Here is a 56,485-nt window from a genome sequence, read left to right as displayed (position 1 = left end):
ATGCCCTTGCTCATCAGGGTGGTGCCGTCGATCGGGTCGACCGCCACGTCCACCTCGGGTCCGGTCCCGTCGCCGACCTCCTCGCCGTTGAAGAGCATCGGGGCGTTGTCCTTCTCGCCCTCGCCGATCACCACGACACCGCGCATCGGGATCGAGTTGATCAGCTTGCGCATGGCGTCGACGGCCGCGCCGTCGCCGCCCTCCTTGTCGCCCCGGCCGACCCAACGGCCGGCGGCCATCGCCGCGGCCTCGGTGACCCGGACCAGGTCGAGGGCGAGGTTGCGGTCGAGATTCTGCGGTGTCCGCGTCCTGGTGGTTGTCATCACGGTTCCTCCTCGCGACGTTGCGGGGTGGACCGGCGGGCAACTGCCGTCGTCGCCACCGGCTCTGTCGCTGATCCTCACACGATCTCAGGTTCCGTGCCGGAGCGGGGCGGAGGAGGCCAGGATCACCTCACCCGGAGGGCTGCGACAATGGTCGGGTGGAACCCGCACAGCCTGCCAACCGCGTACCGACCACCACCACCCCGCCCGACGGCCAGCCGCCGGTCGGGTCGGCCGCCGGCAAGGACAAGGCGCGCTCCGAGCGGTCGCCCCGGGACATGGCCCTCTCGCTGGCGGTGCTGCTGGTGCCGATCGTGCTGCTGCTCGCCTTCTACCGGGGCTTCCTCGGTGGGGACGAGCCGGCCACGGTCGACCCGAACCCCGCCGTCGAGCAGGCCCGGGCGGCCGCTGCGTTCCCGGTCAGCCGGCCCGAGGGGCTCGGCGGGGACTGGCGCATGGTCAGCGCCCGCTACCAGGCCGCTCCGGACGGCGCGACGCTGCGGCTCGGCTACCTGACCCCGGAGGGCCGGGGCGCGCAGCTCGTGCAGAGCAACGTACCCGCCGAGAAGCTGCTGCCGGCCGAGCTGAAGGGCGGCCAGCCGCAGGGACCGGCCGACCTGCCGGGCGGGACCTGGCAGCGCTACGCCGCCCGGGACAACGAGCAGGCCCTCGTCCTGCTGGAGCCGAACCGGACGGTGATCGTGGTCGGTGACGCCGGTGAGAACGAATTGCGGCAGCTCGCGACCGCGCTGCGCTGACCCGCCGGGCATTCCGGTGCCCCCGGTCGTCGGACCGGTCGGCTAGGCTGCCCGGACCTGACAATCCGGCACACGCGACGTGTCGGGACAGCTCACCGGAAAGAGAACAACGTGAACATTCGACGGTGGAGCGTCGGCGTCCTCGCCGCCGCCCTGTTCGTGCCCGGTCTGGCCGCCTGCAAGACCGGGGCCGACTCGCCGACCGCCGAGAGCAAGTCCGCCGCCCCGACGGTCCCCGCGGACCCGAAGGAGGCGCTGGTCGCCTCCACCACGGAGATCAAAAAGGGCAACTTCACCTTCACCATCTCCGGCGGCGAGTTCAACGGTGAGGGCACGGTGCACATGCCGTCCAAGAGCGCCGAGATGAAGCTCAGCAGCGGCCAGGGCTCCGCCGACGACATGAAGATGCACCTGGTCTTCATCGACACCGACAGCTGGCTGAAGTTGGACCTCGGCGCGATGGCCGACTCCGTCCCCAGCCTCAAGGAGATGAAGGACAAGTACCAGCACCTGGATCGCAGCAAGATCAAGGACGCCAAGGAGTTGACCTTCGACTTCGCGGACGTCGACCCGGCCGGCAGCGACAAGATCATCGCCGCGATCACCGAGGTCAAGAAGACCGGTGAGGGCACGTACGCGGGCGCCATCGACGCCACCAAGGCGACCGACTCCGACGTGCTGGACGCCGAGGTGGTCAAGGCCCTCGGCGACAAGGCCAAGGCCGTCCCGTTCACCGCGAAGGTCGACGCGCAGGGCCGGCTGACCGAGTTCGCCGTCCAGGTGCCCGCCGCCGGCAGCGTCCCGGCGTCGACCGTGACCGTCACCTACGCCGACTATGGCGCCGCGACCGCGGTCAAGGCGCCGCCGGCCGGGCAGGTCGTCGAGGCGTCGGACAAGGTCTACGACATGTTCAAGGCCTGATCCGGGCCCGGGTGGGGGCGGCGTCGGTCGTCCCCACCCGACGGGCCGGTTCGGACAGGGATTGCGGAACACCCCTTCAGGGAACAGAAGAGGGCACGAGCCGACCGGGGCCGCCACGGCGGCCGGACGGGGCTCGTGCGCCGGAGCCGGTGTGCGGGGCTGCGGCGCCAGCCTCCGGCACCTCGTGGGCCGGACGACCCACTTGGAGAGTTCTCATGAAGATTCGACACTTCAGCGCGGCGGCCTTCGCCGCGGCGCTGCTCATCCCCGGCCTGACGGCCTGTGACAGCAGCGGTACCGGCGACGCGGGCGCCTCCGCGTCCCCCACCGTCTCGAGCAGCATCGCCCCGAGCGGTACGCCGGGCACCGGCGACGCCAAGCAGGCACTGCTGAACTCCACCAACGCGATCCGCGACGGGAACTTCCGGTTCACCATGTCCGGCGCGGGCTCCACGGCCGAGGGGCAGGTGCACGAGCCGAGCCAGAGCGCGGAGATGCGGATGACGATCGGCGACCCGTCGTCCGACCTGATGATGAAGCTGGACCTGATCCACGCCAAGCCCGACAGCTGGGTGAAGCTGGAGCTCGGCGGCAAGGCCGCGAGCAGCGTCCCCGGGGCGCAGAAGCTCAACCTCGGCAAGTACCAGCACCTCGACCAGACCCGGATCAAGGGCAACCGGGCGCTCGGCTTCGACTTCGACCGGCTCGACCCGGCCGGCAGCGCCGTGCTGACCCAGGGCGTCACCGAGGTCCGGCAGACCGGCGAGGGCGCGTACGCGGGCACCGTCGACATCTCGAAGGCGGCCGAGGCCGGCTCGCTCGACCCGGCCGTGATCACCGCGCTCGGGGCGCAGGCGAAGACCGTGCCGTTCACCGCCAAGGTCGACCCGCAGGGCCGGCTCAGCGAGCTGGTGCTCCAGGTGCCGGCCGCCGGGCAGGCCGCCGCCCAGGACATCAAGATCACTTACTCGGACTACGGCAACGCGACCGCCGCGCAGAAGCCCCCGGCCGACCAGGTCGTCGAGGCGCCGCCGGAGTTCTACAACCTGTTCAACTGACCCCGACGGGTGCGACGGGACGGCCGAGGGGCCGCCCCGTCGCCGGGTCCGGTTATGCCTCGGCGCGCTGCCGGGCCGCGTCGATCCGGGCTCGCGCGCCGTCCAGCCAGCGCTGGCAGATCGCGGCGAGCTGCTCGCCGCGCTCCCAGAGCGCCAGCGACTCCTCCAGCGAGGTGCCGCCGGCCTCCAGCCGCTCGACCACCTGGGCCAGCTCGGCGCGGGCCTGCTCGTAGCTGAGCCGCTCGTCCTGCTTCTCGTCAGTCATCAGTCCCATTCCTTCAACCGTCGACGGTCGCGGTCAGCTCGCCCTCGGCGAGGCGTACCCGCAGCGGGTCACCCTTGGCCACCTCGGACGCCGCCCGGACCACGTGGCCGTCGGCGCGCTGCACGATCGCGTACCCCCGATCGAGGGTCGCCGCGGGGGAGAGGGCTCGCAGCCGGGCCAGGGTGTGCCGCAGGTCGTCGCCGGCCGCGCCGAGCCGGTGGTCCAGGCAGCGGCCGGCCCGGTCGCGCAGCGCGGTGACCTCGACGGCCCGCTGGTCGACTATCACCTGCGGGCGGGCCAGCGCCGGGCGGGAGCGGAGCAGGTCGAGGCGGTGCGACTCCCGGTCGACCAGATTGCGGACCGCCCGCTCCAGCCGCGACCGGGCCTGGCCGATCAGCCGTATCTCCTCGGCGAGGTCGGGGACGATCCGTTTCGCCGCGTCGGTCGGCGTGGACGCCCGTACGTCGGCGACGTGGTCCAGCAGCGGCGCGTCGGTCTCGTGGCCGATCGCGCTGACCACCGGCGTACGGCAGGCGAAGACCGCCCGGCACAGCGCCTCGTCGGAGAAGGGGAGCAGGTCCTCGATGCTGCCGCCGCCGCGGGCGATGACGATCACGTCGACGGCCGGGTCGGCGTCGAGCACCTTGAGCGCGTCGACGATCTGCGGGACCGCGCTCGGCCCCTGCACCGCGACGTTCACGGTCCGGAACTCCACCGCCGGCCAGCGCCGCCGGGCGTTGGTGAGCACGTCCCGCTCGGCGGCCGAGGCGCGGCCGGTGATCAACCCGACCCGGCCGGGCAGGAACGGCGGTCGCCGCTTGCGGGACCGGTCGAAGAGCCCCTCGGCGGCCAGCAGCTTCTTGAGCTTCTCCAGCCGGGCCAGCAGCTCGCCGAGCCCGACCTGGCGGATCTCGTCGGCGCGCAGGCTGAGCGTGCCCCGGGCGGCGTAGAACTCGGGCTTGGCGTGCAGCACCACCCGGGCGCCCTCGCGCAGCTCGGGCGCGCCCGCGTCGAGCACGTCCCGGTTGGTGGTGACGGTGAGACTGAGATCCGCCGAGGGGTCACGCAGGGTGAGGAAGACGGTGGTGGCGCCGGGGCGACGGCTGATCTGGGCCACCTGCCCGTCCACCCAGACCCAGCCGAGCCGGGCGATCCAGGCGCCGATCTTCTGGCTGACGACCCGGACCGGCCACGGCTCCTCCGACGTGCTCCGCCCCGGCTCGCCGCCGCCCTGCGCCACCTCGCTCACCCGCCCACCCTACGGCCCGCCCCCGACACCGCCGCGTCCATCCGCGGGGCGCCGCCGACGCGGCACCGGTCAGGCCAGGGCGGCCAGCCCGCGCGTCCTCACCGCGCGCCCGGGCGAGGCGGTCTCCGTTACGGTGTGCTCCCAGTGCGCGGCCACCGCGCCGTCGAGCGCGCTGATCGTCCAGCCGTCGTCGGCAAGCGTGACAGCCCGTCGCAGCCGCCGCCCGGGAAATACCGGGCACGTACGATGGTCGGGTGACTGACGCTGACACCACTCCCCGGACCGGCAAGCGCGTGCTCCTGGCCAAGCCCCGTGGCTACTGCGCGGGCGTGGACCGGGCGGTGCAGACCGTCGAGGAGGCGTTGAAGCTCTACGGTGCCCCGATCTACGTCCGCAAGCAGATCGTGCACAACAAGCACGTGGTGCAGACCCTGGAGGCCAAGGGCGCGATCTTCGTGGAGGAGAACGAGGAGGTGCCGGAGGGCGCCACCGTCATCTTCTCCGCGCACGGCGTCGCCCCTGAGGTCTACGAGCAGGCCAGGGAGCGCTCGCTCAAGGCGATCGACGCGACCTGCCCGCTGGTCACCAAGGTGCACCAGGAGGCCCGCCGGTTCGCCGCCGAGGACTACGACATCCTGCTGATCGGCCACGAGGGGCACGAGGAGGTCATCGGCACCGCGGGTGAGGCGCCCGCCCACATCCAGCTCGTGGACGGCCCGGACGGCGTCGACAAGGTCACCGTGCGCGACCCGGACAAGGTCGTCTGGCTCTCCCAGACCACCCTCTCGGTGGACGAGACGCTGGAGACCGTCGCCCGGCTCAAGCAGCGGCTGCCGCTGCTCCAGTCACCGCCCAGCGACGACATCTGCTACGCCACCTCCAACCGGCAGCAGGTGGTCAAGGAGATCGCGCCGGACTGCGACGTGGTGATCGTCGTCGGCTCGCGCAACTCCTCCAACTCGGTCCGCCTGGTCGAGGTCGCCCTGGACGCCGGCGCCCGCGCCGGGCACCTGGTCGACTTCGCCGACGAGATCGACGACGCCTGGCTGGCCGGCGCTCGTACCGTCGGGGTCACCTCCGGCGCCAGCGTGCCGGACGAGCTGGTGCAGCAGGTGCTCGCGCACCTCGCCGAGCGGGGCTTCACCGACGTCGAGGAGATCACCACCGCCAACGAGCGGCTCACCTTCTCGCTCCCCCAGGAGCTCAAGCGGGACATGAAGGCGGCGGCCACCCGCGGCTGACCGGCTGGAACGGATCAGGCGTCGGGCACGTCCAACCGGGTATGAAGACTCCTCGGACGGTGCTCGTCGCCCTGGTCGCCGCAGCGGCGTTGACCGCCTGCGCCGCCCCGGGCGCCGACCCCGCCAGCCCCGGATCGACGGGAGCCGCCCCGATGACCAGCACGCCCGACCCCGGCGTCACGTCCAACGACCCGTACAACCCGCTCGACCCGAGGCCCCCGCGGGGCGGCTCGGCGAAGCCGGCGGGTGCCAGCAGCACCATCACCGGGACGGTGGAGAACGGGGTGGAGCCGAACTGCTTCCTGCTCGACGGCAACCTGCTGGTCGGCGCGCCGCGTGGCGCGCTCAAGGTCGGCGCCCGGGTGACCGTCACCGGCCGGTCCCAGCCGGACCTGATGACCACCTGCCAGCAGGGCACGCCGTTCGTCGTGGAGTCCGTCCGCCCCGCCTGACGGCCGGCCCGAACGGCACGGAGCCCGTCCCCGGATCGGGGGACGGGCTCCGTGGTCCGATCAGACGGTCAGTTCACCGCGCCGATCGAGACGTTCCCGCGTCCGACGACGGCGCCCTGGTCGGTGACCACGAGCAGCTCACCGAAGAGGCGGCGACCCGGTGCCGGCGCCGACTGCGCCGTCACCGACCCGCTCAGGCCGGCCGTCGCGCCGTTGTTCAGCGCCACGGTGGTCGCGGTCGCGTCCAGGGTGCCGAGCGCGGTGGCGTAGAACACGTCCCGGTAGTCGTACGTCGTGGTGCCGGCGGGCACCGAGTACCCGTCGATGATCACGTCGTACGTGCCGGCGACCGGGTTCGCGATGGAAACCGACTCGTCCGAGTCACCGTCGGCCGACTGGGCCACCCGGACCCCGTTGCGCTGGACGACCAGGTCCAGGTCGGCCTTCTGGTCGCTCGGGTTGTTGATCGCCACGTCCAGCCGGGTCGCGCCGACCGGAACGGTCACGTGGTACGTCTGCCGCTCGCCGTTGGCGATGGTCGGCCGGCTGACCGCCGCGCTGCCCAACGGGCCGCCCTTGCCGCTGACCGTGACCGGACCGAAGGCGTTGGTCAGGGTCCAGGTCACCGGGGTGGCCTGACCGGCGGGGACGGACGCCAGCTCCACCGTCGCCGGGTCGACCTTCACGCCCTGCACCGCGGCGCTGAGCGTGAAGGGGTTCTCCAGCAGCGGAGAGGTACGCCGCGACTCGACCTCGATCTCCCACAGGCCCGGCAGCGGGTTGGCGTAGTCGCGCTCGTCCGCCTTGCAGGTGTTGGCCGGGTTCGTGAAGTTGTTGTAGCAGCCGGTGCTGGCCGTGCTCTCGACCGGCACCCCGTACGGGTTGAACGCGATGAACCGGGTCTGCGAGCCGTCGGCCAGGCCCGACAGGTTCACCTGCAGCGTTGACGCGCCCGCCGGCACATTGACGAAGTACGAGGTGAACCCGTTGCGGTCCACCGAGCCGGAGGTGGTGAAGCGGTAGTCCGGGGCGCTCACGTCCTGGCCGATGACGATCGTGTTGAGCACCTCGAAGTCGACGCCGGGGGTGGCCGGGTCGTCGACCCGCATGACGGCGCTGTGCACGCCGTACCCGCCCTTGGTCTCGAGCTGGAGCTGGACCGGCGTGTTCAGCGGCAGTACCAGGCTGTGCCGGTAGTCGCGGAACGTGCCGTCGTTGCCCAGCAGGGTCACGTCGTGCCGGACGGGCTGGTCCGGACCGGTGGTCCGGGTGACGGTCAGGGTGTAGGTCTTGTCCACGTTGGGCGCCTGACCGCCCTGGTTCGCGGCGCACGCGTTGTAGACACCGGTACCCGTGCCCGGAGTCGACAGGTAGCCGGACAGCGCGGAGCAGACCGGCGCGCTGACCGAGTAGTTCCGCAGCTGGAGGTTGTGGCCGCCGAGCAGGTTCCAGGCGCCGACGGTGTTGAACATGCCGTTGCCCTGGCCGTGCGCCGGCACCCCCTCGATCCACTTGGCCGAGGAGTAGATCGCCCGACGCAGTTCGGCGGGGGAGACCCCGAACCCGTTGGCCCTGGCGGCCGAGAGCAGCAGCGCCGCCGCACCGGTGGCCTGCGGCGAGGCCATCGAGGTGCCGTTGAGCATCGAGTAGCCCGGCGGCAGCCGGTAGCCGGCCTCCGGCACCGGTCCGCCCGCCTGCCACAGCGGCGTGGTGGAGATGGCCGAGCCGGGGGCGGTGATGTTCGGCTTGAACCCGCCGTCCTCGCGCGGCCCGCGCGAGGAGAAGTTGAACAGCTGGTACGGCGTCCGGGTCTCGGAGCCGTAGTTGGCCAGCCAGGTCTCCTTGCTGACCCCGGCGGCCACGCTCACCACGCTGCTCGCCACCGACGGGTCGCCGACCGTGTTGATGCCCGGGCCGGAGTTGCCCGCCGAGATGAACAGCTGCACGCCGTAGTCGTTGATCAGCCGGTCGTAGAGCTGGGCGCGGGCGTTGTTGGCGTCGTTGAGCGCCGGCAGGCCGCCGATCGACATGTTGACCACGTCGACGTGCCGGTTGACCACGAGCTCCACCATGCCGTCGGTGAGTGCCGCGTAGGTGCAGCCTCCGCCCCAGTTGCACGCCCGGGCCGAGACCAGCTTGGCGCCGGGCGCGGCGCCGTCGAGCGCCGGGTTGCCGAACATGTCGTTGGCGGCGGTGATGCCGGCGACGTGCGAGCCGTGCTGGGCCTCGACGATGCCGATGTTGACGAAGTCGCCCTTCTGCCCGACGTAAGGGCCACCGTAGGGGCTGAGGTCCACGTCCTCGCGGTACTCGACTACGAACGGGGTCCGCTCGGCGATCGGGGTGGCGGGGTTGTCGGTGCCGAAGTGGCCGACGTCGAAGCGCTCCTTGTAGGGGCGCATCACCGGGTCGTCGGTGAAGTCGAGGTTCTGGTTCGTGTCGACCCGGACGTCGTGGGTCTCCGGGTCGTACAGGATGCCGAATGTGTCGGTCTTGTCGCCGTCCTTGTTGATGTCACCGCCGGGCTCGTCGTTGGCGGTGATGCTCTCCGAGAACCGGTTGATCCGCCAGGTCCCCGCCGGCGCCGTCCAGGTGGCGCCCGCGTAGCTGAAGGTCGGCCCGGTGACCGCGGTGAGCATGGCGCGCCAGGTGCCGTCCGAGTCGAAGATGGGGTCCGTGGCCGTGAACCAGTCGACGATCTTGCGCTCACCGGTGGAGGTGGTCTGGAGCGCCGGGTTGTCCAGGTCCACACCCGAGTCCATGATGCCGATCGTCACGCCGCGGCCGTCCCACTCCGGGTGGGCCTGCTTGAACGCGACGGCGCCGGTCTCGTTGGTCGGCATGTACGGGTTGGCGGCCGGGGTGTCCGGGCCGGGCGCCGCGACGGCGGCGGCCTGCGCCGCTCCCTCCGCCGCTGCGGTGACCGGCTCGGGCTTGGGCAGCGGGATCGACTCGTTCAGGTCGATGGCCGCCACGCCGGGCAGCTTCGCGGCCTGGAGCACGGCGTCGGTGGGCACGGAGGCGCGGACGTAGCCGACTCCGTCCACCTCCTTGGCGACCGTGGCGCCGAGCTTGCGGAGCTGGGCGGCGACGGCGCCGGCCTTGCCCTTGTCGGTGGCGATGATCAGGACCACGCGCTTGTCGCCCTTGGCGCGGGCCTGGGCGAGCAACTCGTGGTCGTGCGATCCGAGCTTGTCGGCCCCGTGGCCCTTCGGGGCCTTGGCCGGGGCGGGGGCGGCGCTGGCACCGGTGGCGCCGGCCGTCAGCGTGATCGCGCCGGCGGCGACGACCGACGCGGCGAAGCCGGCCGAGACGCGACGCGTCCAGCGAGGGGGTCTGTCCACGTTCTCTTCCTCCGACGAGAAAGGGGGGCCCTGTGGGTGCAGGGCGGGTGTGATGGATCTTCGATGATCGGCGGGCGACTGTCACTGGCGCCCTGCGAGTTGTGACCTCGTTGTGTCGTGGTCGAGCAACCCTTTCACAATGCATCGAATGGTTGCAGGATGACAACCATTAACTCCGGCATTCCGGCACGTCGATCGTCCGGGCCAGCCGGCCGTTCGGGCAATACCGGTCGACGATCGAATCAGTCGGACATGTCCCCGGAAGAGAGCGGATAGCGCACCGTCGGCGTGCCGTCGGCCAGCTCGGGCGCCTGCGGCTGGCGGGGCGTGACCTCGACCTGCGCCGGGGCGACCAGGTCCTGGTCGGAGACGCCCAGCTCGGCCAGCTTGCGGGCGCTCACCAGCACCCGCGCCTCCAACGACCCGACCGCCCGGTTGTACGCGGTCACCGCGCCGCCCAGCGACGCGCCGAGCTTGCCGACGTGGTCGCCCAGGGTGGACAGCCGGCCGTACAGCTCGCGGGCCAGCGAGTGCACGGTGGCGGCGTTGCGGGCCAGCGCCTCCTGCCGCCACGAGTAGGCCACCGTGCGCAGCAGCGCCACCAGGGTGGCCGGCGTGGCCAGCACCACGTTGCGGGCGAAGGCGTGCTCCAGCAGCGTCGGGTCGCGTTGCAACGCCACGTCGAGGAACGGGTCGGCCGGCACGAACAGCACCACGAACTCCGGGGCCTGGTCGAACGCCGCCCAGTAGGACTTGGCGGCGAGCGAGTCCACATGCGCCCGCAGGTGCCGCGCGTGCGCGTCGAGCTGGGTGTCCCGCCCCCGTTCGTCGCGCGCCTCCATCGCGGTCAGGTACGCGTCGAAGGGCGCCTTGGCGTCGACCACCACCGTCCGGCCGCCGTGCAGCCGGACCACCAGGTCGGGGCGTACCCCCTGGTCGTCGGTGGCGGCGGTGACCTGCTCGTTGAAGTCGCAGTGCTCCAGCATGCCGGCCGCCTCGACGATCCGGCGGAGCTGGTGCTCGCCCCACCGGCCGCGCACCTGCGGGGCGCGAAGCGCGGCGACCAGCTGTTTGGTCTCGGTGCGCAGCTCCCCGGAGACCGTGCTCATCGCCCGGACCTGCTCGCGCAGCTCGGCGTACGCGTCGACCCGGTCCCGCTCCAGCTCCGCCACCCGCTGCTCGTAGCGCCGGAGGCTGTCGTGCAGCGGGGCGACCGCCCGAGCGACGGCCTCCTGGGACTGGGCCGTCGCCTCGTAGCTCAGCGCCCGCATGGACTGCTCCAGCCGCCCCTCGCCCTCGCGGGTGGCGGCCAGGGTGGCCTCCAGCCGGGCGATGTCGGTCGCCGACCGGGACCGGGCGGCCAGCCAGCCCACCGCGCCGCCCGCGGTGAGGCAGATGATCACCACGGCCAGCGTTGCGATGCTCGTCACCCTCCGAAGCTTGCCAAACGGGTGCGACGTGACCCCCGTGGGTACCGTCGAGTCATGAAAGTTGCGCTGTGGTTCGTCCTGGTGCTGATGCTCGGAGGTGCCTTGATGTTCTGGCGGTGGGGCAGCAGGTCGCGCAGGGCCACCGAGCTGGCCGACGCCCGCGCCGAGGCGCAGCGGTGGTACGAGCGGCTCGGCGGCCAGTTGATGAACCTGCACGGCGACGCCCCGGCGGTCCGCCAGGCGCTGGCCGACGCGGGCGAGCGGTACAACGCGGCCGGCTCCCAGCTGGAGCAGGCGCGTACCCCGCACCAGTTCGCGCTGGCCCGGGAGACCGCGCTTGAGGGGCTGGCGTACATCCGGGCCGCGCGCACCGCGATGGGCATCGACCCGGGGCCCGACCTGCCGCCGCTGGCCGCCGCCCGGGGCGCCGGGATGCTGACCAAGGAGCGCGAGGTCAACGTGCAGGGGCAGACCTATCGCGCGGGCCCGCAGCCGGGCAACCGCACGCCCTACTACTACCCGGGCGGCACCTGGCAGGGCCGGCGGGTGCCGGCGGGCTGGTACTCGACGCCCTGGTGGAAGACGGCGCTCGGCGCCGGGGCCGGGGTGCTCGGCGGCATGCTGATCGCCGACGCGCTCTTCTCGCCCGCCTTCGCCGACCCCGGGTACGGCTACGACGCCGGCTACCAGGAGGGCTTCCAGGACGGGTTCGGCGACGGCCAGGACTACGGCGACCAGGGCGGTAACGACTACAGCGGCGACCAGTTCGCCGGCGACCAGGGCGACTGGTCCGGCGGGGACTACGGCGGCGGTGGGGACTACGGGGCCGTCGACTACGGCGGCGGTGACTTCGGCGGCGACTTCGGTGGGGGTGACTTCGGCGGCGGCGACTGGTGAACCCGCCGCTCGGGCCTCGCAGTTGTTAAAAGGGGCCCCCTGCTATGCGAAATGCGTTAGCAGGGGGCCCTTCCTTACGCCTCAGCCGGTGTTGCGCATGCCGGCGGCGATACCGTTGACCGTGGTGAGCAGCGCGCGCTCCAGCGCCGTGCCGTCGTTCGGCGCGCGCCGGCCGCCCGGCGCGGTCGCCACCGCCCGGCCGGCCGCACCGGAATCCCGGTACTGGCGCAGCAGCGCCACCTGCAGATGGTGCAGCGGCTCCAGGTAGGTGTCCCGCACCGCGAGGGTGCGCTGGAGCACCGGCGAGTTCTCCAGCAGGGCCGGCGAGGAGGTGACCGCCAGCACCTCCTGCTTGGTCAACTCGTACTCCTGCTCGATCTTCTCGAAGATCGGGTGCAGCTTCTTCGGGACCAGCGTCTCCACGTACCGGCGGGCGATGGTGAGGTCGGTCTTGGTCAGCATCATCTCGACGTTCGACAGGAACGTGCGGAAGAAGTGCCAGTTCCGGTGCATCTCGGCGAGCACGTCCTCCAGTCCGGCAGCCCGGGCGGCGGCCAGCCCGGACCCGACGCCGAACCAGCCGGGCACGATCTGCCGGGTCTGGGTCCAGCCGAACACCCACGGGATGGCCCGCAGGCCGGCCAGGCCGGCGCCGGTGTTCGGTCGTTTCGCCGGGCGGGAGCCGATGTTCAACGCGCCGAGCAGCTCGGTCGGGGTGGAGGCCCAGAAGTACGCGGGCAGGTCCGGGTCCTCGACCAAGTTCCGGTAGGACCGGAACGCCGCCTCGGAGACCACGTCCATGGTGGCGTCCCAGCGTTCCAGCATCTCGCCGGGCTGCCGGGGCGCGGTGTGCAGCAGGGTCGCCTGGAGCACCGCCGCGACGGTCAGCTCCAGGTTCTCCCGGGCCAGCGCGGGGAGGGTGTACTTGTCGGAGATGACCTCGCCCTGCTCGGTCACCTTGATCGCGCCGTCCAGCGTGCCGTACGGCTGGGCCAGGATGGCCTCGTGGGTGGGGCCGCCGCCCCGGCCGACCGTGCCGCCCCGGCCGTGGAACAGCCGCAGGTGCACGCCGTGCCGGGCGGCCACGTCCCGCAGCGCGCGCTGGGCCCGGTGGATCGACCACTGGCTGGTGGTGATGCCGGCCTCCTTGTTGGAGTCGGAGTAGCCCAGCATCACCTCCTGCACGTCGCCCCGGGCCGCGACCAGCGCCCGGTACGCCGGCAACGACAGCAGCTCGTCGAGCAGCTCACCGCCGGCGTTCAACTCGGCCGGCGTCTCCAACAGCGGCACGAGGCCGATCCGGGCCCGGCCGCTGTGCACGTCGATCAGGCCGGCCTCGCGGGCCAGCACCACCGCGGCGAGCACGTCGTCCACGCCGAGGGTCATCGAGATGATGTACGACTCGATCACCTCGGTGCCGAACCGGTCCTGCGCCTCGCGGATCGCCCCGAAAACGTCGAACGTCTTCTGTGCCGACTCGGTGAGCGGGGTGTCCTGGGTGGACAACGGCCGCCGGCCGGCCAGCTCGTCGGCGAGCAGCTTGGTGCGCTCCAGTCGGGTCAGCGACGGGTAGTCGGACACCTCGCCGACCGCCGCGTACAGCTGGGCGAGCACCTCGTGGTGCTTCTCGGCGTGCTCGCGGACGTCCATGGTCGCCAGGTGCAGCCCGAACGCGGACACCGTACGGATCGTCGAGGCGAGCCGGCCCACGGCGGTGAGCTGCCCCGAGTTGCGGGCCAGCGAGGCGCGCAGCAGCTCCAGGTCGGCGATCAGCTCGGCCGACCCGCGGTAGTCCCGCCCCGGTACGTGTGCGGTGCCGGTGCGCAGCCGCTCCCGGGTGTTGGTCAGCTTCGCCTTCACGCAGCGTGCCTTGAGCCGGTACGGCTCCTCGGCGTTGACCCGCCGGAACCGGGGCGCCACCTCGGGCAGTGCGTCCAGGTCGGCGGCGAGGCTGGCGGACAGGTCGAGCGAGACCGCGCGCAGTCGGCGGGACACGGAGACCTCGTTGATGAGGGCGTCCATCGCCTTCTCGGTGGCCTCGATGCCGTGCTCGTGCTGGATCCGCAGCACCTCGCGGGTGACCGTCGGGGTGACGAACGGGTTGCCGTCGCGGTCACCGCCGATCCAGGTGCCGAAGGTCAGCGGGCGGGCGGTCGGTGAGGTCTCCACGCCCAGGGTGCGCAGCGTGTCGGCGAGGTCGTCGAGCACCTGCGGGGCGGCCTCGGCGTACAGGTCACGCAGGTAGTAGATGGCGTTGCGGGCCTCGTCGGTCGGGTCCGGCCGGTCCAGCCGCAGCTCGTCGGTCTGCCACATCAGGTCCAGCAGTTCGGCCAGGCGCCGGTTGGCCGGGCCCTCGTCGCTGGCTCCGTAGAGGATGGCGTTGGCCGTTTCGGTGTCCAGCTCGTCGGCGACCGCGCGCAGCTTGGACAGGATGGAGCGACGGGCCGCCTCGGTGGGGTGGGCGGTGAAGACCGGGCGTACCGCGAGCCGGCGGGCCGCGGCGGCGATCTCCTCGGCCGGCACCCCACGCTCGGCGATCATGTTGGCCGCCTGGTCCAGCCAGCCGCCGTGCATGGCCCGGCGGCGGCGCAGGTCGCGCGCCCGGTGCACCTGCTCGGTGATGTTGGCCAGGTGGAAGTAGGTGGAGAAGGCCCGGGCCAGCTTGGTCCCGGTGGTCACGTCGAGGCCGGCGAGACGCTGGGCGGCGGCCGGGGCGTCGGAGCGGACCTGGGCGCGGATCTCCTCGACCAGGTCGAGCAGGGGTCGGCCCTCCTGGCGGGCGAGGGTCTGCCCGAGCAGGGTGCCGAGGCGGCGGATGTCGGCCCGCAGCGCGGCGTCCGGGCCGTCGTGGTCGTGCTGGTCGGTCACGGGTGCGCTCCTTACGCGAGTACGAAGGACAGCGCTGTCCGACTCCCTGGATCGTATCCGCGTCGGCCCCCTCGGCAGGAGGGGGACCGGGTGATGATCTGCACTCCGGGACGGATCGACCGGCTCAGCCATCGGCCACCGGTCTCCCCGGTGCGGCCGGCCGGGCACGCGCGGCAGGCGCGGCGCGCCGGTGCGCCCGGAAGATCGCCGCGGTGACCAGCCCGAGGATCCCGAGCACCGCCCAGATCCCGAGTACCACCAACGGCCAGCGCGCGCCCCGCCAGTCGAAGTAGACCGCCGACTTGAGCGAGTCGGTGGCCAGGCCGGGAACGTTCCACCGGTGCATCCCGCGCAGGAAGGCGGGCAGGAACTCCGGGGCGTAGATGCCGCCCGAGCCGGGGTTGCCGAGCACCACCAGCAGCAGGATCACCAGCCCGGTGCCGAGCAGCCCCAGCCACCCCTGCACCGCCGCGGCGACCATGCCGGCGGCGAACACGGTGAGCGCGCCGACCAGGAAGACCGCCAGGACCTGGTGGTCCCAGATGTGCATCACCGGCCCGACCAGCACCGCGCCGATTATCCCGAGCAGCACGGAGTGCACCGCGAGGGTGGCGATCCGCAGCCCGGCGCGGCGCAGGCTGCGGGGTGCGGTGCCGAGCGAGATGCCCAGGGCGGTAGAGGCCAGGTAGCCCCCGAGGACCAGGCCGACCGCGAGGTAGAACGGCACCAACCCGCGCGGGTCGCCAGCGGCGGCGGGCACCTCGTCGGTGACCTGGAGCGGCAGGTTGGCCTGCCGGGCGGCCTGGGTGAGCACCTGGGTGACCAGATCCTTGGCGGCGGGCGCGCTGGCACCGGCCGTGGTCAGGGTCAGGCCGCCGCCCGGGTCGGCGTGGAGCACCGCGTAGACCTCGCGGGAGGTCAGGGCGTCGAGGGCGGCGTCCTGGTTGTCGTACTCGACGGGCTTGATCGTGTCGGTCCGGCTACGGACGGCGGCCAGCACCGCCTGCGCGCGCTGGTCGCCCAGCGCCACCCCGACCGGAAGGTCGTGCGGGGTCGGCTTGTGCAGCGCCCCGACGTACGCCGCGATGAACGCGGTGGCCAGGGCGAGCGTGCCGACCAGCAGCGCTGCCGCGCGCGGCAGCCAGTCGCGTACCGGAAGCTCCTGCCCCTGCTCGTCCACATGGCCAGCCTAGGTGGGCGCTTCGCCCGGGTTGTGCCGTTCTGATCGAGGTCGGGCAGACGGTCGAACAATCCGGTGGCGGGGGCCGATAGCGTCTGGGCACGTCGTTGCGATACCCCGCCAAGCCGAAGCCGGGCGACCGGGTCGCCGTGGTGTCGCCCTCGGCCGGGCTGCCGGGCCTCTTCCCGCACGTGTACTTCGGCTACTCGGACAACACCAACATCCTCAACCACCTGTACCGACTGGGCGTGGTGGCGTACCACGGCGGCTCGGTGCTGGTGCACCTCGGCCGGCCCGGCAAGCCGCACCCGGTCACCTTCGACTCGCTGCGCGCCGCCCTCTTCACCTCCGGCTGGTACGAACTGGCTCCGGCGACCGAGTGGGGCGACCAGCCGCGCGACTGGCGGGACCCGGCGACGCTGGCCAACGAGCCGGTGATGTTTCCCGACGATCGTGGTCGGCCGCCCCAAGGCGTGGGACTTCGACAAGCCGCACACCCTGGCGGAACGGCGGGCCTGGGGCGAGGCCCAGCGGGAGGCGATCACCCGGGCCCTCGCGGACTACGTCGACGACCCGGTGGTGGTCTTCGACGTCGACCTGGGCCACACCGACCCGCAGCTGATCATCCCGTACGGCGGGGAGATCCGGGTCGACGCGATCGAGCGCCGGATCTCGGTGCGCTACTGATGAGCGACTCGCAGGCGAAGTAGATCATCGGCGAGGCTCAGGCGTCGGCGACGGCGAAGGCGCGGACCGGGAAGGTGCCCATGCCCGTCACCCGGGGCGGCGCGGCGGTGAACCGGAACCCCTCCGGCGGCAGGGCGGCCAGGCCGGTCAGGTGCTCCACGACCGGGATGCCGGCGGCGAGCAGGGCGCTGTGCGCCGGGCGCTCGCCGGCCGCCGCCGGGGTCATGTCGTCGATGTTGATCGAGTCGATGCCGACCAGGGCCGCGCCCGCTGCCACCAGCCACTCCGCACCGTCCCCGGTCAGGTGGGGCGCGTCGGATCCGGCGTACCGGTCGGTGCCGAAGTGCACGTCCCACCCGGTGTGCAGCAGCACCGCCCGGCCGGTCACGTCGTACGGGGCCAGCAGCAGTCGGTCCACCGCTCGGGTGCCTTCCGGCACCCGGACCACGATCCCGGGCAGGTCGGCGAGCCGGTCCAGCGGCACACCGGTGAGGTCCGGCCCGTCCGCCCAGCGGTGCGACGGGGCGTCGAGGTAGGTGCCGGTGTTGGCGATCATGTCGATCTGCGCCACATGGAACTCCGTCCCCGGGGCGTACTTCGCCTTCGACGCCTCGCGGGTCAGCCAGTCGGTGATCCGGGGCGCCGGCCAGCCGGGCAGCGTGACCATCCCGTCGGTGATCACGTGGCTCAGCTCCACCAGCCGCCGGCGTGGTGCCTCGGCCGGCCGGGTTCCGCGGCCACCCTTGTGCGCTTCCTCGACGACCGTCCGGTGAGTGATCCGCACGTCGGCGACCATGAGCAGCCCGAGGTGCCGGACGAACAGCGCCGCCAGTTCGGCGTCGTCGATCTCCGGGCCCAGGACGTCCAGCCGGAATCCCTCGGTCCGCAACCCACCGCCGTTGACGAAGACGACCTCGGCATCGAAGACCGCCCGGTACTCACCTGCCATGCCGCTCACCGCACCACGCCTGCCCACCCAGGGTCAAGATCCCTCCCCGCCACCGCCGCACCGCCCGCTCCCGCCGCTCGCCGCGCTCGGGGGCGCCCTCTTTCCCGGGAGGAGTGGCCGTGAGCGCTCGGAAGGCCACTCTTTCCGGGAACTTGTGCGGATCTTGGGGTGCGGGGTGTGCGAATCCGGGGCGCGAATCTGAGGCGGGCGTGATGCGTGGGCGGGTCGGGGATGCCGGCGTGGAGTGGGCGGTGGCTGCGGCCCGGAATGTCCCGGGAGGGGGATAGTCTCGGAAGGTGCAACCCCCCGTCCGGCCGGACGCGGGGTCGTCGCCGTGCGTCGACCTCCTGGAAGTGATCACTGATGCTCACCGGACTCTTCTCCGCAGCCCTGGCCGACCCCGGGCTGGCCCGGGCGCGTGACCTGGCGCGCTCCGGTGCCGCGCAGGTCGACGGGCTTGACCTCACCGCCCCCGCCGCGCTGCGCCCGTTCGCCGTCGCGGCGGTGGCCGCCGACGAGCCGGCCGGGGGTGCCGGGCTTCCGGTGCTGGCCGTGACCGCCACCACCCGCGAGGCCGACGACCTCGCCTCCGCGCTGGGCAGCCTGCTGCCGCCGGAGCAGGTGGCGGTCTTCCCGTCCTGGGAGACGCTGCCGCACGAGCGACTCTCCCCCCGATCCGACACGGTCGGGCGGCGGCTGGCCGTGCTGCGCCGGCTGGCCCACCCCGGGTCCGCCGACGCGCACGGGCGGACCGGTCCACTGCGGGTGGTCGTCGCGCCGGTCCGGTCGCTGCTCCAGCCCCAGCTCAAGGGGCTCGGCGACCTGGAGCCGGTGCAGCTCGCCGCCGGTGACGAGGCGGACCTGGAGGAGGTCGCCCGGCGGCTCACCGGGATGGCGTACGCCCGGGTCGACCTGGTCACCAAGCGGGGCGAGTTCGCCGTGCGCGGTGGCATCCTCGACGTCTTCCCGCCCACCGACGAACACCCGTCCCGGGTCGAGTTCTGGGGCGACGAGGTGGAGGAGATCCGTACCTTCGCAGTCGCCGACCAGCGCACCATCGAGGGCGTGGCGCAGCTCTGGGCGCCGCCCTGCCGCGAGCTGCTGCTCACGCCCTCGGTGCGGAAGCGGGCCGCGGCGCTCGCCGCCGAGCACCCGGAGCTGGCCGAGATCCTCGACAAGCTGGCCGAGGGCATCCCGGTCGAGGGCATGGAGTCGCTCGCCCCGGCGCTGATCGGCGCCGACGCGATGGAGCTGCTGGTCGACTGCATGCCGGCCGGCACCCACGTGTTGCTCTGCGACCCGGAGCGGATCCGCACCCGGGCGCACGACCTGGTCCGTACCTCCGAGGAGTTCCTCCAGGCCAGCTGGGCCGCGGCCGCCGTCGGTGGCCAGGCCCCGATCGACCTCGGCGCCGCCGCCTTCCGCACCCTGGCCGACGTACGCACGGCCGCCCGCGCCCTCCGCCAGCCCTGGTGGACGCTGGCCCCGTTCGGCCTCGTGGAGGCGGACGCCGCGCCCGCCCGACAGCCGTGGGAGGACGAGCCGACCGAGGTCGACGTCACCCCGGACGACGCGATCGCGGTGACCCTGGCCGCCCAGCCCGCCCCGCTCTACCACGGCGAGACCGCCCGGGTGGTCGACGACCTCAAGCGCTGGGCCGGCGAGGGCTGGTCGATCGCGCTGGTCTTCGAGGGGCACGGCCCCGCCCAGCGGGCCGTCGAGGTGCTCCGCGACGCCGGCCTCGGCGCCCGGCTCACCGAGGACGTGCCGGCCGCGCCCGTCCCCGGCGAGCTGCTGGTCTCCTGCGGCTGCCTGACCGCCGGCTTCGTCGACGAGGCGTCCCGGTTCGTGCTGCTCACCGGCAACGACGTCACCGGCGGCCGGGGCACCTCCACCCGGGACATGCGCAAGCTGCCCAGCCGCCGGCGCAACACCATCGACCCGCTCGAGCTGCGGGCCGGCGACCACGTCGTGCACGAGCAGCACGGCATCGGCCGGTACGTCGAGCTGGTGCAGCGCACCGTCAACGGCGCCTCCCGGGAATACCTGGTCATCGAGTACGCGCCGAGCAAGCGCGGCCAGCCCGGCGACCGGCTCTTCGTCCCCACCGACCAGCTCGACCAGCTCTCCCGTTACGTCGGCGGTGAGCAGCCCACCCTGCACAAGATGGGCGGCTCGGACTGGCAGAAGTCCAAGGCCAGGGCCCGCAAGGCGGTCCGCGAGATCGCCGCGCAGCTCATCCAGCTCTACGCCGCTCGCAAGGCCTCCAAGGGGCACAACTTCGGCCCGGACACCCCCTGGCAGCGGGAGCTGGAGGACGCCTTCCCCTGGCAGGAGACGCCGGACCAGCTCGCCGCCATCGAGGAGGTCAAGCGGGACATGGAGCAGACAGTCCCGATGGACCGGCTGATCTGCGGCGACGTCGGGTACGGCAAGACCGAGATCGCGGTCCGGGCCGCGTTCAAGGCGGTGCAGGACGGCAAGCAGGTGGCCGTGCTGGTGCCCACCACCCTGCTGGTGCAGCAGCACTACAACACCTTCGCCGAGCGGATGAGCCAGTTCCCGATCACCCTCGGGCAGCTCTCCCGGTTCCAGACGCCGAAGGAGGCCGAGCAGACCCTGGCGATGGTCGCCGACGGCACCGCCGACATCGTGATCGGCACCCACCGGCTGCTCCAGGCCGCCACCCGGTTCAAGCAGCTCGGCCTCGTCATCATCGACGAGGAGCAGCGCTTCGGCGTCGAGCACAAGGAGCACCTGAAGACCCTGCGCGCGTCGGTCGACGTGCTGGCCATGTCGGCCACCCCGATCCCGCGCACCCTGGAGATGGCGATCACCGGCATCCGGGAGATGTCCACCATCGCCACCCCGCCGGAGGAGCGGCACCCGGTGCTCACCGCCGTCGGGGCGTACGACGACCGGCAGGTGGCCGCCGCCATCCATCGCGAGCTGCTCCGCGACGGGCAGGTGTTCTACCTGCACAACCGGGTCGAGTCGATCGAGCGGGCGGCCCGGCGGATCCGCGAGCTGGTGCCCGAGGCCAGGGTCGCGGTGGCGCACGGCCAGATGAGCGAGGAAGCGCTCGAGAAGGTGATGGTCGGCTTCTGGGAGAAGGAGTTCGACGTCCTGGTCTGCACCACGATCGTGGAGTCCGGCATCGACATCCCGAACGCCAACACGCTGATCGTGGAGCGGGCCGACCTGCTGGGCCTGGCCCAGCTGCACCAGATCCGGGGCCGGGTGGGCCGTGGCCGGGAGCGGGCGTACGCGTACTTCCTCTACCCGCCGGACAAGCCGCTCACCGAGAACGCGCACGAGCGGCTGGCCACCATCGCCCAGCACACCGAGCTGGGCGCCGGCATGTACGTGGCGATGAAGGACCTGGAGATCCGGGGCGCCGGCAACCTGCTCGGCGGCGAGCAGTCCGGCCACATCGAGGGCGTCGGCTTCGACCTGTACGTCCGGATGGTCGGCGAGGCGGTCTCCGCCTTCAAGGGCGAGCACCCGGAGTCCGACGGCATGGCGGCCGAGGTCCGGATTGATCTTCCGGTCGACGCGCACCTGCCGCACGACTACGTCGGCGTGGAGCGGCTGCGCCTGGAGATGTACCGCAAACTCGCCGAGGCCCGCGACGAGGAGCGGCTGCGCGAGGTGGTCGCCGAGATGACCGACCGGTACGGCGAGCCGCCCGCGCCGGTGCAGAACCTGGTCGCGGTGGCCCGGTTCCGGTTGCTCGCTCGCCGGTACGGCCTCACCGACGTGTCGATGCAGGGCAAGCACATCCGGTTCAGCCCGCTGCCGCTGCCCGACTCGAAGCAGCTGCGGCTGAAGCGCTACCACCCGGACTCGGTCTACAAGCAGGCGCTCGACCAGGTCAGCGTGCCTCGGCCGAGCACCCGCCGGGTCGGCGGCGAGCCGCTGCGCGACCAGGCGCTGCTGGAGTGGTGCGCCCAGCTCCTCAGCGACGTGCTGGGCGAGCCCGAGGAGCTGGCCGGTTCTGCCAGCCCCGCAGTGGCGAGCGGAAGGTGACACGGCGAGCCCGAGGAGCTGGCCGGTTCTGCCAGCCCCGCAGTGGCGAGCGGAAGGTGACACGGCGAGCCCGAGGAGCTGGCCGGTTCTGCCAGCCCCGCAGTGGCGAGCGGAAGGTGACACGGCGAGCCGGCGGTCGCGCAGCCGGCCGGGGCGGGGGCCGGGTGAGGCCAGCGGGGTGGGCGGCGTCACAACAGCGTGGCGGGCATGAGAGAGTGGCCGTCATGCGTGCTCGCCGTCTCATCGCCACCGCCAGTGTGGCGGCCCTCGCTGTGCTCTCCCTCGCCGCCTGCGGCCGGTCCGCCCCGAGTGTCGCCGCCTACGTCGGGGACACCAGGTACTCGGTCGACCGGGTGGACGAGATCTACGACGACGCCCAGGCGCAGTACGCCGACGCGGTCCGGACCCAGGGGGCGCAGACCGGCGCCACGCCGGCGCCGGAGGAGTTGCGCTCCGCGGTGACCCGCCAGGACGTGCTGAACCTGCTGATCGCTGTCGACCTGGGCAAGCGCCTGGCGGACGAGCAGGGCGTCCAGGTCCCCGACGAGGTCTCCCCGGAGCAGCTCCAGGCGCAGCTGCAGATGCCGGCCACCGCCGAGTACGCCAAGCTCTGGGGCGAGTGGGTGGACATCTCCGCCGCGCTCCAGCAGAAGCTGCCCCCGGCCGACCTGAGCGACGACGCCATCATGGCCGTCTACCACGCCATCGCCAAGACCGGCGCGATCAAGTCCGGGCTGTCCGTCGCCCAGGTGCGGGAGGCGTTCGGCGAGGGCGGGTTCGTGCGCAGCGCCACCGCGCTCAGCTCCGCGCTGCGAGAGGAGGCGGAGAAGGTCGACGCCTCGATCAACCCGAAGTACGGCCCGATTGGCGTGCCGTCGGTGGTCAGCACCGGGCAGTCGCTGGTCTTCTACTCGCTGCCGTACATCAACCACGACGGTCCGGTCACCGACATCTCGACCCCCGAGGCACCGGAGACCACCGGCGCGGTCGCGCCCTGACCAGCATGATCGCCCGGATCGTCCTGCTGGTCACCTCGCCCCGGCTGCCGGCCGGCCTGCTGACCGCGGCCGCCTGGGACGTCGTACGCTCCGCGCCGGTGCTGGCCGGCGCCGAGAGCGAGTTGACCGCGGTGGTCCGGACGGCGGGTGCCGAGGTCACTCTGGCGGCCGAGGGCGCGACGCAGGCGCTGCTCGACGCCGCGGCGGCACGCGGCACGGCGGTCTGGCTGGCCGGGCCGACCGGCGACGAGGCTCTCGCCCGGGAGCTGGGGCTGCGGCTGGCCCGCGAGCCGGGCCTGGCCGAGCTGGAGCTGATGTACGGCTCCTGGGATCCGCCGGGCGCCCGGTTGCTCGACGCGGTCGAGGTGATGGACCGGCTCGCCTCTCCCGGCGGCGACCCGTGGAAGCGGGCGCAGACCCACCGCAGCCTCGCCGGTTTCCTGCTTGAGGAGTGCTACGAGGCGTACGACGCGATCAGCGCCGACGACACCGACGCGCTCCGCGAGGAACTGGGCGACGTGCTGCTCCAGGTGCTGCTGCACGCCCGGCTCGCCGAGGAGCTGCCGGAGGGGAAGCGCTGGACGGTCGACGATGTGGCCGGCGGCCTGGTCGACAAGATGGTCCGCCGCAACCCGCACGTCTTCTCCGGCGAGCGGGCCGGTTCGCTGGAGGAGATCGAGGCGAACTGGGAGCGGATCAAGCGGGCCGAGAAGACGCGCGAGTCGGTACTCGACGGCATCGCGATGAGCCAGCCGGCGCTGTCGCTGGCCGCGAAGGTCCTGGACCGGGCCGGCCGGATCGGCCTGGCCGTGCCGCCTCCGCTGGCCGAGTCCCAGGTGGACCCGGAGGCCCGGCTGGGCGCCGGCCTCCTGGCGACGGTGGCCGCCGCCCGGCAGGCCGGCATCGACCCCGAAGCCGCCCTGCGCCGTGCCACCCTCGCGTACGGGGACGCCGTCCGCGCCGCCGAACGCGCCGCCCGCCCCATCCCCACCCCCGACCAGCCGAGTTGACCAAGGAGTTCGCGTCGGGAAGAGCCGCCCGGCCGACGCAAACTCCTTGATCAACCGGAAAGCCGGGAAGATCGGTAGGGTCGTGCGTATGGAGTCGTTCGTGCCGCTCGCGGAGCGGATCGTGGAGGCGTTGCTGGAGAGCCGGCCGGGGCTGGCCACGTCCGCCGGGGACCACCGGTACGACGACCGGCTGCCCGACCTCTCCGCCGACGCCCTCGCCGCCGACCAGGCGATGCTCAAGGATGCGGCCGACGCGCTCTCCGAGATCGACCCGGACTCGCTCGACGTCGAGGAGCGGGTCGACCACGCGCTGCTGAGCAGCCTGGTCGACCGGGGGCTGTTCGAGGCGACCGAGATCCGCGCGCACGAGTGGGACCCGCTGCGGCACAACCCCGGCCCGCTGCTGCACGCCCTGCTGGCCCGCCCGTTCGCCCCCGCCGAGGTGCGGCTCGAGAGCCTCGCCGGCCGGCTCGCCGCCGTACCGGACGCTCTGGCCACCGCCCGCGCGACGCTGCGCGACATGCCCCGGATTCACGCCGAGACGGCGGTCGGGCAGTTCACCGGAACGGCGGCGCTGATCCGCGACGAGGTGCCGGCGCTGCTCGCCCAGGCGCCCGCGCTGTACGACCGGGTCGAGCCGGCGGCCACCGCGGCGATCGCCGCCATCGAAGAGTTCGTGGCCTGGCTGCGGATCGGGCTGTCCGCCGACGCCGGCCCGGGGCGCGACCCCCGGCTGGGCCGGCGGCGCTGGGAGGCGCGGCTCTGGCACACCCTCGACACGGAGCTGAGCGCCGCCGAGATCCAGCGCCGGGCCTGGGACAACCTGGAGCGGGTCACCGCCGAGATCCGCGCGGCGGCCGTCGAGCTGGTCGGCGGCCCGGGCGACGACGAGACGGTACGCCGGGCGCTGGGCCTGCTTGCCGCCGAGCACCCGGACAACGCCACCATCGTGGACCTCGCCTCGGTCACCCTCGACGAGGCTACCGACTTCGTCCGCACGCACGACCTGGTCAGCCTGGTCGACGATCCGTGTGTGATCCAGGAGATGCCGGAGTTCGCGCGCGGGGTGGCGGTGGCCTACTGCGACTCGCCCGGCCCGCTGGAGACCGCGAACGTGCCGACCTTCTACTGCATCGCGCCCACCCCCACGGACTGGCCCGCGCACCGCGTCGAGTCGTTCTACCGGGAGTACAACGACCACATGATCCGGAACCTGACCGTGCACGAGGCGATGCCCGGTCACTTCCTCCAGCTCGCCCACGCCCGCCGGTACGCCGGCCCGACCCGGGTCCGGGCGCTGACCGAGTCGGGGGTGTTCATCGAGGGCTGGGCGGTGCTCACCGAGGAGCTGATGGTCGAGCGCGGCTTCGGCGGCCTGCCGGTCCGGCTCCAGCAGCTCAAGATGCAGCTCCGGATGACCATCAACGCGCTGCTCGACCAGCTGGTCCACTGCGAGGACCTGCCCGAGGCGGAGGCGATGGCGCTGATGACGGGGCGCGGCTTCCAGGAGGAGGGCGAGGCGGCCGGCAAGTGGCGGCGGGCGCTGCTCACCTCCACCCAGCTGTCCACCTACTTCGTCGGCTACAGCGAGATGGCCGACATCGCCCGCGCCCGCCCCGACGGCGTGTCGGTACGCGACTGGCACGACGCGATGCTGGCGCACGACTGCCCGCCGCCCCGCCACCTACGGACGCTGTTGGGCGTGTAGCAAGGGCCCTCTATTAACACCTAGCCCCGCGTGCGAGGCGCGACCAGGTCGATCAGCCAGCGCGAGATGGAGTACGCCGGCGGCAGCTCCGCCGGCAGCGCGTCCACCGGGAACCAGCGCGCCTCGGTCAGCTCCCTCGGGTCGGCCACCGGCTCGGCGTCCGGGTCGGTGACCGTGGCGGTGAAGCCGGCCAGCAGGGTTCCCGGGCCGGACATCGCCCAGGGCTGGCTGTCGACGTACCGGGGCCGCCCGATGGTCAGCCCGACCTCCTCGCCTACCTCCCGGTGGGCGGCCGCCTCCAGCGATTCGCCGGCCTCGACGAAGCCGGCCACCAGCGCCCACAGCTCGGTCGGCCCGTACGCGTGCCGGACCAGGAGCAGCTCGTCGGGGCCGCCGGCCCGGCCCGGGCGGGTGATCGCCACCAGCACCGCGACGGAGAGCGGTACGAACACGGTCAGCCCGCAGCCCGGGCAGCGCCGCGCGGTCTCGCCCGGCACCTCGGCCAGTTCCGTCCGGCAGGCCCCGCACCACCGGTGCGTACGCCGCCAGGTCACCACGGCGAGGGCCCTTCCGGCCAGGTCGGCCAGCGGCCCCGGCAGCTCGGTGGCGAGGCTCCGCCAGCCCCGCCAGTGGCCGGTCAGCGTCTCGGGATCGGCCACCTCGACCGCCCAGGCCGGGGTCCCGTCGAGCGTGCCGATCGGCACCCAGTCGAGGTCGGCCGGCAGCTCCCCGATCCGGGGTAGCGCGCCGCCCGGTCCGGTCAGCAGCTTGCGCCCGGCCACCGGCAGGGCCAGGTCACCGGGTGCTGGCGGTCGGCTCCGGTCGGCGCCCGGGACGAAGCCGCTCCGGCCGTCCGAGCCGGCTCGGCCGTCCGACGTGGCCCGGCCGTATACGGCGGCTCGGCCGTCGACGGCGGCCCGGCCTTTCACGCCGGCCCGGCGGTCGACGGCGGCCCGGCCGTCCGGGGCCGCCCGGGCCGGCCCGGTGTCGCCCGACCCGGTGGGGTCGGTCGTCACGACGTGGTCGAGCGGCGGTCGACCACGCCCGCCCCGGGCGGTACGGCGAACGCGGCCGACTCGACCGTGTCGGTGTAGCGGTTCAGCGTGAGCTCCGCCGGCTTGCCGTCCAGGGTGCCGGCGAAGCTGCCCAGCACGCCCTCGGTGGTGACGCAGGCGGTGAAGCGCTCCCCGGAACGGGTCACATCGACGCAGGTGGCGTGGTGCCCGGCCAGCGTGGTGTCGCTCTGCTTGATGTCCGCCTCGGGATCGAAGGCGGCGTCGGTGAGTAGCCGGATCACCGCCGGCGGGGTGACCAGGCCGTGCTTGCGGGCCTCGGTGTAGACGATCACGGACGGCTTGCCGGCGGTCAGCACGGGTGGCGACACGGTGCAGGAGGTACGCCCGGCGGCGTTGGCGCACCGGGTCACCGCCTGCTGGGTCACTGTGATCTTGCCGTCCGGCCAGGTGTACGACGACTGCAGCGGTTCCGTGGTCTGCGCGATCGACGCGCTCCGGCCGCCGGCGAGCTGGTAGTCGGCGGCCCAGGTCTGCTCCAGCGACCGGTCCATCCGGGCGGCGAGGTCGTTCACCAGATCGGCTCGCCCGAGCGCGGCCCCGGCGTCGTCCATGGACTGGCAGCCGGTGACCGAGAGCGACGTGATGACCGAGGCGGCGAGCACGCGGAGAGTCGTCGAGGCGGCGGGCATGGTGCCCAGCCTTGTCGATACACACAACCTCTCGCAAACCGGTTGCCGGTTGAGGCCCGAGAATCCGGGAATGTCCGGCCGAATCGCCGTCTGGCGGAGGAGTCGGGTGCGCCCCGTACGACGTGCGCTCGAGCGTCGACCGATACGCTGCGTTCAACACCTGCCTCAGCCGCACCGTCGCGGCCCATACCGGACCGGAACACACAAACGAGGAGCGACTCAGTGGCAACCATCGAGGGAATCGTCGCCCGGGAGATCCTGGACTCGCGGGGCAACCCGACGGTCGAGGTCGAGGTCGGGCTCGACGATGGCACGATCGCCCGTGCCGCGGTGCCGTCCGGCGCCTCCACCGGCGCCTTCGAGGCGATCGAGCTGCGCGACGGTGACAAGGACCGCTACCAGGGCAAGGGTGTCGAGAAGGCGGTCGCCAACATCGAGGACAAGATCGTCGACCAGCTCATCGGGTACGAGGCCAGCGAGCAGCGGCTGATCGACCAGAAGATGATCGACATCGACGGTACGGACAACAAGGCCGAGCTGGGCGCCAACGCCATCCTCGGGGTCTCGCTGGCCGTGGCCAAGGCCGCCGCCGGCAGCGCCGAGCTGAGCCTCTTCCGTTACCTCGGCGGCCCGAACGCGCACCTGCTGCCGGTCCCGATGATGAACATCCTCAACGGCGGCGCGCACGCCGACTCGAACGTCGACATCCAGGAGTTCATGATCGCGCCGATCGGCGCGCCCACCTTCCGGGACGCGCTCCGCTCCGGCGCCGAGGTCTACCACGCGCTGAAGTCGGTGCTGAAGAAGAAGGACCTGTCGACCGGGCTCGGTGACGAGGGCGGCTTCGCGCCGAACCTGCCCACCAACGCCGCCGCGCTGGACCTGATCGCCGAGGCGGTGGAGAAGGCGGGCTACCGGCTCGGCAGCGACATCGTCTTCGCCCTCGATGTCGCCGCCACCGAGTTCTTCGACAACGGCACCTACACCTTCGAGGGCAGCGCGAAGACCGCCGAGGAGATGAGCAACTACTACACCAAGCTCGTCGGCGACTACCCGATCGTCTCCATCGAGGACCCGCTGTCCGAGGACGACTGGAGCGGCTGGGCCACCCTGACCGCGGCGCTCGGCGACCGGATCCAGATCGTCGGCGACGACCTCTTCGTCACCAACCCGCAGCGCATCGCCCGGGGCATCACCGAGAAGGCCGCCAACGCGGTGCTGGTGAAGGTCAACCAGATCGGCTCGCTCACCGAGACCCTGGACGCGGTGGACCTGGCCCACCGAGCCGGCTTCAGGTGCATGATGAGCCACCGCTCGGGCGAGACCGAGGACACCACCATCGCCGACCTGGCGGTGGCCACCGGCTGCGGCCAGATCAAGACCGGCGCCCCGGCCCGGTCCGACCGGGTCGCCAAGTACAACCAGCTCCTGCGGATCGAGGAGGAGCTGGCCGACGCGGCGCGGTACGCCGGCGCGGGCGCGTTCCCGCGCTACCGTTCGGCCTGAGCCACAAGCTCCGGGGGAGGGGTGTGACGATGCAGCAGCGCCGCACACCGGGTGGTCAACGTCCCGCCCGTCGGCCGGGTCAGGCCGGCCGGCCGGCCGGGGCGCGGTCCCGGCCATCGGTCCGCGACGGCGGCGTCCGCGCCGAGCCGCGGGCCGCCGGCCGGTCGCCGGGCGCGGCCCGGGCCACCGACGGCGTACGCTCCGCGAGCCGTCCGGCCGCGGCCCGGCGTACGGCGGCCGGTGGCACGGTCAAGCGACTCACCGCACCCCAACCCCGGCGCTTCACCGGGCGTGCCACCGTGCTCTTCGCGGTGCTCATCGCGCTCGCCCTGGCGTACACCTATCCGGTCCGGGTCTATCTCGACCAGCAGGCGGACATCGCGCGGATGGAGGCGTCGCAGGCCGACCAGCGCCAGCGGATCGAGGAACTGACCGCCGAGGCGGCCAAGTGGAAGGACCCGGCGTACATCGAGACGCAGGCCCGGGAACGCTTCTTCATGGGCCGGCCCGGCGAGACCCTGCTGGTGGTGCTCTCCGACCCGGACGGTGCCGCGAAGGACGCCGGCAAGGACCGGAAGGCGGGGCCGCCGAAGCCGCCCGATCCCTGGTACGACACCCTGTGGTCGAGCGTACGGGCGGCCAACGCCGAGCGCCCCGACAAGTGAGCACCGAAGGACGAGAGACGTGAGCGTCGTACCACCGCAGGACCCGGCGGCGGACTCCGTACCCCCGCCGGAACGGCAACCGGCCACCGAGGCCGACCTGGCCGCGGTGGCCGCGCAGCTCGGACGCCCGCCGCGCGGCACCCGGGCGGTGGCCCACCGCTGCCCGTGCGGCCTGCCCGACGTGGTGGAGACGACGCCCCGGCTGGCCGACGGCACGCCCTTCCCGACGCTGTTCTACCTGACCTGCCCCCGGGCCACGGCGGTGTGCAGCCGGCTGGAGTCGGCCGGGCTGATGAAGGAGATGGCCGAGCGGCTCACCGAGGACCCGGAGCTGGCCGCCCGCTACCGGGCCGCGCACGAGGACTACCTGGCCCGCCGGGAGGCGATCGGCCAGGTACCGGAGATCGCCGGCATCTCGGCCGGCGGCATGCCCGGCCGGGTGAAGTGCCTGCACGTCCACCTCGGGCACGCACTGGCCGCCGGGCCGGGGGTCAACCCGTTCGGCGACGAGACCCTGGCCCTGGTCGAGAAGTGGTGGGCCGCCGGGCCGTGCGTGGACGTCCCGGTGGCGGAGTGAGATGACCGCCGCCGACGAGATCACCGTGCGCCGGGCCCGAACCGGCGACGTACGCGGCATCCGGCGGCTGGTCGACACCTACACCGACGACCGGCGGCTGCTCAGCAAGGCCACCGTCACCCTCTACGAGGACGTGCAGGAGTTCCGGGTGGCGGTCACCGCGGACGGCAGGGTGGTCGGCTGCGGCGCGCTGCACGTGATGTGGGAGGACCTGGCCGAGATCCGCACGGTGGCGGTCGACCCGGCCATCCGGGGCCGCAAGATCGGGCACCGAATCGTCGGCGAGCTGATCGACGCGGCGCGCGAGCTGGGCGTGGCCCGGATCTTCGTGCTGACCTTCGAGACCCGCTTCTTCGGCTCGTTCGGCTTCCGCGAGATCGACGGCGCGCCGGTGCCACAGCCGGTCTACGAGCAGTTGCTGCGCTCGTACGACGAGGGTGTGGCCGAGTTCCTCGACCTGGAACGGGTCAAGCCGAACACCCTCGGCAACACCCGGATGCTGTTGCGGCTCTGACGGTGGGCCGGCCGGGGCGCTCGCGGGTTGCGGCGAGCCTGGCCGGCATGCTGCGGAGTGCCGCAGCCGGGAGTGGTCAGCTCACCGCGCGGCCCCCGGCGACCGCCGCGTGCCGAGGACCGGCCTGCCGTAGGGTGGCAGCCGTGACGACGCGCGTGGCCGCCATCGACTGCGGGACCAACTCGATCCGACTGCTGGTCGCCGACCTGCCCGACCCGTCCGCCGGGCCGCAGGTGCCGCTGGTCGACCTCAGCCGCCGGATGGAGATCGTCCGGCTCGGCCAGGGCGTCGACAAGACCGGTCGGCTCGCACCGGAGGCGATCGAGCGCACCCGGATCGCGCTCGCCGAGTACGCGGCGGAGATCGAGAAGCTCGGCGCCGAGCGGGTGCGGATGTGTGCCACCTCGGCGACCCGGGACGCCTCGAACGCCGCCGACTTCCGCGCGATGGTCGAGCAGACCCTCGGCGTGGCGCCCGAGGTGGTCACCGGCGACGAGGAGGCCCGACTCTCGTTCACCGGCGCGGTCCGCGGCCTGCCGGCCGACGCCGAACCGCCGTACCTGGTGGTCGACATCGGCGGCGGCTCGACGGAGTTCGTGGTGGGCACCCGCGAGGGCGGGGTGCGGGCGGCCATCTCGATGGACATCGGGTGCGTGCGGATGACCGAGCGGCACCTGCACAGCGACCCGCCGAGCCTCGACGAGATCGCCGCCGCGCAGGCCGACATCGCCGTCGCGGTCGACCGGGCGCTGGCGGCGGTGCCGGGCCGCGAGGCCGCCACCCTGGTCGGGCTGGCCGGATCGGTCACCACCGTGGTCGCCATCGCCCAGGGCCTCCGCGAGTACGACCCGGCGCGCATCCACCATGCTCGGGCGTCGTACGAGCGGGTCGCCGAGGTCACCGCCGACCTGCTGGCGAAGACCCGGGAGCAGCGGCTGGCCATCCCGGTGATGCATCCCGGCCGGGCCGACGTGATCGGCGCGGGCGCCCTGGTGCTCCGGGTGATCATGGAGCGCGCCGGGATGCCCTCGGTGGTCGCCTCCGAGCACGACATCCTCGACGGCATCGCCTGGTCGCTGGCCTGAGTTGCGGTCGCGTGCCGGGCACCGTGAGCTGGGTGCCGCCATCGTCACGGCCAGTCAGGCGATGGCGGCGATGTCGCCGTCGTCGAAGTAGATCGCCTGGTGGAGCCGGCCACCGAGGGCCGCGGCGAAGCGGGCCACGACCTCCTGGCCGGAGATTTTGCCCTGCTCGATCTGAGAGACGCGCCCCTTCGTGACGCCCATCCGGTCCGCCACCTGCTGCTGGGTCAGCCCGCGCGCCCGGCGCACCTCGGCCAGCCGGTGTCCAATAACCTCGGCGAGGAGTTCCTGCTTGCCCGCCTCGACAGCCTCTTCCCCGCCGGCACGGGCGACGTGCTCGGCGCGGATGTCCTGCCACCGTGAGTAGTCGCTCATGCTTCCCCCTCTTGTCGTGCTCGTTCCTTTACGTAGAGCTCGTAGCGTTGCTCAGCGAGCGGAACGGCGTCGCGGTACCAGGCATTCCACTGGCCCGACTTGTCGCCTGCCACCAGCAGGATGCTCGAACGCCAAGGGTCGAACGCAAAGAGGATACGTACGCTGCCTGGCCGCAGTTCCTTCAAGTTCGCCATCGACGAGCCGTGGATCGTGTCGACAAGTGGTCGTCCGAGTCCTGGTCCGTGCTCGGCAAGCAAGTCGATTGCCTGAACGACTCGGGCGTGAGTGCTGGGGTCGAGCGCCCCGATCCACTCCCGCACCTCGTGCACGAGGTAGGCATCCCACTCGCCGGCCGCCATATGTCGAGTATAGCGTCCGGTATACCTGCAGCGCGGCGTTTTCTTCGGCGCGCCCGGTTGCGGATGACGACAGCCATGCCGGGCCGTGGGAACCATGGCTCGGCCGCTTAGGGCCACCGGATGGCGGTCAGGCGGATAGAGCCCAACATCCTTTCCGACGACTTCGCGGCGAGCCGTCGCTTCTACCGGGATCTCATTTGGCTCGGCGGTGGCTCGAAACCCGCCCTCAACCACCTTCGTCGGCGCGCCGGGTCAGACGTTCGGCGCGCCGACGAAGGTTCACCTCGACGGTTGGCGCGGCCAGTCCGATGATCGCCCGGGCCTGCTCCCGGAGTCGCCGGACAGGTAGCCGGCCCAGGTGGAATCACCGGCCGCGCCGGGAGGACCGGCCCGGACAAGCTCTGGCTCAGGCATCCCACCGGGCGTCGTGAGGCCGAGACCGTCCACGCCGAGCGGCCGGCCCGGTCGCGCTGCCGGCGAGAGGATCTCGTCCGGCACCAGCGACGCCGGGTCGTCGGCTTCGGGCTTCGGCCACCGCTGCCAACGGCGGACGCTCACGACCCCGACGAGCAACAGGGAGCCCACCAGCAGTGCCGTTCCGGTCCGGAGGGGCGCCGCCAGGTCGACCTGGTGACCGCTGACGGTCAGTTTGTGGTCGAGCAGTCCCATCACCGCGGTCGGGCTGACGAGCAGCCCCAGGTAACTGGCCACGTAGGCCAGCCCGGCCAGCGTCGCGCCCAGCGGGGAGAGCCGGAGCGTGGCGATGAGTCCGAGCAGAATTCCGCCGGCTGCCAGCACCAGGGCGGGTCGAACGAAATCGCCGCTGGCCAGCACACCGCTGTCTTGTGCGTCTGCGAACGCTCGCGCCGAGCGATCCTGGCCGAGGGCGAAGAGGATCCAGGCCAGTGGACCCACGACGGCCGCGGCGATCACGGTTCCGATGTGTCGCATTCGGGCAAGGTACCGATCTTCCTGCGGAATCAGCAGGCCCATAAGTGAAACTTAAAATGCCGAAGCGAATTCAGATCCGCTCGGCGGCGAGCCGGGCGCCGAAGCCGAGCAGGGCCACTCCCGGCGCGGCGGTGGCGCCACCGTCCAGCGGCGGGTAGTCGCCCCGCCAGGCGGACCGCCACGCCTGCACGCCGAGGTAGGCCAGGTAGGCGACGCCGGCCCAGCGGATCGTCTCGAACAGCGGCTGGGAGCGGACGACGAGCGCGCCGAGCCCGCCCGCCGCGGCCACGCCCTGCACCGCGTTCGACACGGTCACGCCGGCCAAGAGCTACTGTTTTCTTGACGGTATTCCGCAATCCGCACTACTGTGCGGAGCGTGGACACGACACAGCTCCTCAAGGGCGTGCTCGACCTGGCCGTGCTGGCCGTGCTCAGCGAGGAGGACGGCTACGGCTACGACATCCTTCGGCGGCTGCGCGAGGCCGGCCTGGAGGAGGTCGGCGACGCCTCGGTCTACGGCACCCTGCGCCGGCTCTTCGCCGCCGGCCTGCTGACCACGTACGTGGTGCCGAGCGAGTCCGGCCCGCACCGCAAGTACTACGCGCTCAACGCCGCCGGCCGGGACCAGCTCGCCCGCTCCGGCAAGACCTGGCGCTCCTTCGCCAGCACCATGAACGCACTGCTCGACGATCGGGGGATGGCGGCATGACCGTCACTGGGCAGGAGATCGCGGACTACGTCGACCGGGTACGGGCCGCCCTGGCCGACCTGCCACCCGCCGTCCGCGACGAGTTGACCGAGGACCTTCCGGAGCACCTCGCCGAGGTGGCCGCCGAGGCCGGCGGCACGCTGGTCGACCGGCTCGGCGAGCCGGAGACGTACGCGGCCGAGCTGCGCGCCGCGGCCGGCGCGGAGACGGGTGACCGGCCCACGTCCCTCGACCGCCGGCTGACCGCCGTCCGGGCCCGCGTCGGCACCCAGTTGCGCACCCTCGACGCACAGCTCGGCCCGCTGCTCGGGTACGCCTCGGTGAGCGAGTTCCTCCGCCCGTTGCGACCGGCGTGGTGGCTGGTGCGCGGCTGGCTGGCGGCGCTGCTGGTCTCCGTCGTGCTCGGCGAGCCGTCCGGGCTGCTGCCCCGGCTCGACGGCAGCGTGCTGGCCGGCCTGTTCCTGCTCGCCGGCGCGGTCCTCGCCTCGGTCTGGCTCGGCCGCCGGTCCGCCGGTCTCGGGGGCTGGCCACGGCGGCTGCTGCGGCTCGGTACGGCGGCCCTGCTGCTCTTCTCCTTCGCCGCGCTGGTCAACGTGGACCAGCACGCCAGCTCGGACGAGTTCGCCCCCTACGAGGGGGTCTCGCTCCGCAAGGCGTACGACTCGGTGCAGGACGTGTTCGTCTACGACGAGCAGGGCCGGCTGGTGCGCAACGCCCGGCTCTTCGACCAGAACGGGGTGCCGATCCGGCTCGGCTGGCCCACCTGCGTCGACGGGACCGGGGTCGTGCCGCCGCCCAGCAACGTCTACCCGTACTGCCCGGAGCAGGCGCCCTTCGCGCCGCCGGCGCCGGCCACGGCATCGCCCGCGCCGTCCGTGAGCACGTCGCCCACCACAGCGGCGCCGACCGGCAGCGCGACAGCCGTTCCCGGCCCGACGGTCAGCTCCGGGCCCACCGCGCCGACCCCGGCGCCGACGCGTTGATCCGGCCGCCGGGGAACCCACGGAACCGCTGCTGTCGGCCGAACCTGGGAACTGGCTGAACGGATGAGGGAACGACGCGGACAAGATCGCTACGGTGTCGTCTGCTTCATCCCCCCTCGGAAGGAACACCAGTGTCAGAGCAGGTCGCACCCCCCAACGCCGGGCAGCCCGGCCCGGCCGAGCCGGCCCTCCCGGCGCAGCCGTCCGCGCCGGCCGGGAAGTCCAAGGGCCGGAAGGTGCTCGGCGCCGTCGGTCTCCTCGTCGCCGTCATCGCCGTCGGCGCGGCCAAGGGCGCGCTGCACCTCTGGGAGCAGCGCGACGACGCCGTCCAGGCCAAGGTCGGCGAGTGCATCGCGAAGCTGCCCGAGGTGGCCGAGGGCCAGGAGAAGGACGTCGACGAGGCCAAGGTCGTCGAGTGCACCTCCACCGAGGCGGCGTACTCGGTGGTCGGTCGGGTGGACCACCAGACCGAGGCGCAGGCGCGGTCCGGCGAGGCCTGCGACCAGTACTTCAAGGAGGGTGACGACGGCTACGTCTTCTCCGGCGGCGAGCGGAGCGGCGGGAAGTTCTACCTGCTCTGCCTGACCAAGAAGGCCTGACCTCTCCACGGACCACGACGGCGCGGGCCCCGGCCCGCGCCGTCGCCGTGTCCGGGGCCCCGGGCGAACGGGAGGTGAATGCCACTCTTCGCGCGTCTTCCCCGGGCCGTGACCGGCGTGGCAGGCTACCCGCACGTAAACACCCACTGGGCGACCAGCCAACGATGACTGACCGCTAGGAGGACGGGTCAATGGGCGAGATGGTGAGCTTCACCGGCAACGGGGGGACGAGCGAGGGGTATCTCGCGATACCCTCCGGCGGTGCGGCCAGCCCGGCGGTCATCGTCATCCAGGACTGGTGGGGCCTCGTGCCCCACGTACGGGCGGTGGTGGACCGCTTCGCGGAGGCCGGCTTCGTCGCCCTCGCGCCGGACTTCCGGCACGGCGGCCCGGCCAGCAAGCCGGACGAGCCGCGGCAGATGCTGAACAGCACGCAGATGGACGAGGCCGCGACGGACATCGCCGCCGCCGCGGAGTTCCTGGCCGGCCGTCCCGAGGTCGCGGGCAAGATCGGCTGCGCCGGGTTCTGCGCGGGCGCCAGCCTGGCCCTCTGGGCCGGGACGTTCTCCGACCGGATCGTCGCCACCGCCGGCTTCTACCCCCGGCTGCCCTGGGAGGGCATGGGCGCCGACTGGGCCGACTATTCGGGCAAGGCCGCCCTCATCCACTGCTCCGAGGCCGACGGCACCTCCGCCGCCACCGGGGTGCAGGACGTACGCCGGGCCATCGAGACGGCCGGCGGGACCTGCCAGACGTACGACTACCCGGGCACCGCGCACGCGTTCTTCAACGAGGACCGGCCGGAGCACTTCGACCAGCGGGCCGCCGCCACCGCGTGGGCCCGCACGCTGGAACTCTTCCGGGCCCGGCTTGGCTGAGCCCCGTACCCCCGCCGAGGTGGTCGCCCGCGCCGCGCGGGCGGCCGACCTGGCCGACCTCGACGGCGCGGTGAGCAACTGCTTCGCCTGCCCCCGGCTGGTCGACTGGCGGGAGGAGGTCGCGCGGACCAAGCGGGCCGCGTTCCGCGACCAGGAGTACTGGGGTCGTCCGGTGCCCGGCTTCGGCCCGCCCGACGCCCGGATCGGCATCCTCGGCCTGGCGCCGGCCGCGCACGGCGGCAACCGCACCGGCCGGATCTTCACCGGCGACCGCTCCGGCGACGTGCTCTTCGCCGCGCTGTACCGCGCGGGCCTGGCCAACCAGCCGACCAGCGTCGCCGCCGACGACGGCCTCACCCTGCGGGATACCCGGATCTTCGCCGCCGTGCGCTGCGCGCCGCCGGATAACAAGCCCACTCCGGTCGAGCGCGACACCTGTGCGCCGTGGCTGCACCGCGAGGTCGCGCTGATCCGGCCCACCCTGCGCGTCGTGGTGACGCTGGGCGCCTTCGCCTGGGCCGCGTGGTGGCCGGTCCTGCGCGACGTGTACGGCCAGCGCCCGCCCACGCCCCGCCCGGTTTTCGGCCATGGGGCACACTGGTCCGGCGGGTCCGCACCGGAGGTGCTCGGCTGCTATCACGTCAGCCAGCAGAACACCTTCACCGGGCGGTTGACGCCGGCGATGTTGGACGAGGTGTTCGCCCGGGCGAAGCGGTTGGCCGGGGTGGACTGAGGACTGCGTAGGGCGGTGGGATGGACCTCGGCGTGCTGCGCAGGTGGTGGCCGGTCGCGGCGGTGGCCCTGCTGCTGGCCGTCGCCGCGCTCGCTGCCGGGCACTCCTCGATCGGGGCCAGCCGCATCCCGCCCGCCACCGACACCATCCCGTACGTGCCGGAGTACCCCACCGTCGCGCCGCCGCCCTCGATCCCGGCCGAACCCCGGGACGCCGGTCCGGCCACCTCCCTCGAGGTTCCCGGCTGGATCATCTGGACGGCGGGTGCCGTGCTCGCCCTGGGCGTGCTGGTCGTCATCGGCTATGTGCTGTGGACGGTGATCACCGGGGCGCTGCGGCGGACCACCCGGGCGGTGCCCGCGCAGCGGGCCCGGCGTACCGCCGAGGGCACCGCCCGCGAGGTGGTCGCCGCCCTCGACGCCGGCCTCGTGGAGTTGGACGACCGGGACACCGACCCGCGGACCGCGGTGATCGCCTGCTGGGTCCGGCTGGAGGAGGCCGCCGAGGAGGCCGGGGTGCCCCGGCTCGCCGGGGACACCCCCACCGACCTGGTCAGCCGGCTGCTGCGCGGCGACCCGGCGGCCGGTGTGCCGGCGATCGCCAGCGCCGACGTGCTGGACGGCTTCGCGCACGTCTACCGCGAGGCCCGGTACGCCACCCACACGGTCGACGAGCGGATGCGCGACCAGGCCCGGGCCGCCCTGGGCCGGCTGCGCGGCGAGCTGACCAGCCTGGCGGCCGGGGAGCTGACCGCATGAGCACGAGCATCGACGACCTGCTGTCGTTCGACGAGGAGCCCGCCGGGCAGGCGGGCGAGACACGGCCCGGGCGACTGCGTCCGGTGCTGCGTACGCTCGCCGTCACCGCGGCGATCGTGGTGGTCGTGGTGGTCGCGCTGCGCGCGGTCGGCCTCCAGGTCTCGCTCTGGATCATCGTGGCGGCCGTGCTCGCGGTGCTCACCGTCCGGCGGGTCACCACCGCCCTGTCACCACCGCCGCCGCCCCGGGTCGGCGCCCGGATGCCCGCCGGGGAGGAGCCGGGCACCTGGAACTGGGCCGCCCGGGACGCGCTGCGTGCCGCGATCAACGGCTGGGAGCGCCCGCTGGACTGGTGCTCCGGCAACCGGGACCGGTTCGTCGAGCGGGTCCTGCCGCGCCTCGGCGAGCTGGCCGACGAGCGGCTGCGCCAGCAGCACGGCATCACCCGCGAGAGCGATCCGGCCCGCGCCCGCACCCTGCTCGGAGAGCCGCTGTGGACGTTCCTGAGCACCCCCTCCCGCCGCCCCCCGTCGCCGCGCGACCTCGCGGCGATCGTCGCCGAACTGGAGAAGCTGTGAAGAACGACGTGGACCGGAGCATTCCCGCCGACGAGGTGGGCCGGCTGGCCCGGGCGGTGCTGGACGCGGTCGGCACGGTCGTGGTCGGCAAGCGGGAGGCGCTGGAGCTGGTCCTCGCCGGCATCCTGGCCGGCGGGCACGTGCTGCTGGAGGACCTGCCCGGGCTGGGCAAGACCTTGACCGCCCGGTCGTTCGCGCAGGCCCTCGGGCTGGACTTCCGCCGCCTCCAGTTCACCCCGGACCTGCTCCCCGCCGACGTCACCGGCTCCTTCCTCTACGACCAGCGCAGTGGCGACTTCTCGTTCCGCGCCGGCCCGGTGTTCACCAACCTGCTCCTCGCCGACGAGATCAACCGGACCCCGCCGAAGACCCAGTCGGCGCTGCTGGAGGCGATGCAGGAGAAGCAGGTCTCGGTCGAGGGCGTCACCTACCGGCTGGACGAGCCGTTCCACGTGCTCGCCACCGCCAACCCGATCGAGTACGAGGGCACGTACCCGCTGCCGGAGGCCCAGCTCGACCGGTTCCTGCTCCGGGTGTCGTTCGGCTACCCCGACCACGAGGAGGAGTGGGACGTGCTGCGCCGGCGGATCGCCCGCCGGCGCGAGGAGGCCGAGATCGAGCCGGTGGTGGACGCCGGCACGCTGCGCGCCATGCAGGCCGCGCTGGAGGACGTGGTGGTCGAGGACTCCATCGGCCGGTACATCGTGGCGCTGACCGCGGCCACCCGGGAGCACCCGTCCGTGCTGGTCGGGGCCTCGCCGCGCGGCTCACTGGCGCTGCTGCTGCTGGCGCGGGTCCGGGCGGTGCTCGGCAACCGGGACTACGTGGTGCCGGAGGACGTCAAGGCGGTGGCGGTGCCCGCCCTGGCGCACCGGATCACGCTGCGCCCGGAGATGTGGCTGCGCCGGGTCGACCCGTCGTTCGTCGTCGGCGAGGTGCTGGAGTCCACGCCCGCCCCGGCCAGCGGCGCCCTGCCGAGCTACGCGGCCGGGGCCGTCGGACGCTGATGGCCGACCGTCACGAGCCGGCCGGCGGCTGGGTGCCCACCTGGGCGCTCGGCCGGGCCGTGCTGCTCACCGGGCTGCTGCTCGTCGCGGCCGTGCTGTTCGGTCGGATCGACCTGGTCGTGCTGGCCACGCCGTTCGCCCTCGGCACCGCGTACGGGCTGCGCCGGCGGCCCGGCACGCTGCCCGGACTGGAGGTTGGCGCCGGGGACGCGCACCTGGTCGAGGGCTCCCCGATGGCCGCCACGGTCACCGTCACCAACCCGGACACCGTGTCGTACGACGTGGCGGTGGTGCGCACCCGGATGTCCCGCTGGCTGCGGGTGGAGCAGGTCGATTTCGGCGGATCCGGGGTGGACGTGAGCCGCTCCGGCGGCGCGGACAGGCCCTTCGTCACCTCGGTGCCCCGCGGCACCGCCGTGGACCTGTCGCTGACCGGGACGGCCCTGCGCTGGGGCCGGCACCCGATCGGCCCGGCCGGCACCCGGGTGGCCGTCGCCGACGGGCTGCTGGTCTCCCGGTCGGTGATCACCGAGCCGGTCCGGATGCGTGTCTATCCGAGGACCGAGCCGTTCGAGGCGGTCGAGGCGATGCCGAGGGCGGCCGGCCTGGTCGGGGCGCACCACTCCCGGCGGCCGGGGGAGGGCGGCGAGCTGGCCGGGGTACGCGTCTTCGCCCCCGGGGACCGGCTGCGCCGGATCGACTGGCGGGTCTCGCTGCGGGCCCGGCAGTTGCACGTGGCGGCCACCCTCTCGGACCGCGACGCCGAGGTGGTGGTCCTGCTCGACGTGCTGGCCGAGGCGGGCCGCTCCGGCGGCGTACGCGGCCCGGCGTCGGTGCTGGACACCACGGTCCGGGCGGCTGCCGCGATCGCCGAGCACTACCTGCACCGGGGCGACCGGGTGGCACTGCTGGAGTACGGTCCGGCCGCCCGCCGGCTCCGCCCGGCCACCGGCCGCCGGCAGTACCTGACCGTGCTGGAGTGGCTGCTCGACGTCAAGGCGGAGTCCTCCCCGCACGAGCCGTACGACCAGGTCTTCGGCCCGCAGTTGCTGTCGTCGGACGCGCTGGTGGTGGTGCTCACCCCGCTGCTCGACGAGCGCTCGGCCCAGATGCTGGCCCGGATGGCCCGGGGCGGGCGCTTCGTGGTGGCGGTGGACACCCTGCCGGCCGACCTGCCCCCGCCGAAGGACCAGGGCTGGGCCGAGGTGGCGTACCGGCTGTGGCGGCTGGACCGGGACACGATGATCGGCCAGCTCCGCGAGCACGGCGTGCCGGTGGTGCGCTGGGCCGGCGCCGGCAGCCTCGACCAGGTGCTACGCGACGTGGCCCGGCTGGCCACCGCCCCCCGGGTGGGTGGCCGGTGAGCGAGCTGCGGGACGGGCTGAACGAGCGGGTCCGCGCGCTGCGGTACGCGGTCAACCGGGTCAGCCCGGCGCCGCTGCTGGTCCGCGCCGGCATCTTCCTCACCGTGTTGATCGGCTTCCTGGTCGCGTACCCGGTGGAGGCGCTGGTCCCGCGGTCGCTGCTGGCCCTGACGGTGGTGGCGGTGTTGCCGGCGGTCGGGCCGCGCCGGGTCTGGCCGACCTTCGCGGCGCTGGTCACGGTCGGTGGCTGGCTGCTCGCCACGGTGGGCTACGACCGCCCGCCGGCGCTCTGGCGGCTGGTCGCCACGGCCTCCCTGCTCTACCTGGCGCACACCCTCTGCGCGCTCGCCGCGCTGCTGCCGTACGACGCCGTGGTCGACCCCGACCTGCTGCTCCGGTGGCTGGGCCGGGCCGGTGGGGTGGTGCTGGCGAGCGCCGTGCTCGGCATCGTGCTGGCCTGGCTCGGCGGGGTCGGCGGGGACCACGGCTTCCAGGCGGTGACCGTCGCCGGGCTGCTGGTCGCGGTGGCGCTCAGCGCCCTTCTCGGCTGGCTCCTGCGGCGTAGATAACCGAACCTCACCGGGACGTTGCGCAGGTCACAGGGGTTGTGCTCCGTCACAGAAGCGGGTCTCGAAAGGGATTACCCGAGCCCCCCGGGGAAAGATAGATGACGTGAATCCGAAGCGGATCCTTGTCGTGGGTGCCGGGCACGTGGGCCTGTACGCCGCTCTGCGCCTGTCCAAGAAGCTGAGCTCCCGTGAGGCCGAGGTCATCGTCGTCGACCCGCAGCCGCACATGACGTACCAGCCGTTCCTCCCCGAGGCTTCGGCGGGCAACATCTCGCCCCGGCACGCCGTGGTGCCGCTGCGACGGGAGTTGCGCAAGTGCACCGTCCTGGCCGGTACGGTCACCCGGATCGACCACGACCGCAAGACCGCGAGCGTGCAGCCGATCAGCGGCCCGACCCGGGAGATCCAGTACGACCACGTGGTGGTCGCCCCCGGATCGGTCTCCCGCACCCTGCCGATCCCCGGCCTGCACGAACACGGCATCGGGTTCAAGACCATCGGCGAGGCCATCTTCCTGCGCAATCACGTACTGGACCAGCTCGACGTGGCGGCGGCCACGACCGACCCGGAGGTCCGCCGGCGCGCGCTGACCTTCGTCTTCGTCGGAGGCGGCTACGCCGGCATCGAGGCGCTCGCCGAGATGGAGGACATGGCCCGGGACGCGCTGCGCTACTACCCGGAGCTCGAGCCGGGGGACATGCGCTGGGTTCTGGTCGAGGCCACCCAGCGGGTGCTGCCCGAGGTCGACCGGGACATGGGCGCCTACACGGTGCAGCAGCTGCTCAAGCGGAACATGGACATCCGCCTGGACACCCGGCTGGAATCCTGCGTCGACGGCGTGGTGAAGCTCTCCGACGGGGACAGCTTCCCGGCCGACACCATCGTCTGGACGGCCGGCGTGAAGCCGTCGCCGATGCTGGACGCCACCAACTTCCCGCGCGACGAGCGGCGCCGGGTCACCTGCCTGCCCACCCTCCAGATCGTGGACGGCGACCGGGTGGTCGAGGGCGCCTGGAGCGCCGGGGACTGCGCCGCCGTGCCGGACCTGACCAAGGAGCCGGGCAACTTCTGCTCGCCGAGCGCCCAACACGCGGTCCGGCAGGCCGCCCGGATGGCCGACAACATCGTGAACGTGATCCGCGGGCGCGAGCCGGTCGACTACAAGCACAAGCACGCGGGCAGCGTGGCCAGCCTCGGCCTGCACAAGGGCGTGGCCCAGGTCTACGGCGTGAAGATGACCGGCTGGCCGGCCTGGTTCATGCACCGCACGTACCACATGTCACGGATTCCGTCCGTCAACCGCAAGGTCCGGGTGGTGGTCGACTGGACCCTGGCGTTCTTCCTCAAGCGCGAGGTGGTCGCGCTGGGCCAGCTGCACGACCCGCGCGAGGAGTTCGCCGAGGCGTCGGCCCCGGTGGGCGTACCCCGCTGAGTTCGTCCGAGAAGGCCCTTCCCGTCCCGGGAGGGGCCTTTTCCATTACCGGTCAGAACCGCCAGGTCCAGGCGTCGGCGACCCGGGTGCCGGGGCCGAAGAGCTGCTCCAGGGTCTGCCGCAGGGTCTCCGCGTGCGGGGCGTCGTCGGTCAGCGCCACGCAGGAGGCGCCCCAGAACTCGATGTCCCGCGCGGCCTGCCGGCGCTGCTGGTCCCCGATGGCCGGCGGCACCCCGCGCTTCGCCACGTCAGCCAGCAGAGCCGAGGTGGGCTGCTTGTAGGTGCCCATCGCCGCCGAGCCGTCCTTGCCGTACGAGCCGATGAAGAAGCCCTCCGGCATGCCGAACTCCGCGTCGGCCGCGGTGCCCCAGCGCATCGGCCAGGGGTCCGCCGGGGTGGCCGGGGGCACCGGCACGAGCACCCCATTGGGGCGTACGCACTGCCGCCAGTGACCGGCGGTGACGAACTCGGGCAGCGCCGGCCGGCCGGCCGTGGGCAGCGGCGCCGGGAGGACGCTGAGCAGGGCCACGCCGACGGCCAGCGGCACCAGCCGCCGGGCCCGGCCACGCTCCGCGAGGGCCCGGTCCACGGCGAGGGCCAGCACCGTGCCGGCCAGTGGCAGCACCGCCAGGGCGAACCGCATCGGCAGCGCCCCGTCCACCACCGGCAGCCCGGCCAGCAGGGCGTACGGGGCGGGCAGTCCGGTCCGCGCGCCGCCGACCACCACCTCGGGCCCGAGCGACAGCAGCGCCGCCACCAGCCCGCCGGCGAGGCAGGCGACCGCCAGCGGCCGCCGGCCCAACCAGACCGCGCAGCCGACGGTGACCAGCAGCAGCGGCCAGCCGAGGAAGGTGTTGTACTCGGCCGGCCCGGTGGTCAGCCGGGCCGAGGCGTCGCTGCCCAGCACGGCGAGCGGGGAGAGCGTCGACCAGCTGGTCAGGTCGGCGGAGAAGTAGTGCGGGCTGAACATCCCGTCGGCGACGCCCTGCGGCCCGGCGAACTGGTGCCACAGCGGGTAGCCGAGTACCAGCAGGGCCAGCCCGGCGGCCGTCATCAGCCCACCGGCGAAGCCGGGCAGCGCCCGACGCAGCAGTGCCGGGTCGGCCAGCCCGTACGCGACCGCCATCACCAGCAGGGTGAACGCCGTGAGGAAGAGCACCTCCTCGCCGATGAAGACCTGGACCGTCACCACCGCGGCCAGCCCGGCGGAGGAGGTGACCAACCGGCGGCGGTCCGGCCCGTCCGGGCGGCCGGCCGGGTCGGCGGCCCGGAGCAGCCGGACCACCAGCCAGACGATCACCGGCACCAGCCACTGGGCGGTCATGTGCAGGTGGGCGTTGCTCTGGGAGACCATGCCGGGGCCGAATCCGCAGAGCGCCGCGCCCAGTCCGGCGGCGACCGGGCGGGCCCGCAGCGTCCGGGTGAGGAGCAGGTACCAGGCGACCGCCGTGCCGGCCAGGTTCCCGGCGACGAGCAGGGCGAAGCTGACCGGCGCCCCGAACGCGAGGGTGACCGGGGTGAGCAGCACGCCGAGCGCGATCACCGTGGTGTTGGCCATCAGGTTGACCCCGTCCGGCGCGTTGAGCCGGTCGGTGAGCAGGCTGAAGTCGCCCAGCAGGGCCCGCGAGTCGATGGCCAGGAACCACTCGTAGAGGGTCTGGTCCGCCGGATTGAGCGCGAGCACCCGCTGCCCGGGGGCCGGCCACAGCCCGTGGGTGAGCCACCCGGCCAGCAGCGCGAAGAGCAGCGCGACGAGCAGCTCGGTGCGGTGCCGGGCGAGGGTGGCCAGCACGCGGGCCACCCGGGTCGGGCGGGCGACCGCCTGGTCGAGGCGGACGGCCTGGTCGGGCTCGGGCCCGGGGGCCGTGGGGGCGGCGCTGGTCACGGCCTCGACGATAACGGCGTGCCCCCCGTGGGGTACGCCGGGTCGCCGCGTAACGGCTACGGTGAGACTGCACCGCCGCGTGTCGGCGCGCCGGTGTCGCCCGCCCGGGTGGTGGAACGGCAGACACGGCCGCCTTAAAAGCGGCTGCCGCAAGGCGTGCGGGTTCGACCCCCGCCCCGGGCACCAGACTCTCAGGTTTCCCACAGCTTCGCCCCGCGCGCGAGGTTGCGGATCCCGTTTACCCTGGAGGTTGCACGTTCACGTGCATCGACCCCCTGAGGGAGGCCTGAGAAGTGAAGACCTCGAACCCGGTGCTCGCCCGGCTCGGCCAGGCGGCCGACCGCGAGCGGGCGGCCGGGTACGCCCAGCCCGGGCCGTACGGTCAGCCCGGATACCCGCAGCAGTACCAGCCGTACCCGCAGCAGTACCCGGCCGGCCCCGGCTACCCGACCGCCCCGCCCACCGTGACTCCGATGACCCTCGACGACGTCGTCGTCAAGACGGTCACCCTGCTGGGCATCCTCGGTGTCGCGGCGGCCGCCACCTGGGCGATCCTGCCGGACCAGCTGCTCAGCCTGGCCTGGATCGGCGGTGCCGTCGTCGGCCTGGTGCTCGGCCTGATCATCTCGTTCTCCCGGATGGCCAACCCGGCGCTGGTGATCGCGTACTCGGCCGTCGAGGGCGTCTTCCTCGGCGCGGTCAGCAAGACCTTCAACACCTTCTACGACGGCATCGTGCTCCAGGCCGTGGTGGCGACCTTCGGCGTCTTCTTCCTGATGGCGATGCTCTACAAGTCGCGCGTCATCCGGGCCACCCCGAAGTTCGCGAAGATCATGATCGCGGTGATGGGCGGCCTTTTCGCGGCCATGATGATCAACCTGGTGCTGGCGCTCTTCGGCTTCAACACCCACCTGCGCGACGGCAGCCCGCTGGCCATCGGCTTCAGCCTGGTCTGCATCGTGGTCGCCTCACTGAGCTTCGTGCTCGACTTCGCCAACATCGAGAACGGCGTCCGGATGGGGCTCCCGCAGCGCTACTCCTGGGTCGCCGCGTTCGGCATCCTGGTCAGCCTGGTCTGGCTCTACCTGGAGGTGCTGCGCCTGCTCAGCTACCTCCAGGGCGGCGACGACTGACCGCCGTACTTCCGCCGACGCCCGCCTGCCGCGACCGCGGCGGCGGGCGTCGTCGTTTTCCCGCCACCGCCGGTCCGCCCGGGGCAGAGTGAACTCCTGGGTACGTCGCCGAGGAGGTCGCGGTGCGGAGTGCCAATCCGGTGCTGGACCGGCTGGACGACGTCGGCCGGACCGAACGCCAGGTGCTGGGGGTCGGCGCCGTCGAGTCGATGACGGTGGCCGACGTGGTCAGCCGGACGGTCGGGCTGCTGCTGCTCACCGGCGTCACCGCGGCGATCGCCTGGGTGGTCGTCCCGCAGGCGTGGTGGATCTCGGCGGCGCTGGCCGGCAGCGCCCTGGCCAGCCTGGCGCTGGTGCTGTTCATCTCGCTCAAGCAGGTCACCAACCCGCCGCTGATCGCCGCGTACGCGGTGCTCCAGGGACTCCTGCTCGGGGTGGCGAGCCGGGCCTTCGAGCTGATCTATCCGGGGATCGTGGCGCAGGCGGTGATCGGCACCTTCGGCGTCTTCCTCGGCATGGCGCTGCTCTACCGGGCCCGGATCGTCCGCGCCTCCCCGCGGCTGGCCCGGCTGGTTCTCGGCACGCTGCTCGGGATCGTGGCGATCGGCCTGGTCAACCTGGTCACCTACCTGCTCACCGGGCGGCAGGGGCTGGAGATCTACAGCCTGACCGCCCGGGTCGGCTGGCTGCCGTACGTCTTCTCGGTGGTGGCGATCATCGCCGGGGCGTTCAGCTTCGTCCTCGACTTCGACCTGGTCGAGCGCTCGGCCCGGGCCCGCCTGCCCCGCCGGTACGCCTGGTACTGCGCGTTCGGCCTGTTGGTCGGGTTGATCTTCCTGTACTGGCAGATCCTGCGCCTGCTCAGCTACGTCCGCCGCTGACCGTACGACACCTCCAGCTCGGCTGGCGGCCATAATTCGGCCTCCCCGCCGCTAGGCGGCGCTCCGGTCCGAATGAAGGCCGGTCTGCCGCCGCGCCGCGACCTGGAGCCGTCGTAGACTCGGCCGCGATGAGCGCAGCGGAACTGGACCGGGCGGTGGAGCTGCTGGTCCGTCAGGTCGGGCACTGGGAGCAGCCGCGCTGGTCGGCGCAGGCCGAAGGCGGCAACGTGTCCCGGGCGGACCTGGTGCACAAGCTGGTGCAGGAGATCGCCAACCTGGCCGCGGACGCGGAGGGCGGGCCGCGCCGGGACGTACCCCGGCTCGGCAGCGACCTGGTCCTGCCCGATCAGCTCCGGGTGGTCGCCGCCGATTTGGTGGCGGCCGGTCCGCCCGAGGCGGTGCTGGGCCGGGCCGCCGCCGCGATCGCCGCGACCCGGTCGGCGCTCTGATCGTTCACCGCTTCAACCAGCGCCGGACCTTCCGCTTCCGGGCCCGGTCCGCCGCCCGGATCAGGGCCGGCACGTCCCGTTCGGCCGTGGTGGCCTGCCGGGCGTGCAGGATGCCGTAGGTGAAGGTGTTCTCCCCGTCGGCGTACGCGCGCAGCGCCTGCCGGCGCAGCACCTCGCGGGTCACCACCGAGTCCTGGTGCGCGCCGAGCTGGACCTGGAGGTCCTTGAGCCGTTCCACCAGCCTGGCGGCGGGGCCGCCGACGGTCGGTTCGCGCACCTCCACCGCGTACCGGGCCCGCTTGTACGCCTTCCGCGCCTCGTGCAGCGCCACGTCGTCCGCCCTGCCGGTCGTCAGGGCCCGGTCGAGTCGGTCGTCCGCCCGGGTCACCGTGCGACGGACCAGGCGGGCCACCCAGCGTCGGCCTACCGGGCGGGCGGTCGGCCCCTCCAGCAGCGCGTCGAGCCGGCGGAGCAGGTCGGCGTACCGGTCGGAGCCGAGCGCTGCGCGCAGGTCGTCGAGGGCGGTGGCCAGGTCGGCGGCGAACCGTTCGGCGAGCCGCGCGGCGACCGGGCCGAGCACCAGCTCGTCCGGTTCGGCCCGGACCGCCTCGGCCAGCCGGGCCGCCATCACCTGGGTGTCCCGCACCGGCCCGAGCCGGCCACCCAGCCAGCTCAGCTCTCCCCGCAACGCCTCGCTCTCCCGCCGGTCCCACAGGCCGCGGAAGGTCCGTAGGGTGGACCGGAGCCGGCGTACGGCGACCCGCATGTCGTGCACGGCGTCCTCGTCGCCGCCCCACGCGCCGGGATGGTGGGCGATCAGCGTGTCCCGCTGCGTGGCCAGATAGTCCTGGACCGGAGCCGCCGCCGGGTCGGCGGGCGCCGGGCGGGCGGCGGCGAGCCGGCCGCCGAGGGCGCGCTGCGACTTGGAGACCGGCACCGGCCGGGCGCCGGCGGCGCGCAGCCGGGCGTCCACCGCGTCGAGCGTCGCCTCGTCGCCGTCGACCAGTTCGACCTCGAGTTCGTGCCATGCCTGCCGTTCGCCGCTGACCAGGTCGTGGGCCTCGACACTGTCCTCGGCGACCTCGGCGAGGGCCCGGCCGGCCGCGTCGAGAAGGCGGCGCTCCCGGCGCCGGGTGACGATCCGGGCGGCCGGGGCGACCGCATCGCCGCGGGACGCGGCCCGGAACAGCGCGGCCAGTTCGGCCGGTGGTTGGGTGTCATCCGGCCCGGCCGGGAACTGGTACTCGGTCCGGGCGCCGCCGGCCGCACCGACCTTGAGGTGCCAGCCCGCGTCGTGCCCCCCGGTACGCCGGCGAAGCGCGAAGCCGCTGCGGGCCAGCCGGAGGTCGGGGGTGTCCAGGTAGACCGCGTCCAGGTCGTGGGCGGTGGCGTCGGACGTAATCACGACGCCACCGCACCCGGTCAGGTCGGGCAGCCGGAACCCCTCGTCGCCGGAGTACTTCCGTTCGCGTTCCACGACCCTTGCCATGGCGCCTCCCGTACCCGGCTCCCGCTTGGGTGAATCGGTCTCAGTTCAGCCGTTCGAGCACCATGGCCATGCCCTGGCCACCGCCGACGCACATGGTCTCCAGCCCGATGGTCCGGTCGTGCCACTCCAGGGCGTTGAGCAGGGTGCCGGTGATCCGGGCACCGGTCATGCCGAACGGATGCCCGACCGCGATCGCGCCGCCCATCACGTTCAGCTTCTCCTCCGGGATGCCCAACTGCCGGTAGGACGGGATCACCTGGGCGGCGAACGCCTCGTTGATCTCGACCAGGTCGACGTCGTCGATGGTCATGCCGGCCCGCTTGAGCGCCTGCCGGGACGCCTCGACCGGGCCCAGGCCCATGATCTCGGGCGACAGCGCGGTGACGCCGGTGGAGACGATCCGGGCCAGCGGGGTGACGCCGAGTTCCCGCGCGCGCTGAGCACTCATCATCACGACGGCGGCCGCGCCGTCGTTGAGCGGGCAGCAGTTGCCGGCCGTGATCCGGCCGTCCGGGCGGAACACCGGCTTCAGACCGGCGACCCCCGCCAGGGTCACCCCCGGACGCGGGCCGTCGTCGGCGCTCACCACGGTGCCGTCCGGGGTGGTGACCGGGGTGATCTCGCGGGCCCAGAAGCCGTCCGCGATCGCCTTCTCGGCCAGGTTCTGGCTGCGGACGCCGAAGGCGTCCATGTCCTCGCGGGTGATGTCGTAGACCTGCGCGAGGTTCTCCGCGGTCTGGCCCATGGCCAGGTAGATGTCGGGGAGCCGGCCGGCCTCGCGCGGGTCGGTCCACACCTCGGCGCCGCCTTGGGCGCGGGCCACGGAGCGCTCGCGTGCCCCGGCGAAGCGCGGATTCTCCCAGCCGCCGCCGACCAGCGCCTGCGCCTCCGGCGGCAGGGTGTCCGAGTTGCCCCGCGCGTACCGGGAGACGGTCTCGACGCCCGCGGAGATGAAGACGTCGCCCTCGCCGGCCCTGATCGCGTGCATCGCCATCCGGGTGGTCTGCAGCGAGGAGGCGCAGTACCGGGTCAGCGTGGCGCCGGGCAGGCCGTCCAGCCCCAGCAGGGTGGCGACCACCCGGGCCATGTTGAAGCCCTGCTCGCCGCCGGGCAGGCCGCAGCCCAGGTAGAGGTCATCGATCGTGGTGGGGTCCAGCGCGGGGACCTTGTCGAGGGCGGCCTGGACGATGGTGGTGGCGAGGTCGTCCGGGCGGACGTCCTTCAGGGAACCCTTGACCGCGCGGCCGATGGGGGACCGGGCGGTGGCGACGATGACGGCGTCGCGGGGCGACTCAATCGGCATGAACCAACGTTAACGCGCGGGTAACTTGGCGCGGAAGCTCGCCGGCGGGCGGGAAATGTCACCCCGCTCGGGCCGGCTCAGTGGTGTCGGGAGGCGATGGTCGCCGCCGCCTGGACCGCCGGCAGCAGGGCGTGCGCCCAGACCCGGTAGCCGTCGGCGGAGGGGTGGTAACCGTCGTGGCAGAGCGTCCCGGCGTCCGCCCGGAACACCGGGCCGGTCTCTGTGCCCAGGTCGACCACGCTGCCCCCGGCGTTCAGCACGGCCGCCGTCTGGGCGCGGGCGATCCGCCGGCCCGACCAGGCCAGCACCTGCCGCAGCGGGGCGGCGACCGCGCGGACCGCGCCCAGGTCGGGGCAGGTGCCCACGACCACCTCGACGTGCGCCTCGCGCAGCCGGCGCACCGCCGACCCGAGGTACGCCGCCGCGTCGGCCGGCCGGGCCATCCCCGTGGCGTCGTTCGCCCCGATCAGGATCACCGCCACGTCGGGCCGCTCGCCGAGCAGCGCCCGGGCGACCTGGGTGGCCAGGTCGGTGGAGCGGGAACCGGAGACCCCCACGCTGGACAGGTGCACCCGACGGCCGGTCGGCCCCTCGGCGAGCAGGTTGGCCAGCTGGCCGCCGATGGTGTCCTCGAAGCGTTCCGCCCCGACGCCGAGCGCCGAGGAGTCGCCGAGCAGCACCAGCCGCAGCGGTGGCGCACCCGCCCGGCCCACCGTGGCCCGCAGCGCGAGGCTCAGCTCGGGTTGGGCGTACTGGCGGTTGCGGGCGGCGATGGCCTGGCCGGCGAGCACGGCCGCCCCACCCACCGTGCCGGCGACCAGGGAGAGGGCCGCGGCCCGACCCAGCCGGGCCACAAGCTCGTTACGCTCCGTCATGACGGCACCTCCCCAGCTCCGACGGCGTGGACCGGTCCGTTCGCGGCGCCGACGGCTGCCGCCGTCTTCCCGTGACTGACCTCGAACATGAGTGCGGTCCGCATTGTGCCTGCTGATGATGCCCCGACCGTGCCCGGTCATGCCAGCCCCTCCATGGTCGGCGACTCGGCGGAGGGGCTGGACTGGGGCACCGCGCCGACCCCGAAGAAGGCGCGCCGCCGCAACTGCACCCAGCGCCCGCCGGGCCCTCGGTCGCGGCCCCGGACCTGGGCACCGCTGACCTCGGTGCCGGCGTGCCGGGCCGCCTCGTGGGCCGCCTCCGGCAGCGACCGTACGCCCTCCCGACTGCTGATCGGGACCCTGCGGTCCGGACCGGCACCCAGCGCGGAGAGCACGGTGGGCAGCAGCGCCGCCGCGGCGACCGCGTATCCCTCGGCGGACGGGTGGAACCGGTCCCAGGCGAACATCCGGGCCGGCTCGGCGGCGAACCGGGGGCCGAGCAGGTCACCGAGGGAGACCGTCCAGCCGCCCGCCTCGACCACCGCGACCGTCTGGGCGGCCGCGAGCTGCCGGCTCCAGCGCCGGGCCAGCCAGCGCAGCGGCGGCTGGATCGGCCGGATCGCGCCCAGATCGGGGCAGGTGCCGACGACCACCTCGCAGCCTGCGGCGCGCAGCATACGGACGGCGTCGACCAGGTAGCGCACGGCCACCGACGGCGGAGTGCGGTTGGTGACGTCGTTGCCGCCGACCAGGAGGACCGCGATGTCGGGCGTGACCTCCAGGGCCGACTCGACCTGCGGCTTGAGCCCGGCGGACAGGGCGCCGACCACGGCGAAGCGGTGCAGCCTGACCGGCCGGAGCAGCCGGCGGGACAGCCCGGTGGCCAGCAGCGCGCCCGGGGTCTCCCGGCGGCGGTGCACGCCGTATCCGGCGGCCGAGGAGTCGCCGAGGATGACCATGGTGACCGGGGGACCGGGCAGCTTCGCCCCGTACACCCCGTCGCAGCGCGGTGGGGGCGCCTCGGCCATCGGGATGGTGCGCCGGGCCTGCCGGGCCTGCCCGAGCAGCACCCCGCCCGTCGCGACGGTGGCCGCCATGGTGGCGCCCGTACCGATCGCCGCCACTCGGGCGATCCGCCGGGCGCGCTGCCAACCGGCCGGTGCGACGGAACCAGCGTCCCCCATGAGGTCGACATTATCGCGCCGCCACGACACCCGCTCTCCCCGTGATCAGGCGGCTGGGCGGCGGCCGATCAGGGTACCTGTTCAGGCAGGCGGGACGGGCTTGCGCCGGCACCGCACCCTGGTCGAGCGGAAAGGGGCGAACTGATGGGGAAGACGTTGAAGCGGAGCGCGGCCTTCGCCGCGCTGGCCCGGGCGTTGGCGTCCGGGACGCGCGGTGGTCCGTCGCTGGGTGCCCGGCTGGCGGCGCTGCCCCGGATGATCCGGGCCACCGCCAAGGGCGAGTACGACGGGGGCCTCCGGCTGGCCCTGATGGCCGGGGCGACGGCGTACATCGTCTCGCCGATCGACCTGCTGCCGGAGATCCCGCTGGCGATCTTCGGCCTGGCCGACGACGCGGTGATGGTGACCTGGTTGGCCGGCAGCGTGCTCGCCGAGACGGAGCGGTTCCTGGAGTGGGAGGCGCGCCGCGGCTCCGTCATCCCCGGCCATGTGGTGCCCTGACGACCCGTACCCTTGGCGACGAACAGCAGACTCCCCGGCCGCCGTGGGCGGCGGCGCAACGAAGGGCACAACGAGGTGCAGTACTACGACAACGTCGTCGAGCTGATCGGCAACACCCCGCTGGTCCGCCTGCGCAGCGTCACCGAGGGCATCCAGGCGACCGTGCTGGCGAAGGTGGAGTACGTCAACCCGGGCGGTTCGGTGAAGGACCGGATCGCGCTGCGGATGGTGGAGGACGCCGAGCGGGCGGGCATCCTCAAGCCGGGTGGCACGATCGTCGAGCCGACCAGCGGCAACACCGGTGTCGGCCTGGCCCTGGTGGCCCAGCTCAAGGGTTACAAGTGTGTCTTCGTCTGCCCGGACAAGGTCAGCCAGGACAAGCAGGACGTACTGCGCGCCTACGGCGCCGAGGTGGTGGTGTGCCCGACCGCCGTGGCCCCGGAGGACCCGCGCTCCTACTACAACGTCTCCGACCGGCTGGCCCGGGAGATCCCCGGCGCCTGGAAGCCCAACCAGTACAGCAACCCGGCCAACCCGCGCTCGCACTACGAGACGACCGGCCCGGAGATCTGGAAGCAGACCGAGGGGCAGATCACCCACTTCGTCGCGGGGGTCGGCACCGGCGGCACCATCTCCGGCATCGGCCGCTACCTCAAGGACGCCTCCGCGGGGCGGGTCAAGGTCGTCGGCGCGGACCCGGAGGGCTCGGTCTACTCGGGCGGCACCGGTCGGCCGTACCTGGTCGAGGGCGTCGGCGAGGACTTCTGGCCGGAGACGTACGACCGGACCATCGCGGACGAGATCGTCGAGGTCTCCGACAAGGAGTCCTTCGAGATGACCCGGCGGCTGGCACGCGAGGAGGGGCTGCTGGTCGGCGGCTCCTGCGGCATGGCCGTGGTGGCCGCCCTGGAGGTGGCCCGCAAGGCCGGCCCGGACGACGTGATCGTGGTGCTGCTGCCGGACAGCGGCCGGGGCTACCTCTCCAAGATCTTCAACGACACGTGGATGGCCCGGTACGGCTTCCTCGACAACTCCGGCGCCGAGCCGACCGTGGCCGACGCGCTCGGTGGCAAGCCGGGCGGCCTGCCCGAGCTGGTGCACGTGCACCCCACCGAGACGGTCCGCGACGCCATCGACTACATGCGCGAGTACGGCGTCTCCCAGCTCCCGGTGCTCAAGGCCGAGCCGCCGGTGGTGACCGGTGAGGTGGCCGGCTCGATCGCCGAGAAGGACCTGCTCGACGCGCTCTTCACCGGGCAGGCCCACCTGCACGACACCATCGAGCGGCACATGGCCGACCCGCTGCCGATGATCGGTGGCGGCCAGCCGGTCAGCGAGGCGGTCGTGCTGCTGGAGAAGGCCGACGCGGCCCTGGTGCTGGTGGACGGCAAGCCCAAGGGTGTGCTGACCCGGCAGGACCTGCTCGCCCACCTCGGCGCCCGCTGACGGGTCAGGACGGGCCCCTTCTCAACGCCTCGTGCAGAGGAAGGGGCCCCGCTTGACACCGCCGCGTCAGCGGCTCAATTCGGTCGGGACCGCCACCACGTCGACGTGGGCCCCCTTGCGCAGCACCGTGACCGGCAGGCGGGTGCCGATCGCCGGGCCGAGCATCAGGCGTTGCAGGCTCTGGCCGTCCTGCACCGGCCGGCCGCCGGCCGCGACGATCACGTCGCCCAGGTAGATCCCGGCCACCCCGGCCGGGCTGCCCGGCACCACCTCCACCACCCGCAGCCCGCGCCGCTGCCCGGTCCGCGCGGTGATCTCCGGCGGCAGCGGTACGGGCACCCCGGCCACGCCCAGCCAGGCCCGGCGGACCCGGCCGTCGGTGGTCAGGTCGGCGATGATCTGCCGGGTGGTCGCGTTGATGGGCACGGCCAGCCCGAGGCCGTACCCGGCGACCGCCGTGTTCACCCCGACCACCCGGCCGGCCGAGTCGGCCAGCGCGCCGCCGGAGTTGCCGGGGTTCAGCGCCGCGTCAGTCTGGATGACGTCCTCGATCAGCCGAATGACCCGCCCGTCCCGCGCCGGCAGCGACCGGCCCAGCCCGGAGACCACCCCCGCGGTGACCGAGCCGGCCAGCCCCATCGGATTGCCGACCGCCACCACCAGTTGGCCGATCCGCAGCCGGTCCGCGTCGCCCAGCTCCACCGGCGGGACGCTCGCCTGTTCCGCCCGCAGCACCGCCAGGTCCGACAGCGGGTCGGCGCCGACCACCCGGAACCGGGCCTCGGTGCCGTCGCCGAAGGCGGCCGTGCCGCCCGCGGCCCCCTGCACCACGTGGGCGCTGGTGAGCAGCAGCCCGTCCGGGCCGATGACCACCGCCGAGCCGGCTCCGGCCCCGCGCGCCGTCCGCACCGACAGGGCGGCCACGCGGGGCAGCACCCGGGCGGCCACGCCGGTCACCACCCGGGAGTACGCGTCGAGCGCGGCGTCCTCCGCCCGCCCGCTGTGCTCCGTATCCATGCCGGTGCCAACGCGACCGCCCGGACCGCCATGCCCCGATCCGCTCAGAGCGAACGGCGGGCTCTCCTGTTAAGAAGGGGCCCCGCCTCTACCGTAGGCGTTAAGAAGGTGCCCTTCCTTACAGCTGGCGGGCGTAGCGGAGCTGGGCGACCAGTGCGGGGCCGATCAGGTCGTCGCGTTCCTCGCCGGTGGCGGCCCAGCCGCCGCGCTCGTAGAACCGCCGGGCGGGGGCGTTCTCCCGGAGCACCCACAACACCGCCCGGGCCCAGCCGCGGGCCCGCATCGCGGCCAGGGCGTCGACCATCAGCGCCCGCCCGGTGCCCCGGCCCCGCTCGGCCGGCTCCAGATGGATGGCGTTGAGCAGGCCGGTGGCGGGGTCGCCGGCGTCGTCCGGGCCGAGGTAGCTGAAGCCGACCAGCCGGCCGTCGCGCTCGGCGACGGTCATCCGATGGTCCGCGCCCTCCCAGGTCAGCCGCTCCACCCAGTACCGGCCCATCGCCTCCGGCGTCGGGTCCGCCAGTGTCTCCGCCGGCAGGAACGGCGAGTACGCCGCGACCCGGGACCGCTGGTGCAGCGCGCCGACCCCCATCAGGTCGGCCTCGGCGGCGGGACGTAGGGAGATCGTCACCGGGTCGAGGCTACCCGCCGGGGCGGCACCGGCACGGTCATCAGGTCCTCGGCGATCACCAGGTCCCCGGCGAAGTGTTCGCGGGCCTCGTCGGCGAACCGGCGCGGGTCGGCGTACCGCTGGGAGAAGTGGGTGAGCACCAGGGTGCGTACCCCCGACTCGGCGGCCACCCGCGCGGCCTGCGCCGCGGTGAGGTGGCCGACCTCGGCGGCGAGCACCGCCTCCGACGCCAGGAACGTCGACTCGATCACCAGCAGGTCGGCGTGCTCGGCCAGGGCCCACACCCCGTCGCAGAGCCCGGTGTCCATCACGAAGGCGAACCGCTGCCCCGGTCGGGTCACGCTCACCTCGTCCCGGGTGACGCGGCCTCCGTCCACGTCCAGGTGGCCGTCGCGGAGCAGCTTGCCGACGGCCGGGCCGGCGATGCCGTACGCGGCCAGCTTCTCCGGCAGCATCCGGCAGCCGTCCGGCTCGACCAGCCGGTAGCCGTACGTCTCGATCGGGTGCCGCAGTCGGCGGGCCTCCAGCGTGCCGATGCGCGTGCTGATCCGCTGCCCGTCGGTGCCGATCGGCTCGACGGCCAGCTCAGCGGTCTCGTAGAAGCTCGACGCGTGTCGCAGCCGGGCGAAGTAGTCGGCGCCGCCGGCCGGGAAGTGCACGGCCACCGGGTGCGGTACCCGGTCGAGAGAGAGCCGCTGGATCATGCCGGGCAGGCCCAGGCAGTGGTCCCCGTGGAAGTGGGTGACGCAGATCCGGGTGAGGTCGGTGGCGGAGATCCCGGTGTGCAGCAACTGCCGCTGGCTGCCCTCGCCCGGGTCGAAGAGGAGCACCTCGTCGTCCCAGCGCAGCAGGTAGCCGTTGTGGTTGCGCTGTCGGGTCGGGGCCTGGCTGGCCGTACCGAGCACCACCAGCTCGCGCATGGACACGGCGGATCTCCCCTGACCATGAAACGACCCCCGGGGTTTCCGCGTTCGCACGCGGGC

At 73.2% G+C, this 56,485-nt stretch carries 54 protein-coding genes and 1 tRNA gene (1 of these 55 cut by a window edge); 33 read left to right on the top strand and 22 right to left on the bottom strand.

Annotated elements, in window-relative coordinates:
• On the bottom strand, positions 1–323 hold the 5' end (the start) of the coding sequence (glpX, locus tag ONA70_RS01405; protein WP_265004453.1) for a class II fructose-bisphosphatase. 709 nt of this gene lie to the left of the window's left edge; the window shows 323 of its 1,032 coding nt (coding positions 1–323); it begins with the start codon at positions 321–323; its stop codon lies off the left edge, out of view.
• A 158-nt stretch (positions 324–481) separates the two neighbouring features.
• On the opposite strand from glpX, the gene ONA70_RS01400 reads away from it, so the two are divergent.
• The 3 genes from ONA70_RS01400 (at position 482) to ONA70_RS01390 (ending at position 3,060) form a co-directional block, all read left to right on the top strand.
• On the top strand, positions 482–1,081 hold the full coding sequence (locus tag ONA70_RS01400; protein WP_265004452.1) for a DUF4245 domain-containing protein: 600 nt from the start codon (positions 482–484) through the stop codon (positions 1,079–1,081).
• A 111-nt stretch (positions 1,082–1,192) separates the two neighbouring features.
• A complete protein-coding gene (locus ONA70_RS01395; protein WP_265004451.1) occupies positions 1,193–2,002 on the top strand; it encodes a hypothetical protein in 810 nt (269 codons plus the stop codon).
• Positions 2,003–2,217: 215 nt separating this feature from the next.
• Positions 2,218–3,060, top strand: coding sequence for a hypothetical protein (locus ONA70_RS01390; RefSeq protein WP_265004450.1), 843 nt, complete (start codon positions 2,218–2,220; stop codon positions 3,058–3,060).
• Between the two features lie 52 nt (positions 3,061–3,112).
• Here ONA70_RS01390 and ONA70_RS01385 read toward each other — a convergent pair whose 3' ends face one another.
• Together ONA70_RS01385 and xseA are read right to left on the bottom strand one after the other, a co-directional pair.
• Positions 3,113–3,325 carry an exodeoxyribonuclease VII small subunit gene (locus tag ONA70_RS01385; protein ID WP_265004449.1) on the bottom strand — a complete coding sequence of 71 codons (213 nt, stop codon included), beginning with the start codon at positions 3,323–3,325 and terminating at the stop codon, positions 3,113–3,115.
• A 13-nt stretch (positions 3,326–3,338) separates the two neighbouring features.
• On the bottom strand, positions 3,339–4,574 hold the full coding sequence (xseA, locus tag ONA70_RS01380) for an exodeoxyribonuclease VII large subunit (protein ID WP_265004448.1): 1,236 nt from the start codon (positions 4,572–4,574) through the stop codon (positions 3,339–3,341).
• A gap of 254 nt (positions 4,575–4,828) precedes the next feature.
• Between xseA and ONA70_RS01375 the strand changes: the two genes are divergently transcribed.
• Positions 4,829–5,815 (top strand): 4-hydroxy-3-methylbut-2-enyl diphosphate reductase, encoded by a 987-nt coding sequence (locus ONA70_RS01375; protein WP_265004447.1) that lies wholly within the window; start codon positions 4,829–4,831, stop codon positions 5,813–5,815.
• Positions 5,816–5,856: 41 nt separating this feature from the next.
• Positions 5,857–6,267 carry a hypothetical protein gene (locus ONA70_RS01370; protein ID WP_265004446.1) on the top strand — a complete coding sequence of 137 codons (411 nt, stop codon included), beginning with the start codon at positions 5,857–5,859 and terminating at the stop codon, positions 6,265–6,267.
• A 68-nt stretch (positions 6,268–6,335) separates the two neighbouring features.
• On the opposite strand, the gene ONA70_RS01365 is transcribed toward ONA70_RS01370, so the two are convergent.
• Both ONA70_RS01365 and rmuC read right to left on the bottom strand, forming a co-directional pair.
• Complete coding sequence (locus tag ONA70_RS01365; protein ID WP_265004445.1) at positions 6,336–9,611, bottom strand: S8 family serine peptidase; 3,276 nt, start codon at positions 9,609–9,611, stop codon at positions 6,336–6,338.
• 242 nt (positions 9,612–9,853) lie between these two features.
• On the bottom strand, positions 9,854–11,041 hold the full coding sequence (gene rmuC / locus ONA70_RS01360) for a DNA recombination protein RmuC (protein WP_265004444.1): 1,188 nt from the start codon (positions 11,039–11,041) through the stop codon (positions 9,854–9,856).
• Positions 11,042–11,095: 54 nt separating this feature from the next.
• Between rmuC and ONA70_RS01355 the strand changes: the two genes are divergently transcribed.
• Entirely contained in the window at positions 11,096–11,938 is an 843-nt protein-coding gene (locus ONA70_RS01355; protein ID WP_265004443.1) for a hypothetical protein, read from the top strand.
• A gap of 81 nt (positions 11,939–12,019) precedes the next feature.
• Here the strand turns inward: ONA70_RS01355 and ppc are convergent, their stop codons facing one another.
• Positions 12,020–14,806 (bottom strand): phosphoenolpyruvate carboxylase, encoded by a 2,787-nt coding sequence (gene ppc, locus ONA70_RS01350; protein ID WP_265004442.1) that lies wholly within the window; start codon positions 14,804–14,806, stop codon positions 12,020–12,022.
• 124 nt (positions 14,807–14,930) lie between these two features.
• Complete coding sequence (locus ONA70_RS01345) at positions 14,931–15,986, bottom strand: hypothetical protein (RefSeq protein WP_265004441.1); 1,056 nt, start codon at positions 15,984–15,986, stop codon at positions 14,931–14,933.
• A 453-nt stretch (positions 15,987–16,439) separates the two neighbouring features.
• On the opposite strand from ONA70_RS01345, the gene ONA70_RS01340 reads away from it, so the two are divergent.
• Positions 16,440–16,673 carry a hypothetical protein gene (locus ONA70_RS01340; protein WP_265004440.1) on the top strand — a complete coding sequence of 78 codons (234 nt, stop codon included), beginning with the start codon at positions 16,440–16,442 and terminating at the stop codon, positions 16,671–16,673.
• A 37-nt stretch (positions 16,674–16,710) separates the two neighbouring features.
• Here the strand turns inward: ONA70_RS01340 and ONA70_RS01335 are convergent, their stop codons facing one another.
• A complete protein-coding gene (locus ONA70_RS01335; protein WP_265004439.1) occupies positions 16,711–17,622 on the bottom strand; it encodes a cyclase family protein in 912 nt (303 codons plus the stop codon).
• Positions 17,623–17,985: 363 nt separating this feature from the next.
• On the opposite strand from ONA70_RS01335, the gene mfd reads away from it, so the two are divergent.
• The 4 genes from mfd (at position 17,986) to ONA70_RS01315 (ending at position 25,367) form a co-directional block, all read left to right on the top strand.
• The gene (mfd, locus tag ONA70_RS01330) at positions 17,986–21,651 is read left to right on the top strand and encodes a transcription-repair coupling factor (protein ID WP_265004438.1); all 3,666 of its coding nucleotides are present in this window, start codon (positions 17,986–17,988) and stop codon (positions 21,649–21,651) included.
• A gap of 224 nt (positions 21,652–21,875) precedes the next feature.
• Positions 21,876–22,649 (top strand): SurA N-terminal domain-containing protein, encoded by a 774-nt coding sequence (locus ONA70_RS01325; protein ID WP_265004437.1) that lies wholly within the window; start codon positions 21,876–21,878, stop codon positions 22,647–22,649.
• Between the two features lie 5 nt (positions 22,650–22,654).
• Complete coding sequence (locus ONA70_RS01320; RefSeq protein ID WP_265004436.1) at positions 22,655–23,659, top strand: nucleoside triphosphate pyrophosphohydrolase; 1,005 nt, start codon at positions 22,655–22,657, stop codon at positions 23,657–23,659.
• 88 nt (positions 23,660–23,747) lie between these two features.
• On the top strand, positions 23,748–25,367 hold the full coding sequence (locus tag ONA70_RS01315) for a DUF885 domain-containing protein (RefSeq protein WP_265004435.1): 1,620 nt from the start codon (positions 23,748–23,750) through the stop codon (positions 25,365–25,367).
• Between the two features lie 20 nt (positions 25,368–25,387).
• Here ONA70_RS01315 and nudC read toward each other — a convergent pair whose 3' ends face one another.
• Together nudC and ONA70_RS01305 are read right to left on the bottom strand one after the other, a co-directional pair.
• On the bottom strand, positions 25,388–26,383 hold the full coding sequence (gene nudC, locus ONA70_RS01310; protein ID WP_265004434.1) for an NAD(+) diphosphatase: 996 nt from the start codon (positions 26,381–26,383) through the stop codon (positions 25,388–25,390).
• Positions 26,380–27,072 (bottom strand): hypothetical protein, encoded by a 693-nt coding sequence (locus ONA70_RS01305; RefSeq protein ID WP_265004433.1) that lies wholly within the window; start codon positions 27,070–27,072, stop codon positions 26,380–26,382. Before ONA70_RS01305 ends, nudC begins: the two co-directional genes overlap by 4 nt.
• A 222-nt stretch (positions 27,073–27,294) precedes the next feature.
• On the opposite strand from ONA70_RS01305, the gene eno reads away from it, so the two are divergent.
• From eno to ONA70_RS01280, 5 genes are all read left to right on the top strand, one after another.
• On the top strand, positions 27,295–28,578 hold the full coding sequence (gene eno / locus ONA70_RS01300) for a phosphopyruvate hydratase (protein WP_265004432.1): 1,284 nt from the start codon (positions 27,295–27,297) through the stop codon (positions 28,576–28,578).
• Positions 28,579–28,607: 29 nt separating this feature from the next.
• Positions 28,608–29,243, top strand: a complete 636-nt coding sequence (locus tag ONA70_RS01295; RefSeq protein WP_265004431.1) for an FtsB family cell division protein — start codon at positions 28,608–28,610, stop codon at positions 29,241–29,243.
• A gap of 19 nt (positions 29,244–29,262) precedes the next feature.
• Entirely contained in the window at positions 29,263–29,820 is a 558-nt protein-coding gene (locus ONA70_RS01290; protein ID WP_265004430.1) for a DUF501 domain-containing protein, read from the top strand.
• Position 29,821: 1 nt separating this feature from the next.
• Positions 29,822–30,334: an amino-acid N-acetyltransferase gene (locus ONA70_RS01285; protein WP_265004429.1), complete on the top strand. Its 513-nt coding sequence runs from the start codon at positions 29,822–29,824 to the stop codon at positions 30,332–30,334.
• Between the two features lie 155 nt (positions 30,335–30,489).
• Complete coding sequence (locus ONA70_RS01280) at positions 30,490–31,419, top strand: Ppx/GppA phosphatase family protein (RefSeq protein WP_265004497.1); 930 nt, start codon at positions 30,490–30,492, stop codon at positions 31,417–31,419.
• A gap of 54 nt (positions 31,420–31,473) precedes the next feature.
• On the opposite strand, the gene ONA70_RS01275 is transcribed toward ONA70_RS01280, so the two are convergent.
• The 4 genes from ONA70_RS01275 to ONA70_RS01260 all read right to left on the bottom strand — a co-directional run bounded on the left by ONA70_RS01275 (position 31,474) and on the right by ONA70_RS01260 (position 33,417).
• Positions 31,474–31,791 carry a helix-turn-helix domain-containing protein gene (locus ONA70_RS01275; RefSeq protein ID WP_265004428.1) on the bottom strand — a complete coding sequence of 106 codons (318 nt, stop codon included), beginning with the start codon at positions 31,789–31,791 and terminating at the stop codon, positions 31,474–31,476.
• On the bottom strand, positions 31,788–32,150 hold the full coding sequence (locus ONA70_RS01270) for a type II toxin-antitoxin system RelE/ParE family toxin (protein WP_265004427.1): 363 nt from the start codon (positions 32,148–32,150) through the stop codon (positions 31,788–31,790). The genes ONA70_RS01275 and ONA70_RS01270 overlap by 4 nt, the downstream gene beginning before the upstream one ends.
• Before the next feature lie 279 nt (positions 32,151–32,429).
• Entirely contained in the window at positions 32,430–33,143 is a 714-nt protein-coding gene (locus ONA70_RS01265) for a hypothetical protein (protein ID WP_265004426.1), read from the bottom strand.
• Between the two features lie 28 nt (positions 33,144–33,171).
• Positions 33,172–33,417, bottom strand: coding sequence for a LysE family transporter (locus ONA70_RS01260; protein ID WP_265004425.1), 246 nt, complete (start codon positions 33,415–33,417; stop codon positions 33,172–33,174).
• Between the two features lie 60 nt (positions 33,418–33,477).
• On the opposite strand from ONA70_RS01260, the gene ONA70_RS01255 reads away from it, so the two are divergent.
• From ONA70_RS01255 to ONA70_RS01205, 11 genes are all read left to right on the top strand, one after another.
• Positions 33,478–33,810, top strand: a complete 333-nt coding sequence (locus ONA70_RS01255; RefSeq protein WP_265004424.1) for a PadR family transcriptional regulator — start codon at positions 33,478–33,480, stop codon at positions 33,808–33,810.
• Complete coding sequence (locus tag ONA70_RS01250; RefSeq protein WP_265004423.1) at positions 33,807–34,793, top strand: HAAS signaling domain-containing protein; 987 nt, start codon at positions 33,807–33,809, stop codon at positions 34,791–34,793. The genes ONA70_RS01255 and ONA70_RS01250 overlap by 4 nt, the downstream gene beginning before the upstream one ends.
• 131 nt (positions 34,794–34,924) lie before the next feature.
• The gene (locus ONA70_RS01245) at positions 34,925–35,392 is read left to right on the top strand and encodes an LppU/SCO3897 family protein (RefSeq protein ID WP_265004422.1); all 468 of its coding nucleotides are present in this window, start codon (positions 34,925–34,927) and stop codon (positions 35,390–35,392) included.
• A gap of 191 nt (positions 35,393–35,583) precedes the next feature.
• Positions 35,584–36,270, top strand: a complete 687-nt coding sequence (locus ONA70_RS01240) for a dienelactone hydrolase family protein (RefSeq protein WP_265004421.1) — start codon at positions 35,584–35,586, stop codon at positions 36,268–36,270.
• A 19-nt stretch (positions 36,271–36,289) separates the two neighbouring features.
• Positions 36,290–37,003, top strand: a complete 714-nt coding sequence (locus tag ONA70_RS01235; protein WP_265004496.1) for a uracil-DNA glycosylase — start codon at positions 36,290–36,292, stop codon at positions 37,001–37,003.
• Positions 37,004–37,023: 20 nt separating this feature from the next.
• Positions 37,024–37,761 (top strand): DUF4129 domain-containing protein, encoded by a 738-nt coding sequence (locus tag ONA70_RS01230; RefSeq protein WP_265004420.1) that lies wholly within the window; start codon positions 37,024–37,026, stop codon positions 37,759–37,761.
• A complete protein-coding gene (locus ONA70_RS01225) occupies positions 37,758–38,339 on the top strand; it encodes a hypothetical protein (RefSeq protein ID WP_265004419.1) in 582 nt (193 codons plus the stop codon). Before ONA70_RS01230 ends, ONA70_RS01225 begins: the two co-directional genes overlap by 4 nt.
• Entirely contained in the window at positions 38,336–39,346 is a 1,011-nt protein-coding gene (locus tag ONA70_RS01220) for an AAA family ATPase (RefSeq protein WP_265004418.1), read from the top strand. The genes ONA70_RS01225 and ONA70_RS01220 overlap by 4 nt, the downstream gene beginning before the upstream one ends.
• Positions 39,346–40,710: a DUF58 domain-containing protein gene (locus ONA70_RS01215; RefSeq protein WP_265004417.1), complete on the top strand. Its 1,365-nt coding sequence runs from the start codon at positions 39,346–39,348 to the stop codon at positions 40,708–40,710. Before ONA70_RS01220 ends, ONA70_RS01215 begins: the two co-directional genes overlap by 1 nt.
• A 5-nt stretch (positions 40,711–40,715) precedes the next feature.
• Positions 40,716–41,279 carry a VIT1/CCC1 transporter family protein gene (locus tag ONA70_RS01210; protein WP_265004495.1) on the top strand — a complete coding sequence of 188 codons (564 nt, stop codon included), beginning with the start codon at positions 40,716–40,718 and terminating at the stop codon, positions 41,277–41,279.
• 103 nt (positions 41,280–41,382) lie between these two features.
• Entirely contained in the window at positions 41,383–42,711 is a 1,329-nt protein-coding gene (locus ONA70_RS01205) for an NAD(P)/FAD-dependent oxidoreductase (protein ID WP_265004416.1), read from the top strand.
• Positions 42,712–42,763: 52 nt separating this feature from the next.
• On the opposite strand, the gene ONA70_RS01200 is transcribed toward ONA70_RS01205, so the two are convergent.
• Positions 42,764–44,596 carry a hypothetical protein gene (locus tag ONA70_RS01200; protein ID WP_265004415.1) on the bottom strand — a complete coding sequence of 611 codons (1,833 nt, stop codon included), beginning with the start codon at positions 44,594–44,596 and terminating at the stop codon, positions 42,764–42,766.
• A gap of 102 nt (positions 44,597–44,698) precedes the next feature.
• Between ONA70_RS01200 and ONA70_RS01195 the strand changes: the two genes are divergently transcribed.
• The 4 genes from ONA70_RS01195 (at position 44,699) to ONA70_RS01180 (ending at position 47,059) form a co-directional block, all read left to right on the top strand.
• Positions 44,699–44,782: transfer RNA gene (locus ONA70_RS01195), tRNA-Leu, on the top strand.
• Between the two features lie 107 nt (positions 44,783–44,889).
• A complete protein-coding gene (locus ONA70_RS01190) occupies positions 44,890–45,729 on the top strand; it encodes a Bax inhibitor-1/YccA family protein (RefSeq protein ID WP_265004414.1) in 840 nt (279 codons plus the stop codon).
• Positions 45,730–45,851: 122 nt separating this feature from the next.
• Positions 45,852–46,610, top strand: a complete 759-nt coding sequence (locus tag ONA70_RS01185) for a Bax inhibitor-1/YccA family protein (protein WP_265004413.1) — start codon at positions 45,852–45,854, stop codon at positions 46,608–46,610.
• Positions 46,611–46,738: 128 nt separating this feature from the next.
• Positions 46,739–47,059, top strand: coding sequence for a hypothetical protein (locus ONA70_RS01180; RefSeq protein WP_265004412.1), 321 nt, complete (start codon positions 46,739–46,741; stop codon positions 47,057–47,059).
• A gap of 4 nt (positions 47,060–47,063) precedes the next feature.
• Here ONA70_RS01180 and ONA70_RS01175 read toward each other — a convergent pair whose 3' ends face one another.
• The 4 genes from ONA70_RS01175 to ONA70_RS01160 all read right to left on the bottom strand — a co-directional run bounded on the left by ONA70_RS01175 (position 47,064) and on the right by ONA70_RS01160 (position 51,910).
• Positions 47,064–48,548 carry a CYTH and CHAD domain-containing protein gene (locus tag ONA70_RS01175; protein WP_265004411.1) on the bottom strand — a complete coding sequence of 495 codons (1,485 nt, stop codon included), beginning with the start codon at positions 48,546–48,548 and terminating at the stop codon, positions 47,064–47,066.
• Positions 48,549–48,588: 40 nt separating this feature from the next.
• On the bottom strand, positions 48,589–49,851 hold the full coding sequence (locus ONA70_RS01170; protein WP_265004410.1) for an acetyl-CoA C-acetyltransferase: 1,263 nt from the start codon (positions 49,849–49,851) through the stop codon (positions 48,589–48,591).
• A gap of 77 nt (positions 49,852–49,928) precedes the next feature.
• A complete protein-coding gene (locus ONA70_RS01165) occupies positions 49,929–50,726 on the bottom strand; it encodes an SGNH/GDSL hydrolase family protein (RefSeq protein ID WP_265004409.1) in 798 nt (265 codons plus the stop codon).
• Between the two features lie 137 nt (positions 50,727–50,863).
• Complete coding sequence (locus ONA70_RS01160; protein WP_265004408.1) at positions 50,864–51,910, bottom strand: SGNH/GDSL hydrolase family protein; 1,047 nt, start codon at positions 51,908–51,910, stop codon at positions 50,864–50,866.
• 144 nt (positions 51,911–52,054) lie between these two features.
• Between ONA70_RS01160 and ONA70_RS01155 the strand changes: the two genes are divergently transcribed.
• Both ONA70_RS01155 and ONA70_RS01150 read left to right on the top strand, forming a co-directional pair.
• On the top strand, positions 52,055–52,411 hold the full coding sequence (locus tag ONA70_RS01155) for a YkvA family protein (protein WP_265004407.1): 357 nt from the start codon (positions 52,055–52,057) through the stop codon (positions 52,409–52,411).
• Positions 52,412–52,486: 75 nt separating this feature from the next.
• Positions 52,487–53,857 carry a cystathionine beta-synthase gene (locus ONA70_RS01150; protein WP_265004406.1) on the top strand — a complete coding sequence of 457 codons (1,371 nt, stop codon included), beginning with the start codon at positions 52,487–52,489 and terminating at the stop codon, positions 53,855–53,857.
• Positions 53,858–53,923: 66 nt separating this feature from the next.
• Here the strand turns inward: ONA70_RS01150 and ONA70_RS01145 are convergent, their stop codons facing one another.
• From ONA70_RS01145 to ONA70_RS01135, 3 genes are all read right to left on the bottom strand, one after another.
• Positions 53,924–54,874: a S1C family serine protease gene (locus tag ONA70_RS01145; RefSeq protein ID WP_265004405.1), complete on the bottom strand. Its 951-nt coding sequence runs from the start codon at positions 54,872–54,874 to the stop codon at positions 53,924–53,926.
• A gap of 118 nt (positions 54,875–54,992) precedes the next feature.
• Positions 54,993–55,502 (bottom strand): GNAT family N-acetyltransferase, encoded by a 510-nt coding sequence (locus tag ONA70_RS01140; protein WP_265004404.1) that lies wholly within the window; start codon positions 55,500–55,502, stop codon positions 54,993–54,995.
• Complete coding sequence (locus tag ONA70_RS01135) at positions 55,499–56,428, bottom strand: ribonuclease Z (protein WP_265004403.1); 930 nt, start codon at positions 56,426–56,428, stop codon at positions 55,499–55,501. The genes ONA70_RS01140 and ONA70_RS01135 overlap by 4 nt, the downstream gene beginning before the upstream one ends.
• Positions 56,429–56,485 lie beyond the last annotated feature (57 nt).

Source organism: Micromonospora yasonensis, from assembly GCF_026013475.1.
GTDB lineage: Bacteria > Actinomycetota > Actinomycetes > Mycobacteriales > Micromonosporaceae > Micromonospora > Micromonospora yasonensis.
The sequence above is the reverse complement of the archived record's forward strand: the minus strand, read 5'-3'. Positions and strand labels throughout refer to the sequence as shown.

Excerpts from the sequence above, each read along its gene's own strand:
- ONA70_RS01390 (WP_265004450.1), top strand. The coding sequence starts at position 2,218 with ATGAAGATTCGACACTTCAGCGCGGCGGCCTTCGCCGCGGCGCTGCTC.
- ONA70_RS01385 (WP_265004449.1), bottom strand. The coding sequence starts at position 3,325 with ATGACTGACGAGAAGCAGGACGAGCGGCTCAGCTACGAGCAGGCCCGC.
- ONA70_RS01370 (WP_265004446.1), top strand. The coding sequence starts at position 5,857 with ATGAAGACTCCTCGGACGGTGCTCGTCGCCCTGGTCGCCGCAGCGGCG.
- ONA70_RS01355 (WP_265004443.1), top strand. The coding sequence starts at position 11,096 with ATGAAAGTTGCGCTGTGGTTCGTCCTGGTGCTGATGCTCGGAGGTGCC.
- ONA70_RS01335 (WP_265004439.1), bottom strand. The coding sequence starts at position 17,622 with ATGGCAGGTGAGTACCGGGCGGTCTTCGATGCCGAGGTCGTCTTCGTC.
- mfd (WP_265004438.1), top strand. The coding sequence starts at position 17,986 with ATGCTCACCGGACTCTTCTCCGCAGCCCTGGCCGACCCCGGGCTGGCC.
- ONA70_RS01325 (WP_265004437.1), top strand. The coding sequence starts at position 21,876 with ATGCGTGCTCGCCGTCTCATCGCCACCGCCAGTGTGGCGGCCCTCGCT.
- ONA70_RS01320 (WP_265004436.1), top strand. The coding sequence starts at position 22,655 with ATGATCGCCCGGATCGTCCTGCTGGTCACCTCGCCCCGGCTGCCGGCC.
- ONA70_RS01315 (WP_265004435.1), top strand. The coding sequence starts at position 23,748 with ATGGAGTCGTTCGTGCCGCTCGCGGAGCGGATCGTGGAGGCGTTGCTG.
- ONA70_RS01305 (WP_265004433.1), bottom strand. The coding sequence starts at position 27,072 with ATGCCCGCCGCCTCGACGACTCTCCGCGTGCTCGCCGCCTCGGTCATC.
- ONA70_RS01295 (WP_265004431.1), top strand. The coding sequence starts at position 28,608 with ATGCAGCAGCGCCGCACACCGGGTGGTCAACGTCCCGCCCGTCGGCCG.
- ONA70_RS01285 (WP_265004429.1), top strand. The coding sequence starts at position 29,822 with ATGACCGCCGCCGACGAGATCACCGTGCGCCGGGCCCGAACCGGCGAC.
- ONA70_RS01275 (WP_265004428.1), bottom strand. The coding sequence starts at position 31,791 with ATGAGCGACTACTCACGGTGGCAGGACATCCGCGCCGAGCACGTCGCC.
- ONA70_RS01270 (WP_265004427.1), bottom strand. The coding sequence starts at position 32,150 with ATGGCGGCCGGCGAGTGGGATGCCTACCTCGTGCACGAGGTGCGGGAG.
- ONA70_RS01265 (WP_265004426.1), bottom strand. The coding sequence starts at position 33,143 with ATGGGCCTGCTGATTCCGCAGGAAGATCGGTACCTTGCCCGAATGCGA.
- ONA70_RS01250 (WP_265004423.1), top strand. The coding sequence starts at position 33,807 with ATGACCGTCACTGGGCAGGAGATCGCGGACTACGTCGACCGGGTACGG.
- ONA70_RS01240 (WP_265004421.1), top strand. The coding sequence starts at position 35,584 with ATGGGCGAGATGGTGAGCTTCACCGGCAACGGGGGGACGAGCGAGGGG.
- ONA70_RS01230 (WP_265004420.1), top strand. The coding sequence starts at position 37,024 with ATGGACCTCGGCGTGCTGCGCAGGTGGTGGCCGGTCGCGGCGGTGGCC.
- ONA70_RS01225 (WP_265004419.1), top strand. The coding sequence starts at position 37,758 with ATGAGCACGAGCATCGACGACCTGCTGTCGTTCGACGAGGAGCCCGCC.
- ONA70_RS01215 (WP_265004417.1), top strand. The coding sequence starts at position 39,346 with ATGGCCGACCGTCACGAGCCGGCCGGCGGCTGGGTGCCCACCTGGGCG.
- ONA70_RS01180 (WP_265004412.1), top strand. The coding sequence starts at position 46,739 with ATGAGCGCAGCGGAACTGGACCGGGCGGTGGAGCTGCTGGTCCGTCAG.
- ONA70_RS01175 (WP_265004411.1), bottom strand. The coding sequence starts at position 48,548 with ATGGCAAGGGTCGTGGAACGCGAACGGAAGTACTCCGGCGACGAGGGG.
- ONA70_RS01170 (WP_265004410.1), bottom strand. The coding sequence starts at position 49,851 with ATGCCGATTGAGTCGCCCCGCGACGCCGTCATCGTCGCCACCGCCCGG.
- ONA70_RS01165 (WP_265004409.1), bottom strand. The coding sequence starts at position 50,726 with ATGACGGAGCGTAACGAGCTTGTGGCCCGGCTGGGTCGGGCCGCGGCC.
- ONA70_RS01160 (WP_265004408.1), bottom strand. The coding sequence starts at position 51,910 with ATGGGGGACGCTGGTTCCGTCGCACCGGCCGGTTGGCAGCGCGCCCGG.
- ONA70_RS01155 (WP_265004407.1), top strand. The coding sequence starts at position 52,055 with ATGGGGAAGACGTTGAAGCGGAGCGCGGCCTTCGCCGCGCTGGCCCGG.
- ONA70_RS01145 (WP_265004405.1), bottom strand. The coding sequence starts at position 54,874 with ATGGATACGGAGCACAGCGGGCGGGCGGAGGACGCCGCGCTCGACGCG.